The 55,603-nt window shown below is 60.5% G+C and carries 58 protein-coding genes and 3 pseudogenes (1 of these 61 only partly in view); 26 read left to right on the forward strand and 35 right to left on the reverse strand.

The genetic code is table 11. The annotated features are described in order from the left end of the window. The 4 genes and pseudogenes from ACQZ48_RS10300 to ACQZ48_RS10315 all read left to right on the forward strand — a co-directional run. A protein-coding gene (locus ACQZ48_RS10300; RefSeq protein ID WP_448728789.1) for a nucleotidyltransferase family protein crosses the window boundary here: on the forward strand, positions 1-159 show its 3' portion. 138 nt of this gene lie to the left of the window's left edge; the window shows 159 of its 297 coding nt (coding positions 139-297); its start codon lies off the left edge, out of view; its stop codon occupies positions 157-159. Between the two features lie 113 nt (positions 160-272). Further along, positions 273-695: pseudogene (locus tag ACQZ48_RS10305) on the forward strand (HepT-like ribonuclease domain-containing protein); the annotation flags it as partial. Continuing rightward, positions 616-1,017: a globin domain-containing protein gene (locus tag ACQZ48_RS10310; RefSeq protein WP_121651146.1), complete on the forward strand. Its 402-nt coding sequence runs from the start codon at positions 616-618 to the stop codon at positions 1,015-1,017. The pseudogene ACQZ48_RS10305 and the gene ACQZ48_RS10310, both read left to right, overlap by 80 nt. Then, entirely contained in the window at positions 1,014-1,379 is a 366-nt protein-coding gene (locus ACQZ48_RS10315) for a DUF423 domain-containing protein (protein ID WP_448728790.1), read from the forward strand. Before ACQZ48_RS10310 ends, ACQZ48_RS10315 begins: the two co-directional genes overlap by 4 nt. 6 nt (positions 1,380-1,385) lie before the next feature. Here the strand turns inward: ACQZ48_RS10315 and ACQZ48_RS10320 are convergent, their stop codons facing one another. The 3 genes and pseudogenes from ACQZ48_RS10320 to rutR form a co-directional block, all read right to left on the reverse strand. Then, positions 1,386-1,676, reverse strand: a complete 291-nt coding sequence (locus ACQZ48_RS10320) for a hypothetical protein (RefSeq protein WP_077981451.1) — start codon at positions 1,674-1,676, stop codon at positions 1,386-1,388. Beyond that, a pseudogene (locus tag ACQZ48_RS10325) lies at positions 1,657-1,980 on the reverse strand (DUF2325 domain-containing protein); the annotation flags it as partial. The gene ACQZ48_RS10320 and the pseudogene ACQZ48_RS10325, both read right to left, overlap by 20 nt. A gap of 260 nt (positions 1,981-2,240) precedes the next feature. Beyond that, on the reverse strand, positions 2,241-2,882 hold the full coding sequence (rutR, locus tag ACQZ48_RS10330) for an HTH-type transcriptional regulator RutR (protein WP_077981450.1): 642 nt from the start codon (positions 2,880-2,882) through the stop codon (positions 2,241-2,243). A 259-nt stretch (positions 2,883-3,141) separates the two neighbouring features. Here rutR and ACQZ48_RS10335 point away from each other — a divergent pair, with 259 nt between their 5' ends. The 11 genes from ACQZ48_RS10335 (at position 3,142) to ACQZ48_RS10385 (ending at position 16,819) form a co-directional block, all read left to right on the forward strand. After that, positions 3,142-4,389 carry a Zn-dependent hydrolase gene (locus ACQZ48_RS10335; protein ID WP_089153200.1) on the forward strand — a complete coding sequence of 416 codons (1,248 nt, stop codon included), beginning with the start codon at positions 3,142-3,144 and terminating at the stop codon, positions 4,387-4,389. Then, on the forward strand, positions 4,386-5,012 hold the full coding sequence (locus ACQZ48_RS10340) for an endonuclease domain-containing protein (protein WP_246666551.1): 627 nt from the start codon (positions 4,386-4,388) through the stop codon (positions 5,010-5,012). Before ACQZ48_RS10335 ends, ACQZ48_RS10340 begins: the two co-directional genes overlap by 4 nt. Next, the gene (gene hydA, locus ACQZ48_RS10345) at positions 5,009-6,466 is read left to right on the forward strand and encodes a dihydropyrimidinase (RefSeq protein WP_217004247.1); all 1,458 of its coding nucleotides are present in this window, start codon (positions 5,009-5,011) and stop codon (positions 6,464-6,466) included. The genes ACQZ48_RS10340 and hydA overlap by 4 nt, the downstream gene beginning before the upstream one ends. Beyond that, entirely contained in the window at positions 6,463-6,906 is a 444-nt protein-coding gene (locus ACQZ48_RS10350) for an NUDIX hydrolase (protein WP_448728791.1), read from the forward strand. Before hydA ends, ACQZ48_RS10350 begins: the two co-directional genes overlap by 4 nt. After that, entirely contained in the window at positions 6,903-7,697 is a 795-nt protein-coding gene (locus ACQZ48_RS10355) for an ABC transporter ATP-binding protein (protein ID WP_448728792.1), read from the forward strand. The genes ACQZ48_RS10350 and ACQZ48_RS10355 overlap by 4 nt, the downstream gene beginning before the upstream one ends. A gap of 315 nt (positions 7,698-8,012) precedes the next feature. Continuing rightward, positions 8,013-8,888 carry an ABC transporter permease gene (locus tag ACQZ48_RS10360; RefSeq protein WP_448728793.1) on the forward strand — a complete coding sequence of 292 codons (876 nt, stop codon included), beginning with the start codon at positions 8,013-8,015 and terminating at the stop codon, positions 8,886-8,888. Further along, positions 8,885-9,757, forward strand: a complete 873-nt coding sequence (locus tag ACQZ48_RS10365; RefSeq protein WP_137410844.1) for an ABC transporter permease — start codon at positions 8,885-8,887, stop codon at positions 9,755-9,757. The genes ACQZ48_RS10360 and ACQZ48_RS10365 overlap by 4 nt, the downstream gene beginning before the upstream one ends. Positions 9,758-9,778: 21 nt before the next feature. Beyond that, positions 9,779-10,771, forward strand: coding sequence for an ABC transporter substrate-binding protein (locus ACQZ48_RS10370; protein WP_137410845.1), 993 nt, complete (start codon positions 9,779-9,781; stop codon positions 10,769-10,771). A 360-nt stretch (positions 10,772-11,131) separates the two neighbouring features. Beyond that, positions 11,132-12,325: an efflux RND transporter periplasmic adaptor subunit gene (locus ACQZ48_RS10375; protein WP_080789910.1), complete on the forward strand. Its 1,194-nt coding sequence runs from the start codon at positions 11,132-11,134 to the stop codon at positions 12,323-12,325. A 13-nt stretch (positions 12,326-12,338) separates the two neighbouring features. Then, positions 12,339-15,659: an efflux RND transporter permease subunit gene (locus ACQZ48_RS10380; RefSeq protein ID WP_448728794.1), complete on the forward strand. Its 3,321-nt coding sequence runs from the start codon at positions 12,339-12,341 to the stop codon at positions 15,657-15,659. Positions 15,660-16,129: 470 nt separating this feature from the next. Further along, positions 16,130-16,819 (forward strand): Crp/Fnr family transcriptional regulator, encoded by a 690-nt coding sequence (locus ACQZ48_RS10385; RefSeq protein WP_443388194.1) that lies wholly within the window; start codon positions 16,130-16,132, stop codon positions 16,817-16,819. A gap of 52 nt (positions 16,820-16,871) precedes the next feature. On the opposite strand, the gene ureG is transcribed toward ACQZ48_RS10385, so the two are convergent. From ureG to ACQZ48_RS10485, 20 genes and pseudogenes are all read right to left on the reverse strand, one after another. Then, positions 16,872-17,483 (reverse strand): urease accessory protein UreG, encoded by a 612-nt coding sequence (ureG, locus tag ACQZ48_RS10390; RefSeq protein WP_006315013.1) that lies wholly within the window; start codon positions 17,481-17,483, stop codon positions 16,872-16,874. 250 nt (positions 17,484-17,733) lie between these two features. Continuing rightward, entirely contained in the window at positions 17,734-18,405 is a 672-nt protein-coding gene (locus ACQZ48_RS10395; protein WP_191217843.1) for an urease accessory protein UreF, read from the reverse strand. 3 nt (positions 18,406-18,408) lie between these two features. Next, positions 18,409-18,921, reverse strand: coding sequence for an urease accessory protein UreE (gene ureE / locus ACQZ48_RS10400; RefSeq protein WP_448728795.1), 513 nt, complete (start codon positions 18,919-18,921; stop codon positions 18,409-18,411). A 298-nt stretch (positions 18,922-19,219) separates the two neighbouring features. Then, positions 19,220-19,756: a peroxiredoxin gene (locus ACQZ48_RS10405; protein WP_010972294.1), complete on the reverse strand. Its 537-nt coding sequence runs from the start codon at positions 19,754-19,756 to the stop codon at positions 19,220-19,222. Positions 19,757-19,910: 154 nt separating this feature from the next. Beyond that, a complete protein-coding gene (locus ACQZ48_RS10410) occupies positions 19,911-20,576 on the reverse strand; it encodes a TIGR02117 family protein (protein WP_137410849.1) in 666 nt (221 codons plus the stop codon). An 11-nt stretch (positions 20,577-20,587) separates the two neighbouring features. After that, complete coding sequence (gene ureC, locus ACQZ48_RS10415) at positions 20,588-22,297, reverse strand: urease subunit alpha (RefSeq protein WP_173990028.1); 1,710 nt, start codon at positions 22,295-22,297, stop codon at positions 20,588-20,590. A gap of 4 nt (positions 22,298-22,301) precedes the next feature. Continuing rightward, positions 22,302-22,946 carry a Urease operon accessory protein gene (locus tag ACQZ48_RS10420; protein ID WP_191217841.1) on the reverse strand — a complete coding sequence of 215 codons (645 nt, stop codon included), beginning with the start codon at positions 22,944-22,946 and terminating at the stop codon, positions 22,302-22,304. 4 nt (positions 22,947-22,950) lie between these two features. After that, positions 22,951-23,367, reverse strand: a complete 417-nt coding sequence (locus ACQZ48_RS10425; RefSeq protein WP_269834207.1) for a lysozyme inhibitor LprI family protein — start codon at positions 23,365-23,367, stop codon at positions 22,951-22,953. A gap of 3 nt (positions 23,368-23,370) precedes the next feature. Next, positions 23,371-23,727 (reverse strand): GFA family protein, encoded by a 357-nt coding sequence (locus ACQZ48_RS10430; protein ID WP_077981434.1) that lies wholly within the window; start codon positions 23,725-23,727, stop codon positions 23,371-23,373. 1 nt (position 23,728) lies between these two features. Continuing rightward, the gene (locus ACQZ48_RS10435) at positions 23,729-24,034 is read right to left on the reverse strand and encodes an urease subunit beta (RefSeq protein WP_063948241.1); all 306 of its coding nucleotides are present in this window, start codon (positions 24,032-24,034) and stop codon (positions 23,729-23,731) included. Positions 24,035-24,087: 53 nt separating this feature from the next. Continuing rightward, positions 24,088-24,390, reverse strand: coding sequence for an urease subunit gamma (locus ACQZ48_RS10440; protein WP_003520609.1), 303 nt, complete (start codon positions 24,388-24,390; stop codon positions 24,088-24,090). 106 nt (positions 24,391-24,496) lie between these two features. After that, positions 24,497-25,351, reverse strand: a complete 855-nt coding sequence (locus ACQZ48_RS10445) for an urease accessory protein UreD (RefSeq protein WP_448728796.1) — start codon at positions 25,349-25,351, stop codon at positions 24,497-24,499. Then, on the reverse strand, positions 25,255-26,511 hold the full coding sequence (locus tag ACQZ48_RS10450) for an alpha/beta hydrolase family esterase (protein ID WP_448728797.1): 1,257 nt from the start codon (positions 26,509-26,511) through the stop codon (positions 25,255-25,257). The genes ACQZ48_RS10445 and ACQZ48_RS10450 overlap by 97 nt, the downstream gene beginning before the upstream one ends. Before the next feature lie 255 nt (positions 26,512-26,766). Then, positions 26,767-27,462 (reverse strand): urea ABC transporter ATP-binding subunit UrtE, encoded by a 696-nt coding sequence (gene urtE, locus ACQZ48_RS10455; RefSeq protein WP_077981432.1) that lies wholly within the window; start codon positions 27,460-27,462, stop codon positions 26,767-26,769. A 128-nt stretch (positions 27,463-27,590) separates the two neighbouring features. Then, a pseudogene (locus ACQZ48_RS10460) lies at positions 27,591-27,659 on the reverse strand (propionyl-coenzyme A carboxylase alpha polypeptide); the annotation flags it as partial. Continuing rightward, the gene (gene urtD, locus ACQZ48_RS10465) at positions 27,656-28,417 is read right to left on the reverse strand and encodes an urea ABC transporter ATP-binding protein UrtD (RefSeq protein ID WP_003513917.1); all 762 of its coding nucleotides are present in this window, start codon (positions 28,415-28,417) and stop codon (positions 27,656-27,658) included. The gene urtD and the pseudogene ACQZ48_RS10460, both read right to left, overlap by 4 nt. A gap of 4 nt (positions 28,418-28,421) precedes the next feature. Then, positions 28,422-29,585, reverse strand: coding sequence for an urea ABC transporter permease subunit UrtC (gene urtC / locus ACQZ48_RS10470; protein ID WP_142913632.1), 1,164 nt, complete (start codon positions 29,583-29,585; stop codon positions 28,422-28,424). Then, entirely contained in the window at positions 29,582-31,186 is a 1,605-nt protein-coding gene (urtB, locus tag ACQZ48_RS10475) for an urea ABC transporter permease subunit UrtB (protein WP_448728798.1), read from the reverse strand. The genes urtC and urtB overlap by 4 nt, the downstream gene beginning before the upstream one ends. 262 nt (positions 31,187-31,448) lie before the next feature. Then, the gene (urtA, locus tag ACQZ48_RS10480) at positions 31,449-32,738 is read right to left on the reverse strand and encodes an urea ABC transporter substrate-binding protein (RefSeq protein ID WP_077981427.1); all 1,290 of its coding nucleotides are present in this window, start codon (positions 32,736-32,738) and stop codon (positions 31,449-31,451) included. Between the two features lie 347 nt (positions 32,739-33,085). Then, positions 33,086-33,292 (reverse strand): DUF2735 domain-containing protein, encoded by a 207-nt coding sequence (locus ACQZ48_RS10485; protein ID WP_162520560.1) that lies wholly within the window; start codon positions 33,290-33,292, stop codon positions 33,086-33,088. Positions 33,293-33,774: 482 nt separating this feature from the next. Here ACQZ48_RS10485 and ACQZ48_RS10490 point away from each other — a divergent pair, with 482 nt between their 5' ends. From ACQZ48_RS10490 to ACQZ48_RS10510, 5 genes are all read left to right on the forward strand, one after another. After that, complete coding sequence (locus ACQZ48_RS10490; RefSeq protein ID WP_448728799.1) at positions 33,775-34,809, forward strand: glutamine synthetase beta-grasp domain-containing protein; 1,035 nt, start codon at positions 33,775-33,777, stop codon at positions 34,807-34,809. A 218-nt stretch (positions 34,810-35,027) separates the two neighbouring features. Continuing rightward, the gene (locus ACQZ48_RS10495; RefSeq protein ID WP_137410858.1) at positions 35,028-35,798 is read left to right on the forward strand and encodes an SDR family oxidoreductase; all 771 of its coding nucleotides are present in this window, start codon (positions 35,028-35,030) and stop codon (positions 35,796-35,798) included. A 31-nt stretch (positions 35,799-35,829) separates the two neighbouring features. Continuing rightward, positions 35,830-39,225 (forward strand): hybrid sensor histidine kinase/response regulator, encoded by a 3,396-nt coding sequence (locus ACQZ48_RS10500; RefSeq protein WP_448728800.1) that lies wholly within the window; start codon positions 35,830-35,832, stop codon positions 39,223-39,225. After that, complete coding sequence (locus tag ACQZ48_RS10505) at positions 39,222-40,151, forward strand: response regulator (RefSeq protein WP_448728801.1); 930 nt, start codon at positions 39,222-39,224, stop codon at positions 40,149-40,151. The genes ACQZ48_RS10500 and ACQZ48_RS10505 overlap by 4 nt, the downstream gene beginning before the upstream one ends. Before the next feature lie 282 nt (positions 40,152-40,433). Next, positions 40,434-40,970: an AAA family ATPase gene (locus ACQZ48_RS10510; protein WP_191217833.1), complete on the forward strand. Its 537-nt coding sequence runs from the start codon at positions 40,434-40,436 to the stop codon at positions 40,968-40,970. Between the two features lie 130 nt (positions 40,971-41,100). On the opposite strand, the gene ACQZ48_RS10515 is transcribed toward ACQZ48_RS10510, so the two are convergent. The 6 genes from ACQZ48_RS10515 to ACQZ48_RS10540 all read right to left on the reverse strand — a co-directional run bounded on the left by ACQZ48_RS10515 (position 41,101) and on the right by ACQZ48_RS10540 (position 46,783). Further along, positions 41,101-42,219 (reverse strand): branched-chain amino acid ABC transporter substrate-binding protein, encoded by a 1,119-nt coding sequence (locus ACQZ48_RS10515; protein WP_077981421.1) that lies wholly within the window; start codon positions 42,217-42,219, stop codon positions 41,101-41,103. A gap of 117 nt (positions 42,220-42,336) precedes the next feature. Then, positions 42,337-42,690 carry a DUF6867 family protein gene (locus ACQZ48_RS10520; RefSeq protein WP_077981420.1) on the reverse strand — a complete coding sequence of 118 codons (354 nt, stop codon included), beginning with the start codon at positions 42,688-42,690 and terminating at the stop codon, positions 42,337-42,339. A gap of 182 nt (positions 42,691-42,872) precedes the next feature. Continuing rightward, complete coding sequence (locus ACQZ48_RS10525) at positions 42,873-43,601, reverse strand: ABC transporter ATP-binding protein (RefSeq protein WP_077981419.1); 729 nt, start codon at positions 43,599-43,601, stop codon at positions 42,873-42,875. Then, positions 43,601-44,479 carry an ABC transporter ATP-binding protein gene (locus tag ACQZ48_RS10530; protein WP_191217832.1) on the reverse strand — a complete coding sequence of 293 codons (879 nt, stop codon included), beginning with the start codon at positions 44,477-44,479 and terminating at the stop codon, positions 43,601-43,603. The genes ACQZ48_RS10525 and ACQZ48_RS10530 overlap by 1 nt, the downstream gene beginning before the upstream one ends. Beyond that, a complete protein-coding gene (livM, locus tag ACQZ48_RS10535) occupies positions 44,479-45,831 on the reverse strand; it encodes a high-affinity branched-chain amino acid ABC transporter permease LivM (RefSeq protein WP_373692762.1) in 1,353 nt (450 codons plus the stop codon). Before livM ends, ACQZ48_RS10530 begins: the two co-directional genes overlap by 1 nt. Positions 45,832-45,880: 49 nt before the next feature. After that, positions 45,881-46,783 carry a branched-chain amino acid ABC transporter permease gene (locus ACQZ48_RS10540; RefSeq protein WP_077981416.1) on the reverse strand — a complete coding sequence of 301 codons (903 nt, stop codon included), beginning with the start codon at positions 46,781-46,783 and terminating at the stop codon, positions 45,881-45,883. A gap of 334 nt (positions 46,784-47,117) precedes the next feature. Here ACQZ48_RS10540 and cysQ point away from each other — a divergent pair, with 334 nt between their 5' ends. The 4 genes from cysQ (at position 47,118) to ACQZ48_RS10560 (ending at position 50,267) form a co-directional block, all read left to right on the forward strand. Continuing rightward, entirely contained in the window at positions 47,118-47,906 is a 789-nt protein-coding gene (gene cysQ / locus ACQZ48_RS10545) for a 3'(2'),5'-bisphosphate nucleotidase CysQ (protein WP_077981415.1), read from the forward strand. A gap of 347 nt (positions 47,907-48,253) precedes the next feature. Then, positions 48,254-49,294: a DUF2793 domain-containing protein gene (locus tag ACQZ48_RS10550; protein ID WP_448728802.1), complete on the forward strand. Its 1,041-nt coding sequence runs from the start codon at positions 48,254-48,256 to the stop codon at positions 49,292-49,294. A gap of 191 nt (positions 49,295-49,485) precedes the next feature. Then, the gene (sciP, locus tag ACQZ48_RS10555; protein ID WP_004430042.1) at positions 49,486-49,761 is read left to right on the forward strand and encodes a CtrA inhibitor SciP; all 276 of its coding nucleotides are present in this window, start codon (positions 49,486-49,488) and stop codon (positions 49,759-49,761) included. 224 nt (positions 49,762-49,985) lie between these two features. Next, a complete protein-coding gene (locus ACQZ48_RS10560; protein ID WP_191217830.1) occupies positions 49,986-50,267 on the forward strand; it encodes a GNAT family N-acetyltransferase in 282 nt (93 codons plus the stop codon). A gap of 120 nt (positions 50,268-50,387) precedes the next feature. Here ACQZ48_RS10560 and ACQZ48_RS10565 read toward each other — a convergent pair whose 3' ends face one another. Further along, positions 50,388-50,591 carry a DUF1059 domain-containing protein gene (locus ACQZ48_RS10565; RefSeq protein WP_077981414.1) on the reverse strand — a complete coding sequence of 68 codons (204 nt, stop codon included), beginning with the start codon at positions 50,589-50,591 and terminating at the stop codon, positions 50,388-50,390. A gap of 287 nt (positions 50,592-50,878) precedes the next feature. Further along, positions 50,879-51,229, reverse strand: a complete 351-nt coding sequence (locus ACQZ48_RS10570) for a flagellar export protein FliJ (protein ID WP_003491821.1) — start codon at positions 51,227-51,229, stop codon at positions 50,879-50,881. 480 nt (positions 51,230-51,709) lie between these two features. Between ACQZ48_RS10570 and ctrA the strand changes: the two genes are divergently transcribed. Continuing rightward, positions 51,710-52,414 (forward strand): response regulator transcription factor CtrA, encoded by a 705-nt coding sequence (ctrA, locus tag ACQZ48_RS10575; RefSeq protein ID WP_003491823.1) that lies wholly within the window; start codon positions 51,710-51,712, stop codon positions 52,412-52,414. Positions 52,415-52,619: 205 nt separating this feature from the next. Next, on the forward strand, positions 52,620-53,135 hold the full coding sequence (locus ACQZ48_RS10580) for a GNAT family N-acetyltransferase (RefSeq protein WP_191217829.1): 516 nt from the start codon (positions 52,620-52,622) through the stop codon (positions 53,133-53,135). A gap of 139 nt (positions 53,136-53,274) precedes the next feature. On the opposite strand, the gene ACQZ48_RS10585 is transcribed toward ACQZ48_RS10580, so the two are convergent. From ACQZ48_RS10585 to chpT, 4 genes are all read right to left on the reverse strand, one after another. Beyond that, entirely contained in the window at positions 53,275-53,613 is a 339-nt protein-coding gene (locus ACQZ48_RS10585; protein ID WP_077981605.1) for a DUF6616 family protein, read from the reverse strand. A 23-nt stretch (positions 53,614-53,636) separates the two neighbouring features. Further along, positions 53,637-54,185: a MarR family winged helix-turn-helix transcriptional regulator gene (locus tag ACQZ48_RS10590; protein ID WP_077981604.1), complete on the reverse strand. Its 549-nt coding sequence runs from the start codon at positions 54,183-54,185 to the stop codon at positions 53,637-53,639. Between the two features lie 72 nt (positions 54,186-54,257). Then, entirely contained in the window at positions 54,258-54,785 is a 528-nt protein-coding gene (locus ACQZ48_RS10595; RefSeq protein WP_137410865.1) for a GNAT family N-acetyltransferase, read from the reverse strand. A gap of 86 nt (positions 54,786-54,871) precedes the next feature. Next, the gene (chpT, locus tag ACQZ48_RS10600) at positions 54,872-55,519 is read right to left on the reverse strand and encodes a histidine phosphotransferase ChpT (protein WP_077981411.1); all 648 of its coding nucleotides are present in this window, start codon (positions 55,517-55,519) and stop codon (positions 54,872-54,874) included. Positions 55,520-55,603 lie beyond the last annotated feature (84 nt).

The raw sequence follows: 55,603 nt of genomic DNA on the forward strand, positions 1-55,603 counted from the left end.
GATTACGATCAGGACGGCCGCTTTTCGCTGATCGATCTCGTCGGCATCAAGCAGTTTCTGGAAGACGAACTGGCGATGGAGGTGGACGTGACCACCCGCGACAGCCTCCACCCGCTGCTCCGCGTCGACATCGAGCAATCCGCAGTGCGGATATTCTGATGATAAAACGGAGGATCTGGCCGGTTCTCAGCGAAATGCTGGACGCGATCCAAGGCATCGAAACGCACACCGCCGGACTATCACTGGACGACTTCTAGCAGAACTGGCTCCTCAAGCTCGCCGTACAGCGCGCTTTGGAGATCATTTCCGAGGCATCACGGCACATCCCGGCGGAATTATTGCGGGACGTTGCGCCTGAAATTCCGTGGAAACAGATTCACGGGATCGGCAATATTCTACGACATGAATACCACAAAGTCGCGGATGATGTGATCTGGGCGGTGGTGACCGAACATGTCGCACCACTCAAAATAGCCGTCCAAGCTATTCAACAATCCGTCGGGCCGACAACTGACGTTTTATGGGCACGATGTCCCAAATGTCGCATCCCGTCTTTCCCTGTTGCACTCGCTGGCCCGGAAAGCGATAAGGACCGCAGGGTCCAAGGAGGCGACGATGAGCGGCGAGACCGTTACCCTTTACGAAGCGATCGGTGGCGATGCGACCGTCAGGGCGCTCACCCGGCGTTTTTATGAATTGATGGATACCCTGCCCGAGGCCGCACGCTGCCGCGCCATCCACCCTGCCGATCTTTCCGGCAGCGAGGCGAAGTTTTACGACTACCTGACCGGATATCTTGGCGGACCGCCCGTCTATGTCGAAAAACACGGCCACCCGATGTTGCGCCGTCGCCATTTCGTCGCCCCTATCGGCCCCGCCGAGCGGGATGAATGGCTGCTGTGCTTCCGCCGCGCCATGGATGAGACGATAGAAAATGCGAAGCTGCGCGAGATCATCTGGGCGCCGGTGGAGCGGCTGGCTTTTCACATGCAGAACCAGGAAGCGGATAATCCATGACCCACGAGAGACTGCGCGCCTTCATTCTGCTGCTGGGTAGCCTCCTGGGTGCTGCCGGCGTCATGCTTGCCGCCGCCGCGACCCATACCGGCGAAACCTATATGCTGGGCAATGCCTCGGCCATGGCGCTGGCGCATGCGCCGGTGCTGGTGGCGCTCAATATCGGTGCGGACCGCATCAGAACCGCCATTCCGGCAGGCCTGATCCTCGGCCTCGGCACGGCGATCTTTGTCGGTGATCTCGTCACCAGACATTTTTCAGGCCACAGCCTGTTTGCCTACGCGGCCCCCCTGGGTGGCCTCGGAATGATCGCGGGATGGCTGGTGCTCTGCGCCGGTGCGTTTCTGAAGCCGAAAGGCTGATCGGCCTTAACGCCGCCGCGTCCAGCGAAACGGCAGGATGTTGCGGCCCTTTTTCGCAGCCTCGCCGAGTGCAAAGGGCGGTGCTTCGCCGGGCTGGCGGGTGCGCAGATGGGGAAAGATCGCCACATTGCCGACGGCGGTCGCGGCGCGGTTGCGCCTTTGGCGTTCGCCGACCATTTCATAGATTTCCGTCAGGGCCGGATCGGCAGCCTGTTCGGCCATCTTGTGCAGTTCCACGCGGCAGGCCTCGTCTGCCGTCGGCTCTTCGCCCTTAAAATTATTGCGCTCGTCGCTCATCGTTGGGGGTCCGTTCATTCATCGTCTGCAGCGCCCGCTCCAGACTGGATTTGCTGCCATTGCGCAGCGGAATGAACGTCTTGCCGAATTTCTTGCAACCGGACTTCACCCGCAGACACGCATCGTGGCTGATACAGTCGATCGGGCAGAAAACGCAGTCGACGGAGGGAAGAACGGTATCGATGCGGGAGACGGCTTCACGCAGGCCGCCGTCGTGATGAATGAGCTCCGCGCCGAAATTGCTGGCGATCTGGCGAAGATGGGCAACCTGACAGTCACGGCCGCCGACATAAAGAAAGCTTTTCGGACCCGATAGCTGCTCTTCGGCCGCCACCTTTTCAGTCTGCGGCTCGCCCTTGCCCTGCTTGCCGCCACGTTCGGCCTTCTTCTTTTCCTTGCGTGCCATTCCCTCACCTGCCGGTTGGTTTTTGATACCCCGATATTGGGCCCCGACATTCGGGATGCGGGCACCATAATAAAGATGAGTTTTTTAGTAAAGTATAAAGGTGATAATTTTCATCATGTTTTTCGCAGCACGCTCAGGCGCTGAAAATCCGGCGATGCTCAGCCGGTTATCCGTAATCCGCCCATGAAAAGCTGCTCGAGATGGCGGGCCGCATCTTCGAAACGCCCGTCGCCGCCGTGTCTGTCCCCCAGCACCGCCCGCACCTGCACATCGAAATCGGCATAGTGCTGAGTGGTCGACCAGATAGAGAAAATGAGGTGGTAGGGGTCGCATTTGGCCATCCGCCCGGCCTTCACCCAGGCGCGGATCACCTCTGCCTTCTCATCCACCAGCTGTTTCAGCGGGCCTTTCAGTTCGTCCTCGATATGGGGCGCGCCCTGCAGAATTTCATTGGCGAACAGGCGGCTTTCACGCGGAAAATCCCGCGACATTTCCAGCTTGCGGCGAATGTAGGAGCGGATTTCGCTTTCGGGATTACCCTCGGCGTCAAAGGCGCGCAGCGGGTCAAGCCATGTATCCAGCACTCGCTCGATCAGCGCGCGATGCATCGCCTCCTTGGTGCGGAAATAATAAAGCACGTTCGGCTTGGACATGCCGGCCGCCTCGGCAATCTGGTCGATGGTGGAGCCGCGGAACCCATTCGTGGAAAAAACACTGAGCGCAGCTTCAAGAATCGCTTCCTGCTTTTCCTCCTGAATGCGGGTCCGCTTCTGTGTTTTCGCTGCGCGCGGTATGGCCATTCTCAGCTCTCTGTTTCTTTTCAATGCAATTGCCGCTACAGTATGCTTAAAAAATAATCGCCGTTCATAGCTTAGGCAAAATTACTGCGATTCGTCACAAAATCCCTTGCTGACGCCAGTGCGAATTTGCAATGTTTACCAGCCGGTCAATTTATCCACCATCGCCGCCACAAGGCAATGGCTGTTATCTTAACCGGCAAAAAAGGGAACGGCACAAGCTTTGCTTTGATAAAAACAAAACAGGTGAGGACGACACTGCATGACGGCGGGTAAGAACTTGACGGTCAATGGCGACCGTCTGTGGGACAGTCTGATGGACATGGCGAAGATTGGCCCCGGCATCGCCGGCGGCAATAATCGCCGCACACTGACGGATGAGGATGCGGAAGGCCGCCGCCTGTTTCAGCGCTGGTGCGAGGCGGCGGGTATGACGATGGGCGTCGACCGCATGGGCACCATGTTCGCCACCCGCCCCGGCGAAGACCCGGACGCGTTGCCGGTCTATATCGGCAGCCATCTCGACACCCAGCCGACCGGCGGCAAGTACGACGGCGTGCTTGGCGTGCTGGCCGGGCTGGAAGTGGTGCGCAGCCTGAACGACCTCAATATCAAAACCAGACACCCGATCACCGTCACCAACTGGTCGAATGAAGAAGGCGCGCGCTTCGCGCCCGCCATGCTGGCTTCCGGCGTCTTCGCTGGCATTCACGATCTCGATTACGCCTATAGCCGCACCGATACCGACGGCAAGACCTATGGCGAGGAGCTGCAGCGCATCGGCTGGCTGGGTGAGGAAGAGGTCGGCGCGCGCAAGATGCACGCCTATTTCGAATATCACATCGAGCAGGGGCCGATCCTGGAGGCGGAAGGAAAACAGATCGGCGTCGTCACCCATTGCCAGGGCCTGTGGTGGCTGGAAGTGACGCTGACCGGCAAGGAAGCCCATACCGGCTCGACGCCGATGGCCATGCGCGTCAATGCCGGTCTAGCCGCCGCCCGCATTCTTGAAAAAGTGCAGGAAGTGGCAATGGCCCACCAGCCCGGCGCCGTGGCCGGCGTCGGCCAGATGATCTTCACGCCCAATTCCCGCAATGTCCTGCCCGGCAAGGTGGTTTTCACCATCGACCTTAGAACCCCCTCGCAGGCGAAGCTCGACAACATGCGGGCCATCTTCGAACGCGAGGTGCCCGCTATCGCCGAAGAACTCGGCGTCGGCTGCTCGATCGAGGCCATCGGCCATTTCGATCCCGTCACCTTCGATCCGGTGCTGGTGGGCCGCGTGCGCAATGCCGCCGAAAAACTGGGTTATAGCCACATGGACATCATCTCCGGCGCCGGCCACGATGCCTGCTGGACCGCACGGGTCGCCCCTTCCACCATGATCTTCTGCCCCTGCGTGGACGGGCTTTCGCACAACGAAGCGGAAGAGATTTCGCCGGAATGGGCAAAGGCTGGCTGCGATGTGCTGCTGCATGCGGTGCTGGAGACTGCGGAGATCGTGGAATGATCGTGCCCACGAGGCCAAGCCCCCTCATCCGGCCCTTCGGGCCACCTTCTCCCCGGCGGGGAGAAGAAACACGCGGCAACACCCCCGACCCTACCACCGGCGTCATGAAAATCTGCGACGGTGCCTCCCATTTCTTCTCCCCGCCGGGGAGAAGGTGGCCCGAAGGGCCGGATGAGGGGGCAAGGCTCATGGTGGACCACACGGGCAAAAAAGCAGCAAAACGCCAACCTGGCAAAACCACGCAAGCCCGAAAACTCCGCCGCGACGAGACCGACGCCGAATACCGCCTCTGGTATGAACTCAAAGGCCGGCGGCTAAACGGCTTCAAGTTCAGCCGGCAAGTCCCGCTTGGCGCTTACATCGCCGATTTCGTCTGCCGCGAGAAAATGTTGATCGTCGAACTTGACGGATCGCAGCACGCCTCTTCCCCCCACAACCGGCAACGGACGCTCTGGTTAAACGGGCAGGGCTATGCCGTGCTCCGGTTCTGGAACCACGAAGTTTTCGAAGACCTCTCCTCCACGCTCACCACCATCCTCGCCGTCCTGAACGCCGAGACTTTCCTGCCCGATCATCCCGACCGTTATTCGCCAGCCCTCGTCACCGGGAACACGCCACAATGACCGCCACCATCATCAAGAACGGCACCGTCGTCACCGCCGACCTCACCTACAAGGCCGATGTGAAGATCGAAGACGGCAGGATCACCGAGATCGGACCCGATCTCACCGGCGGCACCATCCTCGATGCCACCGGATGTTATGTCATGCCCGGCGGCATCGATCCGCATGTGCATCTGGAAATGCCCTTCATGGGCACCTATTCCGCCGATGATTTCGAGAGCGGCACGCGGGCAGCGTTGGCCGGCGGCACGACCATGGTGGTGGATTTCTGCCTGCCGGAGCCGGGGCAATCGCTTCTCGATGCCCTGCAACGCTGGGACAACAAGGCAACGCGTGCCAATTGCGATTATTCCTTCCACATGGCCGTCACCTGGTGGGGCGAGCAGGTCTTCGATGAGATGAAGACGGTGGTTCAGGAAAAAGGCATTAACTCCTTCAAGCACTTCATGGCCTATAAGGGCGCACTGATGGTGAATGACGACGAGATGTTCGCCTCCTTCTCGCGCTGCGCGGAACTCGGCGCCATTCCCTTCGTGCATGCGGAAAACGGCGACATCGTTGCGCAGATGCAGGAAAAACTGATGGCGCAAGGCAATGTCGGGCCGGAGGCACATGCCTATTCCCGACCGCCTTCCGTGGAAGGCGAGGCCACCAACCGCGCCATCATCATCGCCGATATGGCCGGCGCTCCGCTCTATGTCGTCCACACCTCCTGTGAGCAGGCGCATGAAGCCATCCGCCGCGCCCGCCAGAGCGGCATGCGGGTCTATGGCGAACCGCTGATCCAGCACCTGATCCTTGATGAAAGCGAATATACCAATCCCGATTGGGATCATGCCGCCCGCCGGGTGATGTCTCCGCCCTTCCGCAACCGCCAGCATCAGGACAGCCTCTGGGCCGGTCTCGCCTCCGGCTCGCTGCAATGTGTGGCGACCGACCATTGCGCCTTCACGACCGAGCAGAAACGCTTCGGCCTCGGCGACTTCCGCAAGATACCGAACGGCACCGGTGGGCTTGAAGACCGCATGCCGCTGCTGTGGACCCATGGCGTGGCGACCGGCCGCCTGACGATGAACGAATTCGTCGCCGTCACCTCCACCAATATTGCGAAAATCCTCAACATCTACCCGAGAAAAGGCGCGATCCTCGTCGGCAGCGATGCCGATATCGTCGTCTGGGATCCGGCGCTCACAAAGACCATCAGCGCCACAAGCCAGCAATCGGCCATCGACTACAACGTGTTCGAAGGGCAGAAGGTGAAGGGCATGCCGCGCTACACCCTGTCGCGTGGCCTCGTCAGTGTCGAGGAGGGCACCATCGAGACACAGGAAGGCCACGGCCAGTTCGTCGCCCGCGATCCCTATCCCGCCGTCAGCCGGGCGCTTTCCACCTGGAAGGAACTCGTTTCGCCGCGCAAGGTGGAGCGTAGTGGCATTCCGGCATCGGGCGTATGACCATGAGCAGCGAGCCGAAACGCGAAATCCTCATCGCCGCCGCCGTTCTCCTCAACGAGCACCGGCAGATGCTTGTGGTGCGCAAGCGCGGCACCACGCAGTTCATGCAGCCGGGCGGCAAGATCGATCCGGGCGAAACGCCGGAGCAGGCGCTGCACCGCGAACTGGCCGAAGAAATCGGCCTGACGCTGCCCGAACATGCAGTTCGTTATGAGGGCATCTTTCGCGAGGAAGCCGCCAATGAACCGGGCGCCGATGTCGTCGCCCATGCCTTCACCGCCAGACTTCAAGCCGAGGTCATGCCGCAGGCGGAAATCGAGGAAGTGCGCTGGCTCGATCTCGACCGCAACCCCGGCGTGACCATCGCCAGACTGACGGAAACCCAGATGCTGCCGCTGGCGCGCGCAGCGCTCACGGAAAGCGACAATCAGCAAAGATGAACCAGGCCTCCTCCTATTCCGTCGTTTCCGCCAGAAAACTGGGCCTCACCTTCGAAACGGGGGATGGACCTGTCCACGCCTTGTCTGATGTCGATCTCGATGTGAAAAAGGGCGATTTCGTCTCCTTCATCGGCCCTTCCGGCTGCGGCAAGACCACGTTTCTGCGGGTCATCGCCGATCTTGAAAAACACACGTCGGGAGAAATAACCGTCAACGGCACGACGCCGGAAAATGCCCGCAAGGACCGATCCTACGGTTACGTCTTTCAGGCCGCCGCCCTTTATCCCTGGCGGACCATCGAAAAGAACATCGCGCTGCCGCTTGAAATCATGGGTTACAGCAAGGCCGAACAGCGCGAGCGCATCGACCGCACGCTCGACCTCGTCAACCTCACGGGCTTCGGCAAGAAATACCCCTGGCAACTTTCCGGCGGCATGCAGCAGCGCGCCTCCATCGCCCGCGCGCTTGCCTTCGATGCCGACCTGCTGTTGATGGACGAGCCTTTCGGCGCGCTGGACGAAATCGTTCGCGATCATCTGAACGAACAGCTGCTGAAACTCTGGGATACGACCGGCAAGACCATCTGTTTCGTCACCCATTCCATTCCCGAAGCGGTCTATCTCTCGACGAAAATCGTCGTCATGTCGCCGCGGCCGGGGAGAGTGACTGATGTGATTACATCCACGCTGCCGCGGGAAAGGCCGCTGGAGATCAGGGAGACGCCGGAGTTTCTGGCCATTGCGCACCGCGTACGCGAAGGGTTGAAGGCGGGGCATGGCTATGAGGGGTGAGGTCAGCGCCAGCATTGGCTCATTTGGCGGGAGGTTGCCACACGTTTCTTCTCCCCGCCGGGGAGAAGATGGCCCGAAGGGTCGGATGAGGGGGCAAGGTTGCGGCCTACCGCTACCCTTGCCCCCTCATCCCGCTGCCGCGACCTTCTCCCCCTCGGGGAGAAGAAGGCAGGCGGCTCTACCTCCATTCCATTCGCAAACAGTGAGATGGCCGAGACCCACCCACGAGTCGATCTCCCCCCTTGAGGGGGAGATGTCCGGCAGGACAGAGGGGGGTAAGCCTCACCCTCGGAATGATCGGCGGAGCAAAACCCCATGACCCTCCTCCGCCACCGCGTCTTTCCCATCCTCACCGTCCTCCTCGCCATCCTCATCCTCTGGCACCTCGCTGTCATCTACCTCAACATGCCCTTCGCCCGCGACCAGGCCACCCGCGCCGGCCAGACGCCGGGTTTCTTCGAACTCCTGCCGCAAACCTTCGCGCAGGAGCGCCCGGTCCTCCCGGCCCCGCACCAGATCGCCGCCGAACTCTGGGACACGACCGTCAACAAGGCCATCACCTCCAAGCGCAGCCTCGTCTACCACGCCGGCATCACGCTTTCGGCCACCCTGCTCGGTTTCGCCATTGGCGCAGTGCTGGGCATTCTCCTCGCGGTCGCCATCATCCATAACCGAGCCATGGACCGCTCCGTCATGCCGTGGATCATCGCCAGCCAGACGATCCCCATCCTCGCCATCGCGCCGATGATCATCGTCGTCCTGAACTCCATCGGCATTTCCGGGCTTCTGCCCAAGGCGCTGATCTCCACCTACCTCTCCTTCTTCCCCATCGTCGTCGGCATGGTGAAGGGCTTAAGAAGCCCCGAAACGCTGCAGCTTGACCTGATGCACACCTATAATGCCTCACCGGCCCAGATCTTCTGGAAGCTGCGCTGGCCCTCCGCCCTGCCTTATCTTTTCACCTCGCTGAAGATCGCCATTGCCATCGCGCTGGTCGGCGCCATCGTCGGGGAACTGCCGACGGGCGCGGTGGCGGGCCTCGGCGCGCGGCTCCTCTCCGGCTCCTATTATGGCCAGACGGTGCAGATATGGGCGGCGCTGTTCATGGCCGCCGGTGTGGCGGCGTTGCTGGTGTCGATCATCGGCATTGCCCACGCCGCCGTCCTCAAGAGAATGGGAGCACGGCCATGACGAACCCCTTCTGGTTTATCGGCGCGATCCTGTTCTGGCTTGCCGCCTGGGCCTTCAACGAATGGCTGGTGCGGCGCAATTTCACCTCGACCTCTGGAAAGCGCATCGGCCGCATCGCCGTGCCCCTCCTCTTCGGCCTTGCCCTTCTGGTTCTCTGGGAAGGCATCGTGCGCGGCTTCTCCGTTCCGCCCATCCTGCTGCCGGCCCCCAGCGCCATCCTCGCCCGCCTTCTCGGCTCGCTGCCGATCCTCTGGGCGGATTTCCGCCAGACCTTCCTCAAATCGGTGCTGACGGGTTATGTGCTCGGCTGCGGCCTCGGCTTTCTCGTCGCCATCCTCATCGACCGCTCGCCCTTTCTCCAGCGCGGGCTTCTGCCGATCGGCAATTTCGTCTCCGCCCTGCCGGTCGTCGGCATCGCACCCATCATGGTCATGTGGTTCGGTTTCGACTGGCAGTCGAAAGTCGCCGTCGTCGTCATCATGACCTTCTTCCCGATGCTGGTGAACACGGTGCAGGGACTTGCCGCCGCCAGCCACATGGAGCGTGATCTGATGCGCACCTATGCCGCCGGCTGGTGGCCGACGCTGATAAAGCTGCGCCTGCCCGCCGCCTGGCCCTTTATCTTCAACGCGCTGAAGATCAATTCCACGCTGGCGCTGATCGGCGCCATCGTCGCGGAATTCTTCGGCACGCCCATCGTCGGCATGGGGTTCCGCATCTCGGCGGAAATGGGCCGCAGCAATGTCGATATGGTCTGGGCCGAAATCGCGGTCGCCGCACTCGCCGGCTCCGGCTTTTATGGTCTCGTGGCGCTCGCAGAGCGGGCCGTCACCTTCTGGCATCCGTCCGTCCGTGGGGGACGAACGTAAATAACGAAAAAGGGAACAGCGATGAAAATGAAACTTGCATCCATGCTTCTTGCCGGCGCGTCACTTCTGACCGCATTCGGGGCTGAGGCCGCCGACAAGATCACCCTGCAGCTGAAATGGGTGACCCAGGCGCAGTTCGCCGGTTATTACGTCGCCAAGGACAAGGGCTTTTATGAAGCCGAAGGTCTCGATGTCGATATCAAGCCGGGCGGCCCGGATATCGCACCGGCGCAAGTGCTGGCTGGCGGCGGGGCCGATGTGATCGTCGACTGGATGCCATCAGCACTCGCCACCCGCGAAAAGGGCGTGCCGCTGGTCAATATCGCGCAGCCGTTCAAATCGTCGGGCATGATGCTGACCTGCCTGAAGGAAACCGGCATCACCAAGCCTGAAGATTTCAAGGGCAAGACGCTGGGCGTCTGGTTCTTCGGCAATGAATATCCGTTCCTGTCTTGGATGGCGCATCTGAAAATCCCGACCACCGGCGGCGCCGATGGCGTTACCGTGCTGAAACAGGGTTTCAACGTCGATCCGCTTTTGCAGAAACAGGCCGCCTGCATTTCCACCATGACGTATAATGAATATTGGCAGGTGATTGACGCCGGCATCAAGCCGGAAGAACTCGTCACCTTCAAATATGAAGACGAAGGCGTGGCGACGCTGGAAGACGGACTTTACGTTCTCGAAGACAAGCTGAAAGACGCCAAGTTCAAGGAGGACATGGTCAAATTCGTCCGCGCCTCCATGAAAGGCTGGAAATGGGCCGAAGAAAACCCTGACGACGCCGCCGATATCGTTCTCGAAAACGACGCCTCCGGCGCGCAGACGGAAAAACACCAGAAGCGGATGATGGGCGAGGTTGCCAAACTCACCGCCGGTTCCAAGGGCGCGCTCGACAAGGCAGACTACGAGCGAACGGTAAAAACCCTGCTCGGCGGCGGCTCCGATCCGGTCATCACCAAGGAACCGACAGGCGCCTACACCACTGAAATCACCGATGCGGCGCTGAAATAGCCGAATTAAACCCGAATGAAGGGAACGCGCGGCGCCATCCGCGCGTTTTTTTCGCTGGTAACCCATTCGACGAATTACAATATCCAGCCCCATACAAAAATGTATATCAACCATCGCGGCTATGCGGATTGATTTGCACGGCAACAGGAATTACAGTCCCGCCTACAAGACTGCCAACTTTGATCTTGTAAAATAAGCACAGGGCAAATGTGCTTAAGATTCGCGTTGAGGGGCGTTTGAATCGGGAGGATCGAAAAGGAAGTATTGTGATCCCTTGTTTCACATTCGCTATCGCATGACCTTTTAAGACACGCCTTGGGCTGCAGGACATGCGATCGGATATTGCGCGAGCCAAGACACATGCAGCATAAAGTCACGTTTAACCGGTTTGTATTCCTTCTTCTTTCGGCAACGGCGCTTCCCCTCTCAGCAGCCGCCGAGGGAGAGACGCAGGCGCCGGCCAAACAGCAGAACCTGCCATCGATCATCGTCGCGCATGCGGCAAAACGCGATCTCGTGGACCGCATCATCGCCACCGGCACGATCCGCCCCGTGGACGAGATTTACGTCCAGCCGCTGGTCGACGGTCTGTCGATCGACACGCTGAACGCCGATATCGGCGACCGGGTGGAAGCGAATGCGGTTCTCGCGGTCCTTTCATCGGACAGTCTGATCCTTCAGAAAAGCCAGCTTGAGGCCAATAAGGCCAAGGCACAGGCAGCTGTTGCGCAGGCCAAGGCACAGGTTCTGGAAGCGGAGGCGAGCGCCAACGACGCGAACCGCCAGCGTGACCGCGCCGCAAAGCTCGGCCAGAGCGGTTCCGGCTCCGTGTCACAGGTGGAGCAGACCCAGGCGCAGGCGGAAGTCGCCGCCGCCAAGCTGAACGCCGCCCGCCAGGCCGTTTCCGCCGGCGAAGCCGATATCAAGGTTGTGGATGCGCAGATTGCCGATATCGACCTGAAATTGACGCGCACCGGCGTGAAAACCCCGGTCGCCGGTATTGTTTCGGCCAAGAATGCCAAGGTCGGCGCGATTGCCAGCGGCGCCGGTGATCCGCTGTTTACCGTCATCAAGGATGGCGCGATCGAACTTGTCGCCGATCTGTCCGAGACGGATATCCTCAAGGTGAAACCCGGCCAGAAAGCCTATTTGACGGTTGCCGGCGGAGCTGAGAAAATAGAGGGCAAGGTGCGCCTCGTGTCGCCCACCGTCGATCCGACCACGCGCCTGGGTTCCGTGCATGTGGTGTTGCCCGAAGGTAGCCCGGCGCGATCCGGCATGTATGCCAGCGCGGCGATCATCGTCGAGGAGACGAATGCGCTCGCCTTGCCGCTGTCGGCCGTCACCTCCGGGCGTGAAGGTTCAACCACCCGCAAGGTGGAAGGCGACGTCGTCAAACAGGTAAAGATCGAGACCGGCATCGAAGACGGCGGTTTTATCGAGATTGTCAGCGGTCTTGCCGCTGGAGACAAGGTTGTCGAGAAAGCTGGGGCATTCGTGCGTGATGGGGACCGGATCAGACCGGTGGAAGCCCAGACGGCTGCGTCCAACTGACTGAGGGAATGAGATGAACTTTTCCGCATGGTCAATCCGTAACCCGATTGCGCCGCTGCTCGGCTTCGCGCTTTTGATGATCCTCGGCATGCAGGCGTTCAACACCCTGCCCATCACCCGTTTTCCGAACATCGACGTTCCCGTCGTGGCCGTCACGGTCACCCAGAGCGGCGCTTCGCCGTCCGAGCTGGAAATGCAGGTGACGAAGGAAATAGAGGATGCCGTCGCCGCCATCAGCGGCGTCGACGAAATCCAGTCCACCGTGGTCGATGGCCAGTCCACCACCACGGTCGTCTTCCGCATCGAAAAGCCGACGGAAGAAGCGGTTCAGGATACGAAGGACGCCATCGACAAGATCCGCAGCGATCTTCCCGCCGATATCGAGGAACCGATTGTCAGCAAGATCGACGTCGAGGGTCAGGCGATCCAGACCTTCGCCGTCTCCTCGCCCAACATGACGCTGGAAGAACTGTCCTGGTTCGTGGATGACACGATCAAGCGTTCGCTCCAGGGCCAGTCGGGCATCGGCAAGGTGGACCGTTATGGCGGCGCTGACCGCGAAGTGCGCGTTTCGCTGAACCCGGAAAAGCTCGATGCCTATGGCATTACCGCCACCGAGGTGAACAGCCAGCTGCGCGGCACGAACGTCGATCTCGGCTCGGGCCGAGGCCAGGTTGGCGGCAACGAACAGACCATCCGCACGCTCGGCGATACGCGCGACGTGAGCCAGCTTGCCAATACCACGATAGCGCTGTCCAACGGTCGTTTCGTCAAGCTCTCCGAACTCGGCACGGTCACCGACACCTATGAGGAGCAGAAATCCTTCTCGCGCTTCAACGGCAATCCCGCCGTCACCTTCGCGGTGTTCCGCTCTAAGGGCGCGAGCGAGGTCTCGGTCGCCGAAACCGTGGCGGCAAGCCTCGATCAGGTGCGCAAGGATCATCCCGACGTCTCGATCGAAATGGTCGATGACGCCGTCTATTTTACCTATGGCAATTACGAGGCGGCGCTGCATACGCTGATCGAAGGCGCTATCCTCGCCGTTATCGTCGTCCTGCTCTTCCTGCGCAACTGGCGTGCAACGCTGATTGCCGCCGTGGCGCTGCCGCTTTCCGCGATCCCGACCTTCTGGATCATGGATATCATGGGCTTCTCGCTCAACCTCGTCAGCTTCCTGGCCTTGACCCTCGCCACGGGTATTCTCGTCGACGACGCCATTGTGGAAATCGAGAACATCGCCCGCCATATCAAGATGGGCAAGACGCCCTATCGGGCAGCGCTGGAAGCGGCGGATGAAATCGGCCTCGCCGTCATCGCCACCAGCTTCACCATCATCGCCGTTTTCGTGCCCGTCTCGTTCATGCCTGGTATTCCGGGCCAGTACTTCATCCAATTCGGCCTCACCGTCGCCTTCTCGGTGTTCTTCTCGCTCGCCGTCGCCCGCCTCATCACACCGTTGATGGCGGCCTATCTGATGCGCGCCGAAGATGCGATGGAAGATCACCACGACAATGACAGCCGGCTGATGAAGGCCTATACGCGCATGGTCACCGCCACCACCCGCAAGTGGTGGGCGCGATATCTGACGCTGCTCGGCGCCATCGGCTTCCTCGTCGCTTCCGTCATTCTGCTCGCCGGCGTTCCGGGGAGCTTCCTGCCGCCGGACGACGCCTCGCGCGTGACGCTTTCGGTGGAACTGCCGCCCAATGCGACGCTCGACGAAACCGACCGCACGACAACGCAGATTTATCACGCCATCCGCGACATCGATGGCGTGGAAAGCGTGTTCATCCTCGGCGGCGCTTCGCCCAAGGGGGACCTGGAACTGCGCCGCGCCACCGTCAACGTCATCCTGCAGCATATCGACCATTCGCTGCTGAAAACCCTTGTCAACAAAGGCCTCGGCTCCCTTCCGCTCATCGGTCAATATCTGCCGAAGGTGGAAGAGAAGGGCCGCACACGTCCGCAATGGGATGTGGAGCGGGATATTTTCGCGCAGGTGCGCGGCATTCCCGATGTGCGCATCATCAAGCTCAACGACCGTGCGGAACGCGAGCTCTCCTTCAACTTCCTCTCCTCAAACGAGAAGGACCTGAACGACGCCGTCGGTATTCTAGAAAGCCGCCTGCGGGCCTCGCCGATCCTTGCCAATGTCAGCTCGGAAGGCGCCCTGCCCCGGCCGGAACTGCAAATCCGCCCGCGCAAGGATGAAATCGCCCGCCTTGGCATCACGCCGCAGCAGATTTCGCAGACCGTGCGTGTCGCCACAATCGGCGATACCGATGCGCAACTGACGAAGATTTCGCTGGATGACCGGCAGATTCCGATCCGCGTGCAGGCGTCGCTCGACACCCGCCGCGACCTCGCCACCATCCGCGCGCTGAAGATCAAGACCGCCTCCGGATCGCTGGTGCCGCTCTATAGCGTTGCCGATATCGATTATTCGGAAGGTCCAAGCTCGATCAAGCGCAACGACCGCAACCGCGTCGTCTCCATCGGCTCCGACGTTCCCTTCGGCACGGCGCTCGATACGTCGACGGCCGAATTCAAGCGCATCGTGTCGGAAACCGAACTGCCGGCGAGCGTTCGCCTTGCCGAAAGCGGCGACGCCAAGGTGCAGGGCGAAATGCAGCAGGGCTTCGTCAATGCCATGCTGCTCGGCCTGATGCTGGTGCTGGTCGTGCTCATCCTGCTCTTCAAGGATGTCATCCAGCCCTTCACCATCCTGTTCTCGCTGCCGCTCGCCATTGGCGGCGTGGCCGTCGCGCTCATCATCACGCAGAACGCGCTCTCCATGCCGGTTCTCATCGGCATCCTGATGCTGATGGGCATCGTGACGAAAAACGCCATCCTGCTGGTGGATTTCGCCATCGAAATGCGCCGGCACGGCATGGAACGGGTGCATGCCATGGTGGAGGCAGGCCGCAAGCGCGCCCGCCCGATCATCATGACCTCCATCGCCATGTCGGCGGGCATGTTGCCCTCCGCCCTCGGCGTCGGCGAAGGCGGTTCGTTCCGCGCGCCGATGGCGATTGCGGTGATCGGCGGCATCATCGTCTCGACGGTGCTGTCGCTGATCGTGGTGCCGGCCTTCTTCCTGATCATGGACGACCTCTCGCGCCTGCTCGCCCACCTCTTCGGCCGCTTCGTCGGCAAGAAGGAAGAGGAGGAAGAGGCCCTCTCCAACGAAAAACTCTCGGAGATCGCCCACGAAAACAGCCTCGCCCTTTCCTCGCTGGAGGCCCGCGTCGCCAACATGGAAAAGGGCACCGGCGAAAAGGCAGGCGAAAAGGGCAGCAATATATTGCGACTGCCGCCGCTTGCTGCGGAATGAAAGTTGCAAATACGAAGATTGAAACGCCGGGGCTTGTACCCGGCGTTTTTTCGTCTCTGTGGTAAAGCACGACATCGCGGCATATTTCTTCTCCCCGCCGGGGAGAAGGTGGCCCGAAGGGTCGGATGAGGGGGCAACTTTGCCGAATCTCTCTACCCTCGCCCCCTCATCCCGCTGCCGCGGACTTCTCCCCCTCGGGGAGAAGAAATATGTCGCACTCGCCCGCTCCATATTTCCCCCTGTGCTTATAAGCACGAATGGACGAACCAATTCCGCCCCTGTGACGACTGCAAACCCGTTTGATCGAAATCAATTCGCTTTCCAGATGAACTGCTAGTCTCCCTCGCATCGGGAATTGCCGGTTGAGGATTAATGCTATGGGTTCTTTGCAGATAGGCGTGAGGGAGAAGGAACTTCCCCGGTTTCGTATCGCTTCGGACAGCCCGGCAAAAGGTTTAAGCGGGAGCCGGATGGACGTGAACAAGACCGTGAAGCTGAGCAACAGGGACAGGAACATTCTGCTGCGCGCACCCTTGATCGGGATAGCGGATGATGCGGCGGCGCTGAAGCTGATGGAGGCGGCGACCATCACCAATGTCAATACCCGCCACGTACTCTTCAAGGAAGGTGAAGCGGCGCAGCATTTTTACTGCGTGCTGTCGGGTTATATCAGGCTTTACCGGCTGGACCGGCACGGACGCGAGGCGGATGTGCGCGTCAGCGGCCCCGGCGATACTTTCAACGAGTGCCTGATCTTCGGCAGCGATACCTATCGTTACAGCGCGCAGGCGGCGGAAAACTGCACCGTGGCGCGGTTCGAGCTGGCAAGAATCCGCAGCCTGATCGACCAGGAGCCGGCAATCGCCAAGGCCGTCATGCGCTGCCTGTCCAACAGCCTGCTCGGCACCATGGATTGCATCGCCAACGACCGGCTGCAAACCGCGCCGCAACGTGTCGCCAATTACCTCATCAATCAGGGCCCGCGTGACGCGACATCCTTTTCACTGCGGCTGCCATTCCAGAAAAGCCTGCTCGCCGGCAAGCTCGGCCTCGCGCCGGAAGCGCTGTCACGCGCATTTTCCACCCTGAAAAAGGCTGGTGTCACCGTGCGCGGCCGCATCGTGCAGGTCAACGACGTGGCCGCATTGAAGCAAATCTGACATACGGGGAGAGGATGGAGGGCGGGATGCCTCAGGGCATTCCGCCCTTCTCTTACAAACCGCCCTGCTCTTTCAGGAAACCAACGATGCGATCCACGCCATCGCCGCGCTTCATGTCGGTAAAGACGAAGGGCATGGCGTTGCGCATGCGGGTCGCATCGCTGTCCATGACGGTCAGATCGGCGCCGACATAGGGCGCAAGGTCCTTCTTGTTGATGACCAGCAGGTCCGAGCGGGTGATGCCCGGCCCGCCCTTGCGCGGAATTTCCTCGCCCTGGCAGACGGAAATGACATAGATGGTGATATCGGCGAGATCGGGCGAAAAGGTCGCGGCGAGATTGTCGCCGCCGGATTCGATGAAGACCACATCGAGATCGGGAAACCGCGCATTGAGCCCGGCAATCGCCTGCAGATTGATCGTCGCATCTTCGCGGATGGCGGTATGCGGGCAGCCGCCCGTCTCCACCCCGACGATACGCTCTGATGGCAGCGCCTGCATGCGCACCAGCGCCTCGGCATCCTCCTTGGTATAGATATCATTGGTGACGACGGCGACGGAATAATCCCCACTCATCGCCTTGCAGAGCTTCTCCGTCAGCGCCGTCTTGCCGGAACCCACCGGCCCGCCAATGCCGACGCGCAGAGGCCCATTACCCGATTTCATCACTCTGTTCCCTTCATCATGCTTTGGTCCAATCTTACGACAACCACTCAAATTTCAGCTCAAATATACGCAAGGATCGTGCCACTTGTTTCTCCTCCCCGCCGGGGAGAAGGTGGCCCGAAGGGTCGGATGAGGGGGCTAGCTCTCGGTATATCTCTACCCTTGCCCCCTCATCCCGCTGCCGCGACCTTCTCCCCGGCGGGGAGAAGAAACAAGTGGCATGCGCTCGCCCCATCGATTGCCGTCGCTTTCACGACCGGAAAAGCCGCGTACCCTGTGTTTCGTGCCGCATCGCCGCCGTATCGGCGATAACAGTGGCGCTGCCGAGGTCATCGAGCGTGGACAACAAGGCCCGTGCCGCAACGTCCGCGATCATCGCCTCGCTTGCGGCCAGAATGGCGACACCATCCGTTTGCCCCGCGACGCCAAGGCGGATGCCGGCCGAAACGATCTGCGAAACGCCGGCATGCAGAAAGGCCGCAAGCGTCTCGCGCAGCGGTACTCCATGTCCGGCAGCAATAGCGCCTATGGCGACGGGATAAGGAGCCTCCTTCGGCAACAGCTCCAGAACCGCGTGCGGCCATGCGCCGGCAGCGGCAATGAAGGCGTCTCCCAGAAGCACGGTCTCACGATAACGCTCCGCCGAGCCGGCCAGCGCGCGGCCGAGATCAGCCGTTTCGCTGAGCGCACCGGCATCCTTCGCATTTCGCGAGGCATGCGCCAGAAACACCGCATCGTTCCAGAGGCTGCCATGGCGCAGCAGCGTTTCCACCCAGCCGTGAAGCGCCACGGCATCGCGCACGCGCCCGTCTTCGACAGCCTTTTCCAGCCCGCCGGAATAGGAAAACCCGCCAACCGGAAAGGCCGGCGACAGCCAGGCCATCAGCCGCAACAGCGCGGCAACGCCGCTTTCCGCGCTCACCCCTCAGCCGTGGTCATGATGGTGGTGGCCATGCCCGTGATCATGGCTGTGGCCATGGGAATGACCGCCATGGGCATGACCGCCATGGGCATGATAGGCGCCGCGGGCCGGCTGGAACGGTTCTTCGACCTCCCGCACGGTGGCGCCCAGACCTTCCAGCATGGCGCGAATGACGTGGTCGCGCAGGATGAGAATACGCTCTTCCTCGATCTGCGCCGAAAGATGCCTGTTGCCCAGATGCCAGGCAAGCTCGATCAGGTGAAGCCGGTCCCTCGCTTTGATTTCGAACAGCTTTTCATCGGCCGCGCGAACCTCGATCAGATCGCCGTTCTCCACCACCAGCAGATCGCCATGGGCAAACAGCACGGGCTCCTTGAGATCCAGCATCACCATCTCGTCGTTCTGCAAGTGCAGCAGCTTGCGGCGCAGATGCCGCTGGTCATGCGCCAGGGTGACATAGCCGGAAGCTTCGTCGGCAGGGGTTCCGGCCGGATGATAGGAGGTGACGCGCAGCATGGGATGATCCGTTTCAGAAACAGTCTTGGGAGACTGATTTTTGCCGGATAGGCGGGGTGATTTCAAGACGCGATTTCAGGGCACATGGCCACCAGAATGACAAAGCCCGGCATCACGGCCGGGCCAAGTGCAAACCTTTCTCCACTTTCGACGTCATCCTCAGGCATGACCCGAGGATCCACCCGTCAGACGCCTATGGATCCTCGCCTCAAGGGCGAGGATGACGGATGAGAGGTTTTCGCCTCCTGTCAGCACCCCGAAGACACGACATCGGTGCCGGGCCTTCGCAAAACCAAAATCAGGCCGCAGCGCGGCTTTTCAGGTTTTCAAGAATATTCTGCGGCGAAGAAACGCCGTAAGGGTCGGATTCGCAATTGTCCGAATAACCCTCTTCCTCGAACCACTGCTCCACCAGACCGTCATTGATGACGGCGGCGTAACGCCAGGAGCGCATGCCAAAACCGAGATTGTCCTTGGCGACCAGCATGCCCATCTTGCGGGTGAACTCGCCCGAACCGTCAGGAATGACCTTGACGTTTTCGAGGTTCTGGCCCTTGGCCCAGGCATTCATGACAAAGGCATCGTTGACCGACAGGCAATAGATTTCGTCGACGCCGAGCGCGCGGAATTCACCCGCCAGCTTTTCGAAATCCGGAAGCTGGTAGGTCGAGCAGGTCGGCGTGAAGGCGCCGGGCAGCGAAAACAGAACGACCTTCTTGCCCTTGAAATAATCGTCGGAGGTCATGTCCTGCCAACGGAACGGGTTGGGGCCACCAACGGCCTCATCGCGAACGCGCGTGCGGAAGGTTACGGCGGGCACTTTTTTGCCGAGCATGTCTTGTCTCCTGTTCTGGCGTTTTGCGGGATCGCTTGGGATCGATCCGCGCGGACTTGTTTAGCAGTTTCCATAGCGCATGACGCGCTGCGGTGCAGCATAAAAAAAGGATTTCAGCCGCCAAATACGCGAAATGACCGCACGGAATTTGGGATCAATTGTGCATATCTATCGACCAACGCAACAGCGGCGGCAAGGGCGTCCACCAGCCGGTTTGAATGCCCGCGTCCCGCAACATCGCGGCTGACCATGTGTTGCATCCGGCGACCGCATTGAACCAGCCATTTGCCTCGAAAAACGCGTCCGTCAGGCCGTAGCCGGCACCGGCAACCGGCCTGACACCGTTGTCGTTTCCGGCAAAACTTGCCCTGATGCCCGCGACAAGGCGCTGATAGCCCGCTTCGGAAATGCGAAGCCGTTTCACGCCGGCGAGATTGGCGGGAAAATCGCCTGTCACATCCACATGCATGACGGCGCTGTCCAGCGTGAAGGAGCGCAGCACCGGCATCGGCTTCAGATCGGCCCAGGTGGGCGTTTGGATGTAAAACGAGCGGCCGCCCCAGCCGAACACCAGATAGGCGGCCGCCGGATGATTGACCGCAATGCCGCCCTCCTGCAACTCGGCAAAAACCCGCCGCAGATCGTCATCGACCGGCAGGGCAATGTCCGTGTGGATCGGGTTGGACAACAGCAGGATTTCGCGATCTTTCGCACCGTTTACATCATCCGCGAAAAAGGGGCGCGGCACCACGGTGCCGAGCACGAAAAGCAGGACGACCAGCAGCAAGCCGCCGCCGATCCATCTGAGAACAGTCCGCAACGCAACGTCCGTTAAAACAGGAAATAACGCTGCGCCATCGGCAGCACCGTCGCCGGTTCGCAGGTCAGAAGCTCGCCATCTGCCCGCACCTCATAGGTCTCGGGATCGACCTCGATATGCGGCGTCAGCGAATTGTGGATCATCGACGCTTTCGAGATACCGCCACGCACGTTCTTAACCGCCAAAAGCTTCTTGGCGACCCCGAGGCGCTGGGCAAGGCCACCGTCGAGCGAGGCCTGCGACACGAAAGTGACCGAGGAATTGGTGCGCAGCTTACCGTAGGCCGCAAACATCGGCCGGTAATGCATCGGCTGCGGTGTGGGAATGGAGGCGTTCGGATCGCCCATCGGTGCCGCGGCGATGGAACCGCCGAGCAACACCATTTCCGGCTTCACGCCGAAAAACGCCGGATTCCACAACACCAGATCGGCGCGCTTGCCGACTTCGACGGAGCCGATCTCGTGGCTGACACCCTGGGCGATGGCCGGGTTGATGGTATATTTGGCGATGTAACGACGAACACGGAAATTGTCGTTCTCGCCGGTCTCTTCCTTCAGGCGGCCGCGCTGGCGCTTCATCTTGTCGGCGGTCTGCCAGGTGCGGATCGCCACTTCGCCGACACGGCCCATGGCCTGGCTGTCGGAAGAGATGATCGAAAAAGCACCGATATCGTGGAGAATATCCTCCGCCGCGATGGTTTCCTTGCGGATGCGGCTTTCGGCGAAGGCGATATCCTCGGGAATGGATGGCGACAGGTGGTGGCACACCATCAGCATGTCGAGATGTTCGGCGAGCGTATTCACCGTGTAGGGCCGGGTCGGATTGGTGGAGGACGGAATGACGTTCGGGTTGCCGCAGACCTTGATGATGTCAGGCGCGTGCCCGCCGCCCGCACCTTCGGTGTGGAAGGCATGGATGGTGCGGCCTCTGATCGCGGCGACCGTGTCTTCGACGAAACCGCTTTCGTTCAGCGTATCGGTGTGGATCATCACCTGCACGTCATAGTCGTCGGCCACCGTCAGGCAATTGTCGATGGCGGCAGGCGTCGTGCCCCAGTCTTCATGCAGCTTCAGGGACGATGCGCCGGCAAGGATCATCTCCTCCAGCGGCGCTGGCAGCGAGGCATTGCCCTTGCCGGCCAGCGCGAGGTTCATGGGGAATGCATCGAAGCTTTCGATCATCCGCTCAATGTGCCAAGCACCGGTGCAGGTGGTGGCAAGCGTGCCGTGCGCCGGGCCGGAACCGCCACCGAGCATGCAGGTCACGCCACTCATCAGCGCTTCTTCGATCTGCTGCGGGCAGATGTAGTGGATATGCGCGTCCATACCGCCTGCCGTCAGGATCTTGCCTTCGCCGGCAATTGCTTCCGTCGAAGGGCCGACGATGATCGTCACGCCCGGCTGTGTATCCGGGTTGCCGGCCTTGCCGATGGCGTGGATACGGCCGTTCTTCAGGCCCACATCCGCCTTGTAGATGCCGCTATGATCAACGATGACGGCATTGGTAATGACGGTATCGACGGCGCCTTCGGCCCGCGTCGCCTGGCTCTGGCCCATGCCGTCACGAATGACCTTGCCGCCGCCGAATTTCACTTCCTCGCCATAGGTGGTGTGGTCCTTCTCGATCTCGATGAAGAGTTCGGTATCGGCAAGACGCACCTTGTCGCCGACAGTCGGGCCAAACATGCCGGCATAAGCGGCGCGGGAAATCTTGTAAGGCATGGGCTCAGGCTCCTTCGGACGCGGAGAAAATCGATGTGGGAGAAATTCGTTTGAGCCGGCCCTCGCCCGCGAGGGCTTCGACCAGCTGTTGTTCGGCGGTAAATGGATGTCCGCTCCAGCCCTGATGGCCGAAGCCGGCAATCGCCACCTCGTCATCCTCATCGCTAACATTCTCAAGAACATGGGCGATGGCGAAAAGGCCGGTGCTGGGGCAGACATAGGGCGCGGGCGCATAGGCTTCGAGCGCGACATCGAGCCGTTCATGAACGCCCCGATGGATAACGACATGGCTCTTGCCGCCCGCCCGCGCGATTGCCGCAAAGGCGGCTGTGTAATCGGCGCAGAAATCGGTGAGTTCCGGCCAGCGCGCGCGGATACCGGGTTCCATTTCTGCAAATTTTGCGGGATCACGCACCGACCAGATGGCAGCCGCCTGTCGCACACCGTCGCTTTCGCGCCATTCGGTCCCTTCGCTCATCTCGCGACCCGGCCGCCCGGTATTGCAGACGGCCACGACATCGGTGCGCGTGCCACCAAGCCCGAGGGAGCGGCAGTCGTTAAAACGGATGACGATATCCGAACGGTCGATGAGCCGGGCGGCGCCGGGCGGCAACTCCCCATTTCCGACAATCGTGATCTGCCGCCCCATGCGTTCAGAAGCCTTCCGACAGCTGGCGCAGATCATCGGCACGCTTAGTGCTCATCTCGGCCAGGCAGGAAGAAATCAGCATCGGCTCCATAGAACCACCCCGCGCCTGAAAGCCTGATAGCGCGCAATTCGCATCGCGAAACGCCACCCAGGCGCGCTGGGCAGTGACCAGAGCATCGGCCGCACCCTTGCCATCCGCATCCGCCGCTTTGTCACGTTCGACAAGCAGCTTGCGCAGCTTCTGATAGTCGACATTGAGCTGTTTGTCGGCCTTTTCGTAATCCTTGCCGGCGCAAATCGTCATGTCCGCCTGCGTCTGCGGTTCCTTGCAGTTCGGCTCCTGCGCGGCAACCGGCATCGAGATGCCTGCAGTCACGCAGACGAGGGCGGTCATGACGAGATTGTTTTTGCTGATCGCCATCGCTCAGGCCGCCGCGCCGTCAAAAGCCTGCGGCTTCAGCGCCCGGGGGTCGACACCGTCGAGACAATTGGCATTGACCGCCACCATGGGCGTGCCATCAGGCCCATCGGCATAAGCAAAGCTCTCGATGCCGCAGGTGGAGCAGAAAAGATGATGGATCTTGTGTTTGTTGAAGAGATATTCGCTGAGCTTGTCCTTACCGGAAAGCAGCGTGAATTTCTCACGCGGCGCAAAAGCGAGCGTGGAACCCAGGCGCTTGCAGCGCGAACAATTGCAGACGACGGTATGGTCAAGATCGGCATCGACCTCGAAGCTCACATCGCCGCACTGGCAGCTTCCATGATAATGCGCCGTCGCCATTTCATAACCTCCCCATGACCTGTTGACGGAAACCATAAACCTCGCGCTTGCCGGAAAGCGGCACCAGCGTCACTTCCCGTTTCTGGCCGGGCTCGAAACGTACCGCCGTGCCGGCCGGAATATCGAGGCGCATGCCGCGCGCCTTGTCGCGGTCGAACAGGAGACCCGCATTGGTCTCGAAAAAATGGTAATGACTGCCCACCTGGACAGGCCGGTCACCCGAATTGGCCACTTCAATCGTCACGGTCGGCTGGCCGGCATTGAGTTCGATGGTGCCCTCTGCGGCAATGATTTCGCCTGGTTTCATGGAATTTCCCCTTTTGTCTCAGGCAGCGTTGGCCGCCATGCAGCCTTTGCCCCTCACCTGATCGGTTCGTGAACGGTCACCAGCTTGGTTCCATCGGGAAAGGTCGCTTCCACCTGCACATCATGGATCATCTCGGCGATACCATCCATCACCTGATCGCGGGAAATGACATGCGCGCCCGCCTCCATCAGCTCGGCCACGGCGCGGCCATCGCGGGCGCCCTCGACCACGAAATCGGTAATCAGCGCAATCGCTTCGGGATAGTTCAGCTTCACACCGCGTTCCAGCCGGCGGCGCGCCACCATGGCGGCCATGGAAATCAGCAGCTTGTCTTTTTCTCTTGGGCTAAGGTTCATCGTGGTCCCGCAGCTTGGAATCTGTTCCGCCAGCATGGTTGCGGCAAGCAGATCCGACGTGTTGACAGACCCCGAGGGACGCCTGATACGAAGCGATCCGAAGGGTTTACAGATTCCAGACTTTCGGCACTGACGCGCCGTTTCGCAAGAGCGAAATGATCGGAAAAAGCAATTTTCTCAAGGAGAAACCGTCTGCGGCGGCAACCCGTACCACAAGCTTGCCCTGCCATTGGCTGGCGCCGCCGCTTTCCCCGGCAATAGCCCGGATTTTAGGCAGAAGCGCCTCGGCCAGCGGTCCGATATAAAGCAGCGTGGCAAAGGCGACCTGGCCGGCGAGAACCGCCGGTTTCGCCGTCAGCGCCGCCACCTCGCCCGAAAACAGAAGCTCTTCGGCATGCACAAGCGTGCCCCCGTGGCGAATGCGCCAGCGGTCACGAAAAAGCCCATGCGTCATCGCCTCGCCCATGGCCTGGCGACCGAGCAACACGGCTTCGACGGCGATGAATTCGGAGGATTTGTCGAGATCGGCTTCCAGCCGGCGGGTCAGCGAGGCCCGGTCGAAGAGAATGGTTTCCTGCGGCAGCCAGTGCAGTTTCGCGCCCGGCCCGGCAGAAATGCGGGCGGTAACCGTGGCTGTGCCTGATGATGCCTTGTAGACTTTCTCACAGGCCTGCGTTGTCACGACAAGCGAGGTGCCGGCACCGGCGACCGCCTGCCATTCGATCTCGTCTCCGCCGGTGAGCCCGCCGGAGGAATTGATGAGAATGGCCTCGGCTTCGTTCGAAAAAGTGTCCGGCAGGCGGATCTTGGCGCAGCCTTCCTGAAACAATTCGTCCAGCCGGCTGCGCCCTTCAACTGCCTTGGTTACAATGCGTCCTCTGCCACGGGCGCGTTGCTGCCGGACAGGCTGTTGAGCGTCTTCACAACCGGAAGGGACGATGACTTGCTGTTGCTGCTGCACGCGGTCTCCGAAACGGTTGCGGAAGCGGACGAGGCTTTTGCGCCGCAATCCTTCTTGACGACGGCGTCCACCACCAGCTGTCCTTCCGTATTGCGGAAGAAATCCCACATTCTTTCGGCCGCATCAACCGTGCGCGTCACTTCGCCTGTGGGCATCTTGCGCTCCACGGCCGGTTCCGCCTTCGGCGTCTGTTCGCCGCCCGGCTTGCGGGTGACGACGGCGGCCGCGGCCAGCACTTCCGCCTTCATGGTGGCGCGCGGCCAGGCGTGGTCCCAATCGTTGATGACATAGGACTGAATGCGTGCGCCAGCCTTGCAGACATCATAGGAATTGACGGTGAAGCTCTCGCCCACCTTGCTTTTGGCGGCGCCTTTGCAGCCGTCCATTTCGGCCCAGCGCTTCAGCGCCGTTTCGCCGCTATATTGCCAATAGGACTTGCCGCCGCCCTGATAGGGATTGGCAGGGTCTTTCAGCCCGGCAAAGGCGATGATCGACATCGGCCGCGCAGGCTTGCAGCTTGCCGCATCCGGTCCCCATTTGCCTTCCGTCTCCAGCGGATAACCCGCGCGCAGCGATGCAACGAAACCGGCAGCGGTGAAATCCGCGCCGCCATTGCAGATGAATTGCGACAGCATGCGCCCGCCGCCGGAATAACCGGAACCGTAAAAACGCTCCTCATCCACGCAGAACCTGCCCTTCACCATGGTGATGGCATCGCGGATGAAACCGACCTCGTCCAGCCCGCCCGGGCGCTTGGTGACGCCGGGAACATTCCAGGCATGGGTGCCGGGCAATTCGCCATTCAGGCTGCCGGCCAGCGCCACCACCACCACACCGTCCCGTTCGGCAAGCTTGTCCCAGCCGCTGCGGTTCAGCTGGCCATGCGGATTGCTGTTGGAGCCATGAAAATCGAACACCACGGGCAGCGGCTTTTTTCCATCATAGGCGGATGGAACAAAATAGACGCCGTCGCGTTTCTGGCCATTGGAAAGAATGGAAAAATCATGCCTGCCCGGCTCCATGCCGGGTCCGGGCAATTGACCGCAGGTCGATGCCGACGCTGCGACACCGGCGCTCGCGCACATGGCAAGACCCAGAAAGAGGGTGCGTGCGGAGCGGAACAGCCGGGCGGCCCGGCCAATGGCAAAATCTTGATGCATTGACACGCCTTTATTGGGCACGGTTTTCCCGACGATACGTCGGACGTGCGTGGAATGTAAGGGATCAACTGTCGCGGCGTGCGAATAGACTTTTCCTGTGTCCCGCATGCAGCATTTGCGCTGCCAATATCACAGGCTTTTATTCAACGAAATGCTAAGATTGCGCATAAAAGCCATGCAGACACGCATAGACTTTCAAAATATTAATCGGCCGTTTGCACATCGTGATCGGCGTGCGGCATCTTTAGTCTCGGTTTATACTGTCAGGTGACGCCGCGCCTCGGGCGTATCCAGCGTCTCGGCCAGGCCCTGATGCACGATCTCGCCGCGATCCATGATGTAGACGTAATCGGCGAGCTCGCGGCAGAAATCCAGATATTGCTCGACCAGCAGGATCGCCATGCCGGTGGAATCGCGCAGATATTTGATCGCCCGGCCGATATCCTTGATGATCGACGGCTGAATGCCCTCGGTCGGCTCGTCGAGAACGAGGATCTTCGGCCGCGTCACCAGCGCCCGGCCAATGGCAAGCTGCTGCTGCTGGCCGCCGGAAAGATCGCCGCCGCGCCTTCCCAGCATGGATTGCAGCACGGGAAACAGGCTGAAAATATCATCCGGAATGAACCGTTCCTTACGCGGCAGCGGCGCATAACCGCTCTCCAGGTTTTCCTGCACGCTGAGCAGCGGAAAGATTTCCCGCCCCTGCGGCACGTAACCGACGCCGCGCTTGGCCCGGTGGTAAGGCGCCAGCCCATCCAGCGGCGCACCGCCAAAGCTGATCGAACCGCCACTGATGGCATGCTGGCCAGTGACGGCGCGCAAAAGCGAGCTTTTGCCTACACCGTTGCGGCCGAGAACACAGGTGATCTTGCCCATTTCAGCATTCAGCGAAACGCCGCGCAGCGCCTGGGCTGCGCCGTAGTGGAGGTTGATGTTGTCGACTGTCAGCATGGTGAAACTCCAATGACGGTATGGTGGGCGGCGCTACCCCCCTCTGCCCTGCCAGGCATCTCCCCCTCAAGGGGGGAGATCGGCAAGCGGCGAAAACTCTGCCCATGGAACGGGCGGGTGCGGCATCTGATCTCCCCCCTTGAGGGGGAGATGCCCGGCAGGGCAGAGGGGGGTAAAGCCGCAAACACCACCATCACCGCCCCAGATAATTCTCGATCACCTTCGGATCGCTCGACACAAAATCGATCGACCCTTCGGCCAGCACCGAGCCTTCGGCAAGACACGTCACCTTCACCCCCAGTTCACGGATGAAGCCCATGTCATGCTCCACCACGACAACAGAGCGGGTCTTTGCGATTTCCTTCAGGAGCACGGCGGTTTCGGCGGTTTCCGCGTCCGTCATGCCAGCCACCGGCTCGTCCACCAACAGCAGCTTCGGCTCCTGCGCGAGCAGCATGCCGATCTCCAGCCACTGTTTCTGCCCATGGGAGAGATTGGCGGCGAGATCGCCGCGGCGGTGGGAAAGGCGTACGGTGGCGAGGATTTCCTCGATGCGTGCCTTGTCCTCCGCCGTCAGCCGGTAGAACAGCGTGGCGAACACGCCGCGCTTGCGGTTCAGCGCCAGTTCCAGATTGTCCCAAACGGTATGGCTTTCGAACACCGTCGGTTTCTGGAACTTTCGCCCTATGCCGAGCTGGGCGATGTCCGCCTCGTCCTTTTTGGTGAGGTCGATGCTGTCTTCGAACAGCACCGTGCCCGTGTCCGGCCGCGTCTTGCCGGTGATGATATCCATCATCGTCGTCTTGCCGGCGCCATTCGGGCCGATGATGGCGCGAAGCTCGCCCGGCTCCACCACGAAGGAGAGAGAGTTCAGCGCCCTGAACCCATCGAAGGAAACGGAAACACCGTCGAGATAAAGCAGGCTCTTGGTTCTGTTTTCGGAAACCGTGTTCATGGGCTTACTCCGCCGCCTGTTGCGCAACCGCGCTGTCGTTGCCAGCTTGACGCGCCGCGCCCGCCGCCCGCTTTTCGCGCCGTCCGGCCAGATAATGCTGCACCGTGCCGACGATGCCCTTGGGGAAGAACAGGGTTACAGCGATGAAGAGGCCGCCGAGCGCAAACAGCCAGAACTCTGGAAATGCACCGGTGAAATAGCTCTTGCCGCCATTGACCAGCAGCGCCCCGATGATCGGCCCGATCAATGTGCCGCGCCCGCCCACCGCCGTCCAAACCACCACTTCGATGGAGTTGGCCGGGGAAAATTCGCCGGGATTGATGATGCCCACCTGCGGCACGAACAACGCACCGGCAATGCCCGCCATCATGGCAGACACGACGAAGGTGAAGAGCTTGATGTTTTCCACCCGAAAACCAAGGAACCGCACCCGGCTTTCGGCATCGCGCACGCCCACCAGCACCTTGCCGAATTTGGAGTTGACGATGCCCGAGGCAATCAAAAGCGAGATCGCCAGCATCACCGCCGTCATGGCAAACAGGACGGCACGGGTGCCATCGGCCTGTACGGAATAGCCAAGAATATCCTTGAAATCGGTCAGCCCATTATTGCCGCCGAAACCCATGTCGTTGCGGAAGAAGGCAAGCAGCAGCGCATAGGTCATGGCCTGGGTGATGATCGAGAGATAAACGCCATTGACGCGCGAGCGGAAGGCAAACCAGCCGAAGACGAATGCGAGCAGCCCCGGCACGACAAGCACCATCAGCGCCGCAAACCAGAACATGTCGAAGCCGTGCCAGAACCAGGGCAGTTCCTTCCAGTTGAGGAACACCATGAAGTCAGGCAGCACGGGATGACCGTAAACCCCGCGCGTGCCGATCTGCCGCATCAGATACATGCCCATGGCATAACCGCCGAGCGCGAAGAAGGCGGCGTGGCCGAGCGAGAGAATGCCGCAATATCCCCAGACCAGATCAAGCGCGAGCGCGAGCAGCGCATAGGCCAGATATTTGCCGAGCATCGACATGATGTAGGTCGGGATGCGGAACGCGCTGTCTTCAGGCAACAGCAGGTTGGAGGCGGGCACCAGAACGGCGATGGCGAGAATGATGCCGATGGCGATGGAAATGCGGCGATCGAGCGCGCGCAGGAGGAAGCCGGTAATCATGCTTCGATCGCCCTTCCCTTGAGTGCGAAGAGACCGCGCGGCCGCTTCTGGATGAACAGGATGATGAGGACGAGCACGAGGATCTTGCCAAGCACAGCGCCTACCGTCGGCTCGAGGAACTTGTTGAGCACGCCGAGCGACAGTGCGCCCACCAGCGTTCCCCAGAGATTGCCGACGCCGCCGAACACCACGACCATGAAACTGTCGATGATGTAGCTCTGGCCGAGATTGGGCGAGACATTGTCGATCTGCGACAGCGCCACGCCGGCGAGCCCGGCAACACCGGAACCGAGCGCGAAGGTGAAAGCATCCACCCAAGGGGTGCGAATGCCCATGGAGGAAGCCATGCGGCGGTTCTGGGTGACGGCGCGCATCTGCAACCCGAAGGCCGAACGCTTCAGAAGCACCAGCAGCGCAAAGAACACGGAGAGCGAGAAGCAGACGATCCACACCCGGTTCCAGGTGAAATTGAGGTAACCGACGCTGAAGGAGCCGGACATCCAGCCGGGGCTGCCGACCTCACGATTGGTGGGGCCGAAAATCGAGCGTACACCCTGTTGCAGGATCAGCGAGATGCCCCAGGTGGCGAGCAGCGTTTCCAGCGATCGTCCATAGAGATAACGGATGACGCCACGTTCCATGATGAGGCCGACGCAGGCCGTGACGAGAAAGGCGGCTGGTAGGGCAATCGCCAGCGACCAGTCGAAAAGGCCGGGGAAATGGCTGCGTATCAGTTCCTGCACCATGAAGGTGGAGTAAGCGCCGATCATCACCATCTCGCCATGCGCCATGTTGATGATGCCCATGACGCCGAAGGTGATGGCAAGACCGATGGCGGCGAGCAGCAGCACGGAACCGAGCGACAGGCCGTACCAGACATTCTGGGCGTAATCCCAAAAGGCAAGGGAACTCTCGATGCTGGAAATCGCCTCGTCCACATCCGGCTTCAGGCTCGGATCGACCGACGGCGTCGCCGCCATCAGAATGCTGATCGCATCGCGCCCGCCAAGCGCCTTGATGGTGGCGATCGCTTCTTTTTTGGCTTCGAGGGAGCGGTCGGAGGAGAGCAGCGAGACAGCCCGCGCCTCCTCCATCCGGGTCCGCACCTCACTGTCGGTTTCCTTTGCTATGGCCGCTTCCAGCAATTCGAGATTTTCAGCGCTCGGGGCTTTCAGGACGGCGTCAGCCGCCGAAAGCCGCACGGATTTTTCCGGGCTGAGCAACGTCAGCCCGCCCATCGCGGCGCGGATAACGCGGCGAAGATTATTGTTGACCCTGATCTTGGAAACCGCCGCCTTCGGCGCCGAACCGGCGCTTTCACCCGTCAGCGGGTCGATGAGCGTGAAATCGGAACCGGCGGGCTTGGTCATGAAGACGAGATTGTCGGACTTGCGCACATAGAGATCACCCGCCGCAAAAGCCTCCAGTGCCGGAACGACGCGCGCATCGCCCGTTGCGGCAAGCTGCCCGATCAGCACTTCGGCCTGCTTGAAATCAGCCGTGCCGAGCTGGTCGATCAGCGCCTTTGGGTCGCTTTGCGCGAGGGATACCGTCGCGAAGCCAAACAGGAGGCCTATGACGGCCAGCAAGCGAAAAAACATAGTCCCAAGTCCCCCTTGGAAGCCTGCACCGTATCACTGGCGCGCAAACTTTGGCGAAGGCGCTTCACCTTCAAACTCCCCTCCTCTCGACGTCATCCTCGGGCTTGACCCGAGGATCCATCCCGGCAGTCGCAAAGTTGCGCTGACGAAGAGTTCGGGGATCGTGGCAGTGGATCCTCGGGTCAAGCCCGAGGATGACGTCGCGTTTGGGGAAATGATGCCAGTCAGACAATGCTGACCGGCATCGCAGTGCTCCTGCTAATCAGCTACCCTTGCCGCCGCACTTGCCCGTGGCCACGTTGAAGTTGCCGCAGGACATCGGCTTTCTCCAGTCCGAGATCAGATCCTTCGAGTCCGGCAGGTAATCCGACCATTCGTCACCCACCACCTGCGGTGTCTGCTGCACGATCTCGAACTGGCCGTCGGCCTGGATTTCGCCGATCAGCACCGGCTTGGTGATGTGGTGGTTCGGCATGACGGTGGAGTAACCGCCCGAAAGGTTCGGCACGGAGACGCCGATGATACTGTCCAGAACCTGGTCCGTATCGGTGGTGCCGGCGGCCTCGACAGCCTTTACCCAGGCGTTGAAGCCGATATAGGCGGCTTCCATCGGGTCGTTGGTCACGCGCTTGTCGTTCTTGGTGAAGGCATGCCAGGTCTTGATGAACTCGGCATTGACGGGAGCATCGACGGACTGGAAGTAGTTCCAGGCGGCAAGGTGGCCGACCAGCGGCGCGGTATCGAGACCGGCAAGCTCTTCTTCACCCACGGAGAAGGCGACGACCGGAATGTCCTCGGCCTTGATGCCCTGGTTCGCCAGTTCCTTGTAGAATGGCACGTTGGCGTCACCATTGATGGTGGAGACAACGGCGGTCTTCTTGCCGGCCGAGCCGAATTTCTTGATGTCGGATACGATCGTCTGCCAGTCGGAATGACCGAACGGCGTGTAGTTGATCATGATGTCCTCTTCCTTGACGCCCTTCGACATCAGGTAGGCCTTCAGGATCTTGTTGGTGGTCTGCGGATAGACATAGTCCGTGCCGGCCAGAACCCAACGCTCGACGCCTTCGGTATTGGCGAGGTAATCGACGGCCGGAATGGCCTGCTGGTTGGGTGCTGCACCCGTGTAGAAAATGTTGCGCGAGGATTCTTCACCCTCATACTGAACCGGATAGAACAGGATGGAGTTCAGCTCTTCGAAAACCGGCAGAACGGATTTGCGCGACGACGAGGTCCAGCAGCCGAAAACGGCGGCGACCTTGTCCTGCGAAATCAGCTGACGAGCCTTTTCGGCGAAGAGCGGCCAGTCGGAGGCCGGATCGACCACGACGGCTTCGAGTTTCTTGCCGAGCACGCCACCCTTCTTGTTCTGCTCGTCGATGAGCATCAGCATGGCGTCTTTCAGCGTCGTCTCTGAAATCGCCATGGTGCCGGACAGCGAATGCAGCACGCCGACCTTGATGGTGTCGTCTGCGGCAAAAGCGCCATGGAAGGCGGTGGTGGACAGGATCGCGCCAAGCAGCGCGGCACTAAGCGTCTTGCGGAATATCATCGGAAGAACCCCTCTCCTTGTTGGCCTCTCGTGGAGGCTCAGCGGCATCTGCGGCCGCTGCTGGGAGGGACTATCGATCTCGCGAGCGCGAAACCGTATACGTCAATTGACGTAGTCGGGGTGGCGAAAGCTGCAGTGGGGGGGGGGTGGGAGATTAGCGCCCAGAGCGGAACTACCTATATGGAGAGAGACGTCTCCCCTTGTTTCTTCTCCCCCTCGGGGAGAAGTCCGCGGCAGTGGGATGAGGGGGCGAGCGTCAATATATACGGAGGGGTTACGCCCTCATCCGACCCTTCGGGCCACCTTCTACCCCTCGGGGAGAAGAAATTCGCGGCAACGTCCGCACATCAAGAATGCGGCTTGCCGTCCCGCTCTTCGTCACGGATCGCCTCGTCGTGATACCACGAGCCAAAATCCACATGCGGCTCCCGCGCCTCGCGCTCGAGGTCACTCAGCCCGCTGTTGCGGAACTTGGACACGCCCGCGCGCCCGCCATTCGGGAATTGATAGATCGTCGCCGTCTCACGATGAAAGCCAGTCGCCATTTCGGTCATCTCACTCTGTTTGCATCGAAGCACTTTGGTATCAGGAGCAAACCCTTAAAACCCGGATTCGCTCCGTTTGATTAAAAAAAAATCACCCTGCGAAAAATATAGGCATTAATCGCCTCTTCTACAAGAAAAACCATTCCGAAAGCGCCGGTTTTTGGGGCAATTGCCAATCCCTCGCGCGCAATCGAAATCATTGCACCGCAGCAGGGCATTTCCCAAGAGCATGCCGGCTATCTATCAGGATTCAATGATGAAACATGAGGGGTGAATTTACCTGCCGCAGCGCAGCAGAAGCGCGCGTGGGCGATATCGCAGCCGCTGAGCGACATGGGCCTTGAAAGATTTTTCGAAAAAATCGCCAGATATCGCCAATCTGGCACGCGGCATGCATCTAAGGGGTCAGCCCTTGAACGCGAATGCGCTTCCGGTGGCGAAAGCCACGGGAGGCCTCAAGGCTTCGCATTGTTACCTATGAGAGGTTCGTAATGACTAAGTTCAAACTCGAGTACATCTGGCTGGACGGATACAAGCCGGTCCCCAACCTGCGCGGCAAAACCCAGATCAAGGAATTCGATGAATTCCCGACACTCGAGCAGCTGCCGCTTTGGGGCTTTGACGGCTCTTCCACGCAGCAGGCCGAAGGCCACTCTTCCGATTGCGTGCTGAAGCCCGTCGCGATCTACCCGGATCCGGCCCGCTCCAACGGCGCGCTCGTCATGTGCGAAGTCATGATGCCCGATGGCGTCACCCCGCATCCGTCGAACAGCCGCGCCACCATCCTCGACGACGAAGATGCATGGTTCGGCTTCGAGCAGGAATATTTCTTCTACCAGGACGGCCGCCCGCTCGGATTCCCGGAACAGGGTTTCCCGGCTCCGCAGGGTCCTTACTACACTGGCGTCGGCTTCAAGAACGTCGGTTCGGTTGCCCGCGAAATCGTTGAAGAGCACCTCGATCTGTGCCTCGAAGCCGGCATCAACCACGAAGGCATCAACGCCGAAGTGGCGAAGGGCCAGTGGGAATTCCAGGTATTCGGCAAGGGCTCCAAGCGCGCCGCCGACCAGATCTGGATCGCCCGTTACCTGCTGCTGCGCCTTTGCGAACAGTACGGCATCGACGTCGAATTCCATTGCAAGCCGCTCGGCGATACCGACTGGAACGGTTCGGGCATGCACTGCAACTTCTCCACCAAGTTCATGCGCGAAGTTGGCGGCAAGGAATATTTCGAAGCCCTCATGGCCGCTTTTGCCAAGAACTGGAAAGAGCACATCGACGTTTACGGTCCGGACAACCACATGCGCCTGACCGGCAAGCACGAAACCGCTCCGTGGAACAAGTTCTCCTACGGCGTTGCCGACCGTGGCGCCTCGATCCGCGTTCCACATTCCTTCGTCAACAACGGTTACAAGGGTTACCTCGAAGACCGTCGTCCGAACTCGCAGGGCTGCCCGTACCAGATCGCTTCCGTCGTTCTGAAGACGATCGCGGAAGTGCCGCTCGCAAAGTCGGCTGCTGCCTGATAACCCAAGACATGGCGTCGCCCGCAACCGGGCGACGCCATTTTTATGTCCACCGAACGGCCGGACCGGACAGGCGACCTTTCGCCGAGCGCCGGACACGGCATAGTCTTCCCATACGCAAGCTCAAACAAGCGGCGTGGCTTTGACCAACAGCCTCGGGTTTTCCGAAAACCGCACCATCGTTTTCGGTCCGATGCTCTCAAGCAAGAAGGTGAGCGATGGGCATTCTCCAGAAATTCTCTCTCGAAAACCGCATCGCCGTTATTACCGGCAGCGGTCGCGGCCTTGGTTTCGAAATCGCCAGCGCCTTTGCCGAAGCGGGCGCCCATGTCTGGCTGACCGGCCGCAACGCCAAGACGCTGCAACAGGCGGTCGACACGCTGCGCAAGGCTGGTGGCAAGGCCGATTACGCCGCTTTCGATATCGCCGATACCGCCGCCGGAAGCGCCCTGGTCCGCCGTATCATGGGCGAGTTCGGCCATCTCGATATCCTCGTCAACAATGTCGGTGCGCGCGACCGCCGTCCGCTTGCCGAATTCAGCGACGAGGACGTGCTGGATCTTATCCGCACCGACCTCACCTCCTCCATCTCGCTCTCGCGCGACGCGGCTGAAGCCATGAATGCCAATGCTTACGGCCGCATCATCACCATCACCTCCATTCTCGGCCACATCGTCAGGCCGGGTGATGCGATCTATCCCGTTGCCAAACAGGGGCTGACCGGACTGATGCGCGCAATCGCTGTCGAATATGGCGCGCGCGGCATCACCAGCAACGCCATTGCGCCGGGCATGTTCGCCACCGAAACCAATGCGGCGCTCGCCGAGAATCCTGAGATGGTTGCCTTTGCCAAGCTGCGCGTGCCGCTGGAGCGCTGGGGCAGGCCGGATGAAATCGCCGGTGCCGCCCTGTTTCTGGCGAGCGACGCGGCCTCCTTCGTCAATGGCCATGTGCTGACGGTGGATGGCGGCATGTCGGTGCGGCTGTGAGAGGCCCCTTGCGGAAAGGCGCTCGATAGGCATGGCGGCACGGCAACGCATCATCCCCGTCAGGCGCGAATATAACCGCTGGGTCGCCAACCAGACGCTGGAAGATTATGCGCTGCGCTTCACCGCCAAGAGCGCCCGGCAATTTTCCTCCAACCGCATTTCCCACACCGCCATCGGCGCGATTTCCTTTCTGGCGCTGGAAGCCATCGGCGGCGCGATCACGCTGTCCTACGGCACCACCAACGCCTTTTACGCCATCCTCGTCGCGGCCGTTGCCATGCTCGCGGTCGGCCTGCCGATCAGCCGTTATGCCATCCGCCACGGCGTCGATATCGATCTCCTGACGCGCGGCGCGAGCTTCGGTTATATCGGCTCCACCATCACTTCGCTGATCTATGCCGCTTTCACCTTCATGCTCTTTGCCATCGAGGCGTCGATCATGTCCGGCGCGCTGGAGCTGGCGCTCGGCATACCGCTCTGGATCGGCTACATCATCTCCGCCGTCATGGTCATTCCGCTCGTCACCCATGGCGTGCGCCTCATCAGCCGTTTCCAGATCATCACCCAGCCTTTCTGGATCGTGCTGAACATCCTGCCCTTCATCTTCATCGCCCTGATGGACTGGGAAAAATACGATCTCTGGCGCGCCTTTGCCGGCATTCACCACGCCTCCGGCCCGCCCGGCACCGTGGCGGATTTCAACCTCGTGGAATTCGGCGCGGCCTCGGCCGTCATTCTGGCGCTGATGTCGCAGATCGGCGAACAGGTGGACTTCCTGCGCTTCCTGCCGGCCGAAGGCCAGAGCCGGCTGCGCCACCGCCTCGCGGTGTTTCTGGCGGGTGCCGGTTGGGTCGTCGTCGGCGTGCCGAAGCTGCTGGCCGGTTCCTTCCTTGTCGTGCTCACCTTCAGCTCCGGCGTCTCGGTGGACCGCGCCGCCGATCCGGCCCAGATGTATCTCACCGCCTTCGGCTACATGATCCCCAACCAGACGGCGGCGATGCTGCTGATGGTCGCCTTCGTCGTCGTCTCGCAGCTGAAGATCAATGTCATGAACGCCTATGCGGGTTCGCTCGCCTGGTCGAATTTCTTCTCGCGGCTCACCCACAGCCATCCCGGCCGCGTCGTCTGGCTGGTCTTCAATGTGGCGATCGCGCTGCTTCTGATGGAACTCGGCATCTACCGCCTGCTGGAAGAAACGCTCGGCATCTTCTCTATCATCGCCATGGCGTGGCTCTGCACCATTTCGGCCGATCTGTTCATCAACAAGCCGCTCGGCCTTGCCCCACCGGGCATCGAGTTCAAGCGCGCCCATCTCTATGATATCAATCCCGTCGGCGTCGGCTCCATGACGCTTTCGGCCACAATTGCGCTAATGGCGCATTTCGGCGCCTTCGGGCCGCTCGCCGCATCGCTCGCGCCCTATCTGACGCTCATCGTCGCTTTCATCGCCTCGCCGCTGATTGCCTGGGGCACAAAGGGTAAATTTTATCTCGCCCGCAAGCCGCGCCAGCAATGGCGCGAGCTGAGCGCCATCACCTGCTCCATCTGCGAACACCCGTTCGAGCCGGAAGACATGGCGTGGTGCCCGGCCTATGCGGCGCCGATCTGTTCGCTCTGCTGCTCGCTGGACAGCCGCTGCCATGACATGTGCAAGCCCAAGGCCAAGCTCAACTATCAGGTCGCGACTGTCGCAAAAACCTTTCTCCCGAGACAGCTGGTGGCCAAACTCGCCACCCGGCTGGGGCGTTATGGGATGGCGGCGGCGATTGCCGTCACCGCCATCGGCGGCATATTGGCGATGATCGCCCATCAGGTCGGCACCGCCTCGCCGGCAACGGCAGATGTGGTCAACCGCACCATCCTCATCGTGTTTTTCGTCTTCGCCGTCATTGCCGGCATCGTCTGCTGGTTCCTTGTGCTTGCCCATGACAGCCGCGTGGTGGCGGAAGAGGAATCCTCGCGCCAGAACACGCTACTGCTGAAGGAAATCGCCGCCCACAAAAAGACCGACGCCGCCCTTCAGGACGCCAAGGAAACGGCGGAAGCCGCCAACCGCGCCAAGAGCCGGTATGTCGTTGGCCTCAGTCACGAATTGCGCACGCCGCTCAACGCCGTTCTCGGTTATGCCCAGATTCTCGAGCGGGACGAGACCATCCCCCCTCCCCGCCAATCGGCGATCAAGGTCATCCGCCGCTCCGCCGACCACCTCTCGGGTTTGATCGACGGGCTTCTCGACATTTCCAAGATCGAGGCGGGCCGCCTGCAGGTCTATTCCAACGAGATCAACATTCAGGATTTCCTCGATCAGATCGTCGATATGTTCCGCCCGCAGGCGCAGGCCAAGGGCCTGGAATTCCGCCACGAGCGCTCGCCCGCTCTGCCGCAATATGTCCGCACCGATGAAAAGCGGCTGCGCCAGATCCTCGTCAACCTGCTCTCCAACGCCATCAAATTCACCGATGAGGGCGCGGTCACCTTCGATGTCGGTTATCGAAGCCAGGTGGCAAGCTTCACCGTGTCCGATACCGGCCGCGGCATCGCGGAAAAGGACCTCGCCCGCATCTACGAACCCTTCCAGCGCGGCGAGGCCGAAAGCGTGCGGCCGATGCCCGGCCTTGGCCTGGGGCTGACGATTACAAGGCTTCTGACCAATACGCTCGGTGGCGAGATTTCCGTTTCCAGCGAAAAGGATGAGGGATCCACCTTCCGCGTGCGCCTCATGCTGTCTGCCGTGCACCGGCCAAGCACGACGCCAGCGGCGGAAAAGACTATCCGCTCCTATTCCGGGCCGCGCCGCACCATTGTCGTGGTCGATGACAATGAGGATCACCGCGAACTAATGCGGCAGGTGCTTTCGCCGCTCGATTTCGTGGTGCTGACGGCGCAATCCGGCCCCGAATGCCTCACCCTCATCGAAGGGGTGAAGCCAGACCTTTTCCTCATCGATATTTCCATGCCCGGCATGACCGGCTGGCAGCTGGTGACGAAGCTTCGCGAGGCAGGGCAGACGGCCCCGCTCATCATGCTCTCGGCCAATATCGGCGACGGCACTGTCGCTGGCGCGGGGGAGGACAACCACAATGACGCCATCGCCAAGCCGGTCGATATCCGCCATCTCTGCGACAGGCTCGCCGTGCATCTCGGGCTGAAATGGATTTACGATACCGATCTGCCGCCCGCGCCAAAGCAGCAGCCCCCTGCCGAGATCATCCATCCCGGCGCAATTCATATCCAGGATTTGCAGCGGCTCGGCGAAATAGGCTACATACGCGGCATCGAGGCGAAACTCGCCGATCTTGCCCGCAACACGGATAACCTGCCCTTCACGCGGGAGCTCGGCACCTATGTGCAGGCCTTCGATCTGGCCGGTTACGCGCATTTTCTCAAACGGTTTGCAGATAAAGACACGGGAGACGGCAAGGCATGAGCGGTCAGGTGGCGGCAGCCCCGAGAGACATCGTATTGCTGGTGGATGACAGCCCGGAAGCTCTGGGGTTCCTCACCGACGCGCTGGAGCAATCCGGCTTTTCCGCCCTCATCGCCACCTCCGGCCAGGCCGCGCTCAACATTGCCGAACGCATTACGCCCGACATCATCCTGCTCGACGCCGTCATGCCGGCCATGGACGGTTTCGAGACCTGCCGTCGCCTGAAGGCCAATGCGGCGGTGGCGCAGGTGCCGGTCATCTTCATGACCGGGCTGACAGAGACCGAACATGTGGTGCGGGCGCTCGAATCCGGCGGCGTCGATTATCTGACCAAGCCAATCAATATCGACGAGCTGCGCGCCCGCATCCGCGTGCATCTCTCCAACGCCCGCTCGGCGCAAAGCGCCCGCGTCGCCCTCGACGCCGCCGGCCGCCATCTGCTGGCCGTGCGCGCCAATGGCGCCATCCACTGGTCCACCCCGCAGGCGACGCGGCTGGTCAATGCCGCGACCGGCCGGGATGATGGGCTGGAGATTGTCGTTGCCCATATTTCCGGCTGGCTTTCGCACCGGGCAACGGTGGATGCCGCCCGCGACACGCCGCTGACGATCACCGAGGCCGGGCGGCCCGCTTTGCAACTCTCCTTCCTCGGCGCGATGGGACCGGACGAATATCTCTTCCGCCTGACCGCCGCCAATGAGAAATCCGACGACCATCTGCTGAAGGACCACTTTGCCCTGACAACGCGGGAATCGGAAGTTCTGTTGTGGATTGCCAAAGGCAAATCCAACCGCGATATCGGCGATATCCTCGGCCTTTCCGCGAGAACCGTGAACAAGCATCTGGAGCAGATCTATGTGAAGCTCGGCGTCGAAAACCGCGCGTCGGCGGCTGTGAAGGCCGCGCATGTCCTGCATCAGGGGTGACGACCGCCGTTAATATGCTAAGGTTCGTCCGGCATATATTTTCCGCTTGAGTGCACGCCACCCGCTTATTGGCCGGGCGGCGGCGGCTTGTTTCTTCTCCCCGAGGGGGAGAAGTCCGCGGCAGCGGGATGGGGGCGAGGTCTCCGAATTCCGGCGAGATTGCCCCCTCATCCGACCCTTCGGGCCACCTTCTCCCCCCTCGGGGAGAAGAAACCAGCGGCGACCCACCACCCAAAAAATCAATGTTCGACCAACTGCACCCTGTCACAGGAAAGAAATTCCATGGACCGTTTCATCATCCTTTCCGGCTGCTCCGGCGGCGGCAAATCCACTCTGCTTGCCGAACTAGCCCGACGCGGTTTCGCCACCGTCGAGGAACCAGGCCGCCGTATCGTCGTCCAGGAAACCCGCAATGGCGGCACCGCCCTGCCGTGGATCGACATGCAGGCCTTCGCCCGCCGGGCCATCGCCATGGCGCTCGAGGACCGGCAGAATGCGCCACCGGAGGGCCTCGTCTTCTTCGACCGCAGCCTGATCGACGCCGCCTCAGCACTTCGCCATATAAATGGCGATACCTTCATCGAGGCGCTGCGGGCTTCACACCTCTATAACCGCCTGGTTTTCCTAACCCCGCCATGGCCTGAAATTTACACGGGCGACAGCGAGCGCAAACATGGCTTCGATGCGGCGGTCGAGGAATATGGGCGTTTGCTCCGCGACTATGACGAGCTGGATTATGAAACGATAATATTGCCGAAGGTACCGGTATCGGAGAGAGCCGGCGTGGTATTGGAGCAGCTTGTCAAGAAAACGCGCTGAGGTCGGGATTGCAGTTGACCCGCGCGCCAATTTGGCTGGGGTCAGTTATTGCGAAGATTGGAGGCGTCCGCCTCGAAAATAAAAGCCCGGCATCGCTGCCGGGCTCCGATAGACTATGATCCAGTGAGACTCACGTCCCCTGCTGAATGTAGGTGAACTTGCCGTCCGGACCCTTCTTCCACTCGTACATGACGTAACCGGGAAGCTTCGGGTCGCCCTTCTCATCGAAGGAGATTTCGCCAAGCGCGGTCGGGAAAGTGCCGGACTTCAGGGCCTCGGCAACCTTTTCCGGATCCACGGAACCGGCGGCCTTCGCCGCACCGGCAATCGCCTGCATCGCGGCATAGGAATAGAGCGTGTAGGCTTCCGGGTTGAAGCCGGCGGCCTTGAACTTCTCTACCAGTTCCTTGTTTTCCGGGCGCAGCGTCGGATCGGGGCCGAAGGTGTTGAGCGTGCCTTCGACGGCGTCGCCGGCGATGGAAGCAAGTTCGTTCGAGACGATACCGTCGCCCGAAACGAGCTTGGCCTTCAGGCCCTGGTCAGCCGCCTGGCGGATGATCAGACCGGCTTCGGTGTGCAGGCCGCCCCAGTAGATGATGGAAACGCCGGCTTCCTTCATCTTGGAGATCAGCGCGGAGAAGTCCTTGTCGCCGACATTGACGCCTTCATACATGACTTCCGTCACGCCGGCGGCATTGGCAGCCTTTTTGGTTTCATCGGCAAGGCCCTGACCGTAGGGCGTCTTGTCGTGAATGATGGCGACCTTGGCATCCTTGAAATGATCGGCCAGGTACTTGCCGGCAATGCCGCCCTGCTGGTCATCACGGCCGCAGGTGCGGAAGGTGTTCCACAGGCCGCGTTCGGTGAAGACCGGGTTGGTTGCAGCAGGCGTGATTTCGAGAATGCCGTTTTCGGCGTAAACTTCAGAGGCCGGAATGGAAACGCCCGAGTTGAAGTGACCGACAACGAATTTCACGCCGTCAGCGACGAACTTGTTGGCAACCGAAATACCCTGCTTGGGGTCGGATACGTCGTCGCCCAGCACGATCTTGATCTGCTCGCCATTGATGCCGCCGGCGGCATTGATGTCTTTCGCAGCCTGTTCGGCGCCCTTCTGGATCTGAGCGCCGAAAGCAGCGTTCGGGCCGGTCAGCGGTGCGCCGACAGCGATCACGACATCGGCCCAGGCCGAACCGCCAAACGCGACCATGGCGGTCAGCGCAACAGCGGAAAGAAGAGACTTCTTCATTACTTTACTCCCAGTTCCTTGGATGGGTTGATTGCAAGGACCTGTTCGACACCCACCTTAACCGAACAGAAACCGTTCCACTCTGACGAGCATTGTGCAGCCGGAAAAATCCGCCTGTCAATCTTTCTTCTTGTAGGAAAATGCCGACGTCCGGTCGTAGAGCCAATAGTAGTTATTGACCATCTGGCTCGTCCGGCGCATGCGGAAACCGACGCTGGAAAAAGCCAGAAGAAGAACGACGTCAAACACGTAATAGAAACCGTTGATGAACGGCCCGGCAAAGAGCGCGTAGTGCAGAAACCGCATCACTACACCCAGAGCGAGCGTATAGATCACCACCCGCGTATAACCGCCCCAGCCATCGGCCACGGACTTGCCCGTGCGCCATGCTGTCCAGAAACCCAGAAGAACAACCAGCGCGCGCAGAACATACCGCACGCCGTTATCCGTTTCGAAAAAAAGGCCCTGCATCTCTTTCCCCATCAGTGCCGGGCTGAAACGCCCTGGCCCTGCCTTGTCTGTCGTCCCGTCGTTTTCCCGCCGGGCATTTTATTGTTTGCACCCCGCCATGGATCCTTAAGGTTTGGCCGAAAGGACGACAGGCCACCGTTTGCAGTCTTGCGCCGCAAAATTTCCGGCGCAAGTAAAATCTTTCAGTGCCGTCCGCCTTCGAGATAGGCGGCGCGCACCTGCGGATCGGCGAGCAGTTCCCTGCCCGAACCGCTCATGGTCACCTTGCCGTTGACCATCACATAGGCGCGGTCGGAAAGCTTGAGCGCGGCAAAGGCGTTCTGCTCCACGAGGAAGACGGTCAGCCCCTCTTCCTGGTTGAGTTTCTTGATCGCCTCGAAAATGCCCTTGACGATCAGCGGTGCGAGACCGAGCGACGGCTCGTCCAGCAGCAAAAGCTTCGGCCGCGCCATCAGCGCGCGGCCGATGGAGAGCATCTGCTGCTCGCCGCCGGAAAGCGTGCCGCCGCGCTGGCTCTGACGTTCTTTCAGGCGCGGGAACATCACGAAGATCTTCTCGACGTCTTCCTTGAAATATTTCAGATTATCGAGATTGGCGCCCATCTGCAGGTTTTCCAGCACCGTCATGCGCGGGAAAATCCTGCGGCCTTCCGGCGACTGGGCGATGCGCTTGCGGGCGATGAGATGGGTCGGCAGCCGGGTGATATCCTCGCCGTCGAAGATCACCTGGCCGGCGCGCGCCTGCGGGCTGCCGCAGATGGTCATCATCAGCGTCGACTTGCCGGCGCCGTTGGCGCCGATCAGGCTGACGATCTCACCCTTTTTGACCTCGACATCGACACCGGCCAGAGCGCGGATATTGCCATAATAGGTTTCGACACCCTGGACTTTCAGAAGCGGTTCACCAGACATCAGGCCGCTCCTCCGTCGAGTTCTTCCGCAATCACGTCTTCCACTTCATCATCCTCGACACCTAGATAGGCGGCGATGACCTTCGGGTCGTTCTTCACATGGTCCGGCGTGCCGTCGGAAATCTTCTGGCCATACTCCAGAACCACCACATGGTCGGAAATCTGCATCACCACGGACATGTCGTGCTCGATCAGCAGCAGCGACGTGCCTTCATCGCGGATACCGCGCAACAGCGTGTTGAGCGCCAGCGATTCCTTCGGGTTAAGGCCGGCGGCCGGCTCGTCGAGGCAAAGAAGCTCCGGCCCGGCGCACATGGCGCGGGCGATTTCCAGACGGCGCTGCGCGCCATAGGGCAGATCGCCGGCCGGATCGTCGGCACGGTCGATCAGATCCGCCTTTTCCAGCCAATACTTGGCCTTCTCGATCGAGGCGTCCACCGCCCGCCGGTAAGCGGGCAGGCCGAGGAGACCAAGGATCGTGTAACCCGAGGCCTTCATCAGCACGTTGTGCTGGGCCACCAGCAGGTTTTCCAGAACGGTCAGGCCCGAAAACAGCCGGATGTTCTGGAAGGTGCGCGCCACCTTCGCCTTCTTGGTGATTTCGAAATCCGGCAGGCGCTCGAGAAGATGCGCCTCGCCGCTTTGCTGGCGCATGGTGATCATGCCCATGGTCGGCTTGTAAAAGCCGGTGATGCAGTTGAAGACCGTGGTCTTGCCCGCACCGTTGGGGCCGATCAACGCCGTGATCTCGCCGCGCTTCGCCTCGAAGGAGAAATCGTTGATGGCCATCAGGCCGCCAAAGCGCATCGAGAGATGTTCGACCTTGAGGATCGTATCGCCAGTCGTATTGGGTGTCATTGTTGCCGTTCCGGAAGCCATCAACCGTGACCTTCCTTGGTAAAGCTGCCGGAGACGGCCTTGCGTTCTTTAAGGAAAGCCGTGGGTTCACGCGAGCCGACGAAGCCGCGCGGCTTGAACAGCATGACGATGACCATGCCGAGACCGAAGAGCAGCATACGGTAGAGTTCCGGTGTGAAATCGGGCCCGAAGACATGCTTCAGGAATTCCATTTCACGCAGCGCCTCGGTGCCGCCGACCATGACCAGCGCCGCAATGGCGATGCCCGTGAGCGACCCCATGCCGCCGAGAACGACGATGGCGAGGATGACGGCGGATTCCAGGAACACGAAGCTCTCCGGCGAAACGAAACCCTGGCGCGCGGCAAAGAAGGAACCGGCAAAACCGCCGAACATCGCACCCGTTGCAAAGGCGGTGAGCTTGGTGATGACGGTATCGATGCCGAGCGAACGGCAGGCGATTTCGTCCTCGCGCAGCGCTTCCCATGCCCGGCCGATCGGCATGCGGCGCAGGCGGATGGTGACATAGGCCGTCAGCATGCAAAGCAGCAGAATCACGTAGAACAGGAAAATCTTGTAATAGGCCGAAGACATGGACAGGCCGAAAACCTTGGCGAAATTGTTCGGCGCGCCGATATCGAAGGACCAGATGCCGAAAACCGACGCCTTGGCGATGCCCGAAATACCGAAGGTGCCCTTGGTCACATCCGTCCAGTTCAAAAGCACGAGGCGGATGATCTCACCGAAGGCGAGCGTCACGATCGCCAGATAGTCGCCGCGAAGACGAAGAACCGGGAAACCGAGAATGATGCCCCAGAAACCGGCGAGAATGCCCGCGACCGGCAACAACACCCAGAAGGACAGGCCGAACTGGCTGGAGAGCAGCGCATAGGAATAGGCGCCCACCGCATAAAAGGCCACGTAACCGAGATCGAGCAGGCCGGCGAGGCCGACGACGATGTTGAGGCCCCAGGCCAGCATCACATAGATCAGGATCTGGATGCCGAAATTGTCGACGAATTTCAGCGAGCCCTGAAAGCCGAAGAGCTGCACGGCGATCACCGGATAAAGCAGCAGAAGGACCAGCGCCAGCTTCAGGAAGTGCTTGTGGAAAAAGCCCTTTTCCTCGGAAATCTCCGGCACGCCGCTTTTGGCCTTTGCCAGCTTGCGGCGGTCCAGCGATGGCTTGATGAAGCCGACCATCAGGAACCGGCCGACGGCGGCAACGGCGACGAAAATCGCCAGAAGGCCCCAGCGCGTACCCCAGATCAGCTGGTTGTTGATATCCTGATAAGTGATGATGCCGACATAAAGAATGAACATGCCGAGCGATACGAGGCCCGCAATCAGGCCCTCCTTCACAGCCGTCGCCATCAGGCTCGGGCTGGAAGCAGCATTGTCGGAAGCGATATTGGTCATGGGATCACACCTTCTCGACTTCCGGACGACCGAGAATGCCGGTCGGCTTGAAGATCAATACGAAAGCCAGGATGCCGAACGCCGCGACATCCTTGTAGGCGATGGAGAAATAGGCCGACCACAGCGATTCGATGAGGCCTATCAGCAGACCGCCGAGCACGGCGCCCGGCAGAGAGCCGATGCCGCCGAGAACGGCTGCGGTAAACGCCTTGACGCCAGGGATGAAGCCGTCGCTGAAAGACGCAACGCCGTAATACATCAGATACATGGTGCCCGCGACAGCGGCGAGCGCCGCGCCCATGATGAAGGTGATCGAAATCGTCTTGTCGACATCGACGCCAAGCAACGCGGCCATCTTGCGGTCCTGTTCCGTGGCGCGCTGCGCCCGTCCAAGCGGGGTCTTGTTGACGATATACCAGAAGGCGAAGAGCAGCACCGAGGTAACGACCATGATGATCAGCTGCTTCAGCGACACGGTGATGTCGCCGAAATGATAGCTTTCCGTCACGAGCGACGGGATCGGCTTGTTGCGCGGACCCTGCGTCACCTGAATGAAGTTGGACAGCACGATCGACATGCCGATGGCCGTGATCAGCGGCGCGAGACGGAACGACCCTCTGAGCGGGCGGTAGGCGACGCGTTCGATAACCCAGTTCCACAAGCCGGTCATCAACATGGCGACGACCATCATCAAAAGCAGAAGAAGCGCCACCGGAATGCCGGCGACAAAGGATGTCACGATCAGGAAAACGATCAGCGCGGCGAAGCCGCCAAGCATGAAAATGTCACCATGGGCGAAGTTGATCATGCCGATGATGCCGTAAACCATCGTATAGCCGATAGCGATGAGGCCATAGATCGATCCAAGAGTCAGCCCGTTGATGAGCTGCTGGATAAAATACTCCATGTCTTTCCCCCGGGTATGGCCTCAAATGGGCCACGCCTCGTTATGTTAATTATAGGGGAAGCCTTTCAGGCAGACCCCCACCCTCAAAATGCATATCGTGTTCGTTAAAAATGTGAAGTCAAAAACGGGCGATCCTGCACAAAATTTGGAATTTCCACATGGACTGCCGCTTTCCCGGTCAAAAGAGCCATGATTTTGGCAGGAAGTGCTGAAAAAATGACGGCCGGATGCTTATTTCAGCATTGTCCGACGCCATTATTTGACGGGCGGCGGGCAAAGGAGTAGCGAAGATCGGAACGGCGATATCCCGCAGACGGGATCAATTGGCAAAGAGATGATCGACATATTGACGAAAGCGGCGCTGGACGCCGGTCAGGCCATCATGGCGGTCCACCGTGCCGGCCCGCATGTGTCGTATAAGGACGACTGCTCGCCGGTGACCGAGGCCGATCAGCGGGCCGAGACGATCATCCTTGCGGCGCTGGCCGCCCATTTTCCCGATATCCCCGTGGTTGCCGAAGAAGCGGTGTCGAGCGGCATCCTGCCGGAAACCGGTGCGGAGTTCTTCCTCGTCGATCCGCTGGACGGCACCAAGGAATTCATTTCCGGCAAGGACGATTTCACCGTCAACATCGCGCTCATCCGCAACGGCGTACCCGTGGTCGGCGTGGTCTACGCCCCCTGCCGCGGGCAGGCATGGACGGGCGAGCACAATGCCGCCGAAAAGCTCACCATTTCCGGCGAAGGCGTCGTCCTTTCGCGCCGCCCCATCCGCGCGCGCCGGCGCGGCGCTTCCCCCGTAGCGCTGATCAGCCGCTCCCACTGTACGGCAAAAACGGAAGCCTTCGTGGCCGAACACGGGCTGAAGGACTGTATTTCCGTCGGCTCCTCGCTGAAATTCTGCATGCTGGCGGAGGGCGCCGCCGATATCTATCCTCGCTTCAGCCGCACCATGATGTGGGACACGGCCGCCGGCGACGCCGTGCTGCGCGCCGCCGGCGGCAGGACGCTCGATTGCGAGGGTAAGCCGCTTGCCTATGCGGTGAGGGGTGACGGCGAGGATGCGCTGGCCAATCCGGATTTCATTGCCGAAGGGGCGATGGCGGTGGAACAGGCGGGGTAATACCCGCTTGCCGTCTCCTGCGGCTACTGCAACGGGTGGATCGGATTTCTGCCTTGGTGAGCTTCGGCGTATGCCGCTTCACCCCCCTCTGCCCTGCCGGGCATCTCCCCCTCAAGGGGGGAGATCGGCAGGAGGCGCTACCACCGCTTCATTCGTAAACGTCGTGATAGGCGAGACCTATCCACGAGTCGATCTCCCCCCTTGAGGGGGAGATGCCCGGCAGGGCAGAGGGGGGTGAAGCGGCATACGCCGAAGCCTCCAAAAATAATCCATCCCCACTCATCCCCACCCCATCCCGCCACATCACAATGCCCCGCAAACGAACACAACCGCGCGGAAGGCACACCATGACGGAACAGACGGCAAGACTTCGGCTTCCCTATATCCTGCCCTCGCAGGCCCAGAAGCACGTCACCCACAACGAAGCCCTGCAAAGGCTGGATGCGATCGTGCAGCTCGTCGTCAGGGCCACCGTCGCGACACCGCCCGAAGATGCAGCGGAAGGAGACTGCTTCCTTCTCTCCGCCGGCGCCACCGACGACTGGGCCGGCAAGGGCGGCAGACTTGCCTTCCGGCAGGATGGCGCATGGCTTTCGATCACGCCGCAGCCCGGCTGGACGGCATGGTTCGCGGCCGAAAGCAGATACCGGGTCCTGCAGGACGGAAACTGGCGCGACTTGCCGCTGCCGGCAAGCGGTCGGCTGGAAAGGCTGGGCATCGGCACGGAGGCAGACGCCGCCAACCGCATGGCGCTCGCCTCCCCCGCCAGCCTCTTCACCCATGGGCCGGAAGACGGCAGCCACCGCATGACGGTCAACAAGGCAGGCAAAACCGATACCGCCTCGCTGGTGTTCCAGTCCGGCTGGAGCGGCCGGGCGGAAATGGGCCTTGCCGGCAATGACGGCTTTTCGATCAAGACCAGCAAGGATGGTGCCTCATGGCACACCGCACTTCTCTGCAGCGGCGATGGCCGGGTCTCGATGCCGAACCGCCCGCTCACTGTTGCCGGCCTGCCGGCGGGCACGACGAAACCCGCCAACGGCTCGGCGGCTGGTTTTTCCGTGCTCTTCATCGCCGAGGGCGGCTTTACGCTCGGTGATGCCGTCAATGGCGGCGGGCGTGAACTCGTCGTTCCGGCAAAAGGCCTTTATCTGGCGGCCCTGACGCTCGCCGTGGTCTCCTCTTCCGGCCACCGGGTGACGCTTTTTATCAATGGTGCGGCGACCAGCTTCAGCATCGCCGGCAACGTCTCCGCCACCGGCACCCAGCAGTCGGCCACATCCATTCTTTCTCTCGATGCCGGCGACCGCCTGCGGCTGCAGCATGAGGGAACGGCGGAATTTACCCAGGGCGATAGGAAAACGTGCCTTTCGCTTGCGGCACTTTGACGGAAACAACCGGTGAGAGAGAAAAATTGCGATTTTTGGAAAAATTTTTTCCCGGCAAAATAAGGCGACTCGAACAAATCAGGCGAAACCGTTCAAATTCTTAATAAATTGTCACGAGCTGCTTAGGCAATTTTTAAAGGTACCGGGATAGAGTTCCCGTCATATGGTCTTGAGTTTGTATAGAGTGTCCAATGACCGAAATGATACGCCCACGAGTTAAATATGTCATCGGCCCCGATGGCAGCCCTCTGACGATTGCGGATCTTCCGCCTGCCAATACCCGTCGTTGGGTCATTCGCAGAAAGGCCGAGGTGGTTGCCGCCGTACGCGGAGGACTGCTGAGCCTCGAGGAAGCCTGCGAGCGTTATACGCTCACCGTCGAAGAATTCCTGTCCTGGCAGTCCTCGATCTCCGATCATGGCCTTGCCGGCCTGCGCACCACGCGCATCCAGCAATATCGCCACTAAACAGTGGGCCGGCGCGGCAACGCGCCCAGACCGAGTGTAGAGAACGCCCCGCCGGATTATCGACGGGGTTTTCGGTCTAATTTCGGATGTCCATCTGAGAACTGCGCTACAGAGCCGGTGATTGTCGCCGGTTTGTGTCCGCTGCGTTTGCTATCATGCTGTTTCAATTCAGGCTGAAGCCGGTACAGTGGCGACAACGAACAGCAATGCGGAAGGCGCTCATCATGGACATCAAGACAACCGAAACCGGATCGCACGGCGAATACTCGGCAACCATCGACGGCCACAAGGCGGAGATGACCTATTCGCGCACTTCCCCTTCCCTCATCATCATCGACCATACCGGCGTGCCCGATGCGCTGCGCGGTAAAGGCGTCGGCCAGGCGCTCGCCGCCCATGCGATCGATGAAGCCCGTAAGGGCGGCTGGAAAATCATTCCACTCTGCCCCTTCTTGAAGGCCCAGACGTTGCGCCATGCCGAATGGGCGGATGTTATCCAGGGGTAACCCGGCAGTATAGCGCAAGCGTCACGGCATATTTCTTCTCCCGCCGGGGAGAAGAAACAAGCGGTTTACACCTGATCCCTCAACAACCGTTCCAGATATCGCGTTATTCATAAAAGGACGTCACGCCACCTTCAGCGGCGGTGTTCCCGCATGCATGCTGTGACGGACTTCCTCGCGAAATTCAGGCGTATCCTTTGCGCCATGCACAGCCACGGCATGTTGCACGGCCGCTTCCATAAGCTCCTCCGGAGAATCGGCGGAGATGGCAACGGTGCATCTGCTGTCACTGGGGAATTCGCGGCAATCTATATATTGGCGGGCCATTTTTTCCTCCCTGCAAGTGCCGCCCGCACCCGCACGGGGCGCGTGCGCGTAAAAGCCTCCGGCTCACGGTCGGAACCTCCGTAAAATACGCCTTTCCCCAGGTCGGGACAATCGAAATCAGGCCCGACCGTCCCGGCGGAAAACACCGGCGACGCGGCAAAACAAAAGGCCGCCCTGAACGAGCGGCCTTTCGAAAAAATGCATGGCGTCCCGTCATTGAAAGCCGCCTCCTGATCCACCGGCAGCCGTCAATGAGGACGATCCTCGTAACCTCCTGCGCCTATAGGTCAGGCGCGGGCGCGGATGGCTCCGTCGCGGTTTTCGAGGGCAGCGGCCTTTTCATATTCGGCCTGCACCTCTTCCAGCGAAGCTTCGGCGGCTTCCTGTTGGGCCTTCAGCTCACGGATCGAGACCTGAAGATTATCCGCCCGCTGGCGCGCGGCCTTGGCGAAGGTCGGATAGGCGAAATGCGTCGGATCGGTAATGCCCGACTTGCTTTCTTCCAGAGATATCTGATGCACCAGTTCCTTTGCCATCCGCTCGAACTCGGACATCATCTGCTGCAGCTGGTTAAGCTGCCGGCGTTTTTCATTGACCTGAAATTCCTTCAGGCGAACCAGGCTGTCACGCGACTTCATACGCAATACTCCATGGATAGCGAGACCCGGATCAAAAAGGCACTATGCCACCCTGATCGGCCCGTTTAACCCGCCCGTTTTTCCGCAAGGGTTGCCCCCTGTCCCGGAATGATTCCCAAAAGTTACCCGGCGTTAATAAAAAACCGCCGCCGTTAACCTTTCGTTTACGGGCATCGTTAATGATAAACACGATCATTTAAGGGTCGGTAAATGCCAGGTCCAAAAAAATGGACCCGACGATGTAAGAGTCGATTGAATCACTTAACGGGATTTCCTCACGTTAAGCTTCAATTTTGGCGATGGTGGATTCACGTGCAAAAACAGCGAAATGCCTACTTTGCTTAATAAATTCGATACACCTTGCCAAAGGCAATTAGAATTTGTTAACCATTTGGTGGCAGCCTGCAAATCAGGCAACGTCTGGATCCGCATCGCGCGAGGCAATGATTTACCGGTTCGCGGGCGGCAAAGGGGATAATTATGCGGGTTCTACTTATTGAAGACGACAGCGCGACAGCGCAGAGCATTGAACTGATGCTTAAGTCGGAAAGCTTTAACGTTTACACGACCGACCTCGGTGAGGAAGGCGTGGATCTGGGCAAGCTCTACGACTACGACATTATTCTTCTCGACCTCAACCTGCCCGACATGTCGGGTTACGAGGTTCTGAGAACGCTTCGCCTCTCCAAGGTCAAGACGCCGATCCTCATCCTGTCCGGCATGGCCGGCATTGAGGACAAGGTGCGCGGCCTGGGCTTCGGCGCAGACGACTACATGACGAAGCCGTTCCACAAGGATGAGCTTGTTGCCCGCATTCACGCCATCGTCCGCCGTTCCAAGGGCCATGCGCAGTCGGTCATCTCCACCGGCGAACTCATCGTCAATCTCGATGCCAAGACGGTTGAAGTGGGTGGCCAGCGCGTTCACCTGACCGGCAAGGAATATCAGATGCTCGAGCTGCTTTCGCTGCGCAAGGGCACGACGCTGACCAAAGAAATGTTCCTGAACCACCTTTATGGCGGCATGGACGAGCCGGAACTGAAGATCATCGACGTCTTCATCTGCAAGCTGCGCAAGAAGCTCGCAAACGCCGCCGGCGGCGCCAACTACATCGAAACCGTCTGGGGCCGCGGCTATGTTCTGCGCGAGCCAGATGGCGCGACGGAATTCCTCGAAACCGCCTGATCCATTTCCGGGACAGGACAGTTTTTAAAAGACCCGCTGGAAACGGCGGGTTTTTTGTTGTGATTTGAAGGTCGCAGGTAACGGTGTCATTGGCATATTACGACACACGATCATATTCCGGCGCATGGATACTCCCTCTTTCCTGTGCTTGTACAGGAATGAGGGAAGAAGAGCTTGGCTATGCGCCGCAAAAGGATGATGGCACATGAACCACCCTATCCCCACCCTCAGGACCGAACGCCTGACGCTGCGCCCGCTGATGATCACAGACTTTCCGGCCTATCGGGATTTCATGATGTCATTGCGCTCTATCGGTGTGGGCGGGCCTTACGACCTGCCCTCGACATGGGGTGTGTTCTGCCACGATCAGGCCAACTGGTACTTTTTCGGCCATGGCGCACTAATGATCGAGCTTGACGCAACGGGACAATGTGTCGGCCAGGTCGGCATCAATCACGGTCCGCTGTTTCCGGAAAAGGAACTGGGCTGGCTGCTTTACGAAGGCCATGAAGGATACGGCTATGCGGCGGAAGCCGCCTCGGCGCTGCGCGACTGGGCCTTCAAGACCCTGAACCTGCCTTCGCTTGTCAGCTACGTCTCGCCGCACAATCGGAAATCTGCAGCCGTTGCCGAGCGAATCGGCGGCATGCTCGATCCGAAAGCGCCCCGTTCAGATCCCGAAGACCTCGTTTATCGGCACCATTCGGCAAACGCCGTTTGAAAGAGGAACACCTCAGGATCATCCCGGTCATGACGGGTCCCGAAACATATGGCAACGCTTAGCAGACCTCGAACGTGTTCACAGTCGTTCTCGATCGCGATCGAGACCGCCACGGCGGCAGCCTCGATCAGGCGGCGGATCAGACCGCTGCAAGCTGCTGGAGATGGTTTGCCATGCCGGCACCCTCCCCGCCCGCATTCACCGTGTCGAAATAGTCATGCCATCCGCTGTCAGCGATTGCCTCCACCAGAAGAGAAAGGGCCTGCCGGTCACGGCAACGCCACAGCGCAAAGAATTCATGGGGGGATGCGTGGCCCAGCGAGGTATCGACCGCGCCCGTTGTGATCACCTCGATACCCGCCTGAGAAAGCGCGCTCATGCCCGCGCCGATCCGGGCAAAAAAAGCTGCCCGCGCCTCGCCGCTCAAGGCCTTCCAGCTTGGTTTGGCCGAATAAAGTTCAGCGAGAAAATAAGACATGTCATCAGTCTCCATATTTGGAATCAATTGTCGGGAAGGCGGGCCGAAACAGTGGCCGCGCCCGTCTTTGTCCGCACCTTCACAAGAAGCTTGCTCAACAAACAGCGCTCGCTTTGGTCGAGACCGGAAAGCAGCGAGGATATCCATTCGGCATGTTCAACAAACAATGTCTCCACCAGCGTCTTGCCGCTGACAGTCAGGGAGACCAGAAGCTTGCGGCGGTCGTCATAAGCGGGTCGGCGCGTCACGAGCCCATCCTTCTCCAGCCCGTCAAGCAGGCCGGTAATGGTGGCGCGCGTGACGCCGGAAGCGTCGGCAAGTTCATGCGGCGAAAGGCCCTCCGCCCTGTCTCGCAAGAGTACAAGAAGCAGAAATTTCCCTTCCGACAGACGGTGCGGCGAGAGCCGCGCGGCGCAATCCCGGTCAATAGCCGCAGCAAGCGACAGAAGCTCGAAACAAAGCCTGATCCCGCCGGGCTCTGCGGTGATTTCGTTTGTTAGGGGCCTTCCCGGTTCAGAAACGCCCGATTGCAATGTGCGCGCCAACAGCGCTTCATATTTCTTTTCCAGCATCATAAGCCGGCATATAGTATGCCGCCTTACTATCCGTCAACCCTTTTATTCCTTGGCCCCGCCCCCGCAGATTTATGTTCCCATAAGTCTTTCGAAAAGCCGCACCGGGCTTTTCCGGAACGTCGTCTCCCGGAAAGGACGGAAGCCGAAGCGGGCGGCGATTGCGAGAGAGGGCGTATTCAGCGGATCGATCATGCAGACGACACGGCTCGATATGCCCGCGGCGTCAAACCAGCCGAGCGCGGCTTGCACGGCTTCGCTGGCCGCGCCTTTGCCTGTCAAATCCCTGTCGATCTTCCACATGGCCTCCGGAGCGGTGTCGAAATCCGCGCCATGTCCACGGCGCATATGGGCAAGACCGACCTCGCCGACGATTCGTCCCGTGGCGGCCTCCTCAACCACGAAGGGGCCGAAGCCGAAGACCGACCAGTGACCGATGAAGCGCAGGAGCCGCGCAAAGGCGAGTTCGGGATCGAGCGGCGCGATTGAGCTCACCCCTGGTATCGGACGAACATCCGCGCCCCAGAAGGAGCAATAAAGTGCTTCGTCCTCAATGGCGTGAGGCCGCAGCACAAGACGCGCGGTTTCGACACGGATCATGAGACCTTCTCCTCGGAAAAGAAAAAGGCCGGGCGCAGACTAAAGCCGCACCCAACCCTGGTGGCATCCTTGTCGCATTGAAACGATCACGCCGTAATCGTCTTGGCGGTAAACACGATGCGGTCGTCATGCACCTTGTATTCCACCGCCATATTGGCCTCCTCGGCCAGAAGCAGCGTGTAGTAGGGCTGCACGGAATGGGCGTCGACCGCCTCTTCCAGCCTGCCCTCGTAAATTTCCACGAACTTGGCCGGCACCCGCATCATCCGGCCCTTGACGGTGATTTCGAACCTGGCGTCGCCGTCGGGGTTTTCCAGCAGCACGTCCACATTGCCGCCGCGCGGAATGGAGCCGTAAGCGACGAGGAAGAGGTTGAGCAGAAGTTTGACACGATTCTTCGCAACGATGGCGCGCGGGCCGTTCCAGCTCACTTCCGCCTTCTTTTCGGCGGCAGCGAAATCCTGGGCGGCTTTTTCGGCCTCACCGGTGTCGATGGAGGCGCCGGCCGAACCGGAAGCGCCGAAAGCAAGGCGGGCGAACTTCAGCCGCACGGATGCGTTAAGGGCTGACGTGCGGATGAGATCGAGCGCATCGTCATCCGTGCCGCCCTCGTCCAGAAGCTCGAGGCCGTTATTGATGGCGCCGACAGGAGAAATCACATCATGGCACACACGGCTGCACAGAAGAGCCGCCAGATCGGGACCGGACAGCGTGATATTGAGTTTGCTGGTCATAAAATTCTCTCCTGCGCAAGGGAGGCGCGGACGGTGTGGAAATTGTTAAGCCATAATGACACCATATTTGGTAAACCGATTGTT

It is taken from the genome of Agrobacterium sp. 22-209-1 (assembly GCF_053522485.1).

Excerpts from the sequence above, each read along its gene's own strand:
- rutR (WP_077981450.1), bottom strand. The coding sequence starts at position 2,882 with ATGGCCATACCGCGCGCAGCGAAAACACAGAAGCGGACCCGCATTCAG.
- cysQ (WP_077981415.1), top strand. The coding sequence starts at position 47,118 with ATGATCGACATATTGACGAAAGCGGCGCTGGACGCCGGTCAGGCCATC.
- ACQZ48_RS10350 (WP_448728791.1), top strand. The coding sequence starts at position 6,463 with ATGACCATGAGCAGCGAGCCGAAACGCGAAATCCTCATCGCCGCCGCC.
- ACQZ48_RS10385 (WP_443388194.1), top strand. The coding sequence starts at position 16,130 with ATGGACGTGAACAAGACCGTGAAGCTGAGCAACAGGGACAGGAACATT.
- ACQZ48_RS10335 (WP_089153200.1), top strand. The coding sequence starts at position 3,142 with ATGACGGCGGGTAAGAACTTGACGGTCAATGGCGACCGTCTGTGGGAC.
- ctrA (WP_003491823.1), top strand. The coding sequence starts at position 51,710 with ATGCGGGTTCTACTTATTGAAGACGACAGCGCGACAGCGCAGAGCATT.
- ACQZ48_RS10315 (WP_448728790.1), top strand. The coding sequence starts at position 1,014 with ATGACCCACGAGAGACTGCGCGCCTTCATTCTGCTGCTGGGTAGCCTC.
- chpT (WP_077981411.1), bottom strand. The coding sequence starts at position 55,519 with ATGACCAGCAAACTCAATATCACGCTGTCCGGTCCCGATCTGGCGGCT.
- ACQZ48_RS10495 (WP_137410858.1), top strand. The coding sequence starts at position 35,028 with ATGGGCATTCTCCAGAAATTCTCTCTCGAAAACCGCATCGCCGTTATT.
- ACQZ48_RS10580 (WP_191217829.1), top strand. The coding sequence starts at position 52,620 with ATGAACCACCCTATCCCCACCCTCAGGACCGAACGCCTGACGCTGCGC.
- ACQZ48_RS10540 (WP_077981416.1), bottom strand. The coding sequence starts at position 46,783 with ATGGAGTATTTTATCCAGCAGCTCATCAACGGGCTGACTCTTGGATCG.
- ACQZ48_RS10530 (WP_191217832.1), bottom strand. The coding sequence starts at position 44,479 with ATGGCTTCCGGAACGGCAACAATGACACCCAATACGACTGGCGATACG.
- ACQZ48_RS10440 (WP_003520609.1), bottom strand. The coding sequence starts at position 24,390 with ATGAACCTTAGCCCAAGAGAAAAAGACAAGCTGCTGATTTCCATGGCC.
- ACQZ48_RS10595 (WP_137410865.1), bottom strand. The coding sequence starts at position 54,785 with ATGATCCGTGTCGAAACCGCGCGTCTTGTGCTGCGGCCTCACGCCATT.
- sciP (WP_004430042.1), top strand. The coding sequence starts at position 49,486 with ATGACCGAAATGATACGCCCACGAGTTAAATATGTCATCGGCCCCGAT.
- ACQZ48_RS10525 (WP_077981419.1), bottom strand. The coding sequence starts at position 43,601 with ATGTCTGGTGAACCGCTTCTGAAAGTCCAGGGTGTCGAAACCTATTAT.
- ACQZ48_RS10435 (WP_063948241.1), bottom strand. The coding sequence starts at position 24,034 with ATGAAACCAGGCGAAATCATTGCCGCAGAGGGCACCATCGAACTCAAT.
- ACQZ48_RS10450 (WP_448728797.1), bottom strand. The coding sequence starts at position 26,511 with ATGCATCAAGATTTTGCCATTGGCCGGGCCGCCCGGCTGTTCCGCTCC.
- ACQZ48_RS10510 (WP_191217833.1), top strand. The coding sequence starts at position 40,434 with ATGGACCGTTTCATCATCCTTTCCGGCTGCTCCGGCGGCGGCAAATCC.
- ACQZ48_RS10500 (WP_448728800.1), top strand. The coding sequence starts at position 35,830 with ATGGCGGCACGGCAACGCATCATCCCCGTCAGGCGCGAATATAACCGC.
- ACQZ48_RS10485 (WP_162520560.1), bottom strand. The coding sequence starts at position 33,292 with ATGACCGAAATGGCGACTGGCTTTCATCGTGAGACGGCGACGATCTAT.
- ACQZ48_RS10425 (WP_269834207.1), bottom strand. The coding sequence starts at position 23,367 with ATGGCGATCAGCAAAAACAATCTCGTCATGACCGCCCTCGTCTGCGTG.
- urtB (WP_448728798.1), bottom strand. The coding sequence starts at position 31,186 with ATGTTTTTTCGCTTGCTGGCCGTCATAGGCCTCCTGTTTGGCTTCGCG.
- urtD (WP_003513917.1), bottom strand. The coding sequence starts at position 28,417 with ATGAACACGGTTTCCGAAAACAGAACCAAGAGCCTGCTTTATCTCGAC.
- ACQZ48_RS10320 (WP_077981451.1), bottom strand. The coding sequence starts at position 1,676 with ATGAGCGACGAGCGCAATAATTTTAAGGGCGAAGAGCCGACGGCAGAC.
- urtA (WP_077981427.1), bottom strand. The coding sequence starts at position 32,738 with ATGATATTCCGCAAGACGCTTAGTGCCGCGCTGCTTGGCGCGATCCTG.
- ACQZ48_RS10340 (WP_246666551.1), top strand. The coding sequence starts at position 4,386 with ATGATCGTGCCCACGAGGCCAAGCCCCCTCATCCGGCCCTTCGGGCCA.
- ACQZ48_RS10520 (WP_077981420.1), bottom strand. The coding sequence starts at position 42,690 with ATGCAGGGCCTTTTTTTCGAAACGGATAACGGCGTGCGGTATGTTCTG.
- ACQZ48_RS10370 (WP_137410845.1), top strand. The coding sequence starts at position 9,779 with ATGAAAATGAAACTTGCATCCATGCTTCTTGCCGGCGCGTCACTTCTG.
- urtC (WP_142913632.1), bottom strand. The coding sequence starts at position 29,585 with ATGATTACCGGCTTCCTCCTGCGCGCGCTCGATCGCCGCATTTCCATC.
- ACQZ48_RS10585 (WP_077981605.1), bottom strand. The coding sequence starts at position 53,613 with ATGTCTTATTTTCTCGCTGAACTTTATTCGGCCAAACCAAGCTGGAAG.
- ureC (WP_173990028.1), bottom strand. The coding sequence starts at position 22,297 with ATGCCTTACAAGATTTCCCGCGCCGCTTATGCCGGCATGTTTGGCCCG.
- ACQZ48_RS10565 (WP_077981414.1), bottom strand. The coding sequence starts at position 50,591 with ATGGCCCGCCAATATATAGATTGCCGCGAATTCCCCAGTGACAGCAGA.
- ureG (WP_006315013.1), bottom strand. The coding sequence starts at position 17,483 with ATGAAATCGGGTAATGGGCCTCTGCGCGTCGGCATTGGCGGGCCGGTG.
- ACQZ48_RS10375 (WP_080789910.1), top strand. The coding sequence starts at position 11,132 with ATGCAGCATAAAGTCACGTTTAACCGGTTTGTATTCCTTCTTCTTTCG.
- ACQZ48_RS10490 (WP_448728799.1), top strand. The coding sequence starts at position 33,775 with ATGACTAAGTTCAAACTCGAGTACATCTGGCTGGACGGATACAAGCCG.
- ACQZ48_RS10570 (WP_003491821.1), bottom strand. The coding sequence starts at position 51,229 with ATGAAGTCGCGTGACAGCCTGGTTCGCCTGAAGGAATTTCAGGTCAAT.
- ACQZ48_RS10505 (WP_448728801.1), top strand. The coding sequence starts at position 39,222 with ATGAGCGGTCAGGTGGCGGCAGCCCCGAGAGACATCGTATTGCTGGTG.
- ACQZ48_RS10355 (WP_448728792.1), top strand. The coding sequence starts at position 6,903 with ATGAACCAGGCCTCCTCCTATTCCGTCGTTTCCGCCAGAAAACTGGGC.
- ACQZ48_RS10560 (WP_191217830.1), top strand. The coding sequence starts at position 49,986 with ATGGACATCAAGACAACCGAAACCGGATCGCACGGCGAATACTCGGCA.
- ACQZ48_RS10515 (WP_077981421.1), bottom strand. The coding sequence starts at position 42,219 with ATGAAGAAGTCTCTTCTTTCCGCTGTTGCGCTGACCGCCATGGTCGCG.
- ACQZ48_RS10590 (WP_077981604.1), bottom strand. The coding sequence starts at position 54,185 with ATGCTGGAAAAGAAATATGAAGCGCTGTTGGCGCGCACATTGCAATCG.
- ACQZ48_RS10380 (WP_448728794.1), top strand. The coding sequence starts at position 12,339 with ATGAACTTTTCCGCATGGTCAATCCGTAACCCGATTGCGCCGCTGCTC.
- ureE (WP_448728795.1), bottom strand. The coding sequence starts at position 18,921 with ATGCTGCGCGTCACCTCCTATCATCCGGCCGGAACCCCTGCCGACGAA.
- livM (WP_373692762.1), bottom strand. The coding sequence starts at position 45,831 with ATGGCGACGGCTGTGAAGGAGGGCCTGATTGCGGGCCTCGTATCGCTC.
- ACQZ48_RS10550 (WP_448728802.1), top strand. The coding sequence starts at position 48,254 with ATGACGGAACAGACGGCAAGACTTCGGCTTCCCTATATCCTGCCCTCG.
- ACQZ48_RS10365 (WP_137410844.1), top strand. The coding sequence starts at position 8,885 with ATGACGAACCCCTTCTGGTTTATCGGCGCGATCCTGTTCTGGCTTGCC.
- ACQZ48_RS10405 (WP_010972294.1), bottom strand. The coding sequence starts at position 19,756 with ATGCTCGGCAAAAAAGTGCCCGCCGTAACCTTCCGCACGCGCGTTCGC.
- urtE (WP_077981432.1), bottom strand. The coding sequence starts at position 27,462 with ATGCTGACAGTCGACAACATCAACCTCCACTACGGCGCAGCCCAGGCG.
- ACQZ48_RS10420 (WP_191217841.1), bottom strand. The coding sequence starts at position 22,946 with ATGGGGCGGCAGATCACGATTGTCGGAAATGGGGAGTTGCCGCCCGGC.
- ACQZ48_RS10360 (WP_448728793.1), top strand. The coding sequence starts at position 8,013 with ATGACCCTCCTCCGCCACCGCGTCTTTCCCATCCTCACCGTCCTCCTC.
- hydA (WP_217004247.1), top strand. The coding sequence starts at position 5,009 with ATGACCGCCACCATCATCAAGAACGGCACCGTCGTCACCGCCGACCTC.
- ACQZ48_RS10310 (WP_121651146.1), top strand. The coding sequence starts at position 616 with ATGAGCGGCGAGACCGTTACCCTTTACGAAGCGATCGGTGGCGATGCG.
- ACQZ48_RS10430 (WP_077981434.1), bottom strand. The coding sequence starts at position 23,727 with ATGGCGACGGCGCATTATCATGGAAGCTGCCAGTGCGGCGATGTGAGC.